The organism is Pseudomonas sp. NPDC090208 (genome assembly GCF_044746785.1).
Taxonomy (GTDB): domain Bacteria; phylum Pseudomonadota; class Gammaproteobacteria; order Pseudomonadales; family Pseudomonadaceae; genus Aquipseudomonas.
The window spans coordinates 57,672-114,168 of record NZ_JBIVCU010000020.1 but is presented as its reverse complement, the minus strand read 5'-3'; the positions used below and the strand labels follow the sequence as shown (position 1 = coordinate 114,168).

Below are 56,497 nucleotides of genomic sequence, written 5' to 3'. Positions count from 1 at the left end.
CGCACTGCTGGGTGCCATCCGCTCCGAGTTCGGCGCTGCCATCTCCGAGGCCTACACCATCACCGTCAAGGCCGACCGTTACGCTCGCCTGGGCGAGCTGAAGGATCAGGTCGTTGCCAAGCTGGCCGTTGAAGAAGGCAGCCCGTCGGCTTCCGAAGTCAAAGCCGCTTTCGGCGAGATCGAATATCGCACCGTTCGCGAAAACATCGTCAACGGCAAGCCACGTATCGACGGCCGCGACAACCGCACCGTACGTCCGCTGAACATCGAGGTCGGTGTTCTGCCGAAGACCCACGGTTCGTCCCTGTTCACCCGTGGTGAAACCCAGGCACTGGTCGTTGCGACCCTGGGCACCGCCCGTGATGCACAGCTGCTGGACACCCTCGAAGGCGAGAAGAAAGACCCCTTCATGCTGCACTACAACTTCCCTCCGTTCTCGGTGGGCGAGTGTGGTCGCATGGGCGGCGCTGGTCGTCGTGAGATCGGTCACGGCCGTCTGGCCCGTCGTTCGGTTCAGGCCATGCTGCCAGCCGCCGACGAATTCCCGTACACCATCCGTGTCGTATCGGAAATCACCGAATCCAACGGTTCCAGCTCCATGGCTTCGGTCTGCGGTGCTTCGCTGGCTCTGATGGACGCCGGTGTACCGATGAAGGCGCCGGTTGCCGGTATCGCCATGGGTCTGGTCAAGGAGGGCGAGAAGTTCGCCGTTCTGACCGACATCCTCGGTGACGAAGACCACCTGGGCGACATGGACTTCAAAGTAGCCGGTACCGCCAAGGGTGTGACCGCGCTGCAGATGGACATCAAGATCAAGGGCATCACCGAAGAAATCATGGAGATCGCCCTGGGCCAGGCCCTGGAAGCTCGCCTGAACATCCTCGGCCAGATGAACAACGTCATCGGTCAGTCGCGTTCCGAGCTGTCGGCCAACGCTCCGACCATGATCTCGATGAAGATCGACACCGACAAGATCCGTGACGTCATCGGTAAAGGCGGCGCGACCATCCGTGCGATCTGCGAAGAGACCAAGGCTTCGATCGACATCGAAGACGACGGCTCGATCAAGATTTTCGGCGAAACCAAGGAAGCTGCAGAGGCTGCGCGTCAGCGCGTGCTGAGCATCACCGCGGAAGCCGAGATCGGCAAGATCTACCTGGGCAAGGTCGAGCGCATCGTTGACTTCGGTGCTTTCGTCAACATCCTGCCTGGCAAGGACGGTCTGGTGCACATCTCCATGCTGAGCGATGCTCGCGTCGAGAAAGTCACCGACGTGCTGAAAGAAGGTCAGGAAGTCGAAGTACTGGTACTGGACGTGGACAACCGCGGCCGTATCAAACTGTCGATCAAAGACGTGGCAGCTGCCAAGGCGTCGGGCGTTTAAGCCCTCGCGTTAGCACTGTTGAAAAAAGAGCCCTTCGGGGCTCTTTTTTTTGCCTGCTGGAATGTGAGCGCTGCGCCCCGCAAGAATTCCTGACACACCACACCCCCCTGTAGGAGCTGGCTTGTCCTGCGAGCGGCGACGAAGTCGTCGTAAACCCGGTAAACGCGGTGTGTCAGGCACGCATAGTCGTCAGGGTCTACGACGGGTTCCCCGCCGCTCGCAGGACAAGCCAGCTCCTACAGGTACGAGGCAAGGCGTCGGAGAGAGGTGGCCCCTGATGAATAATCCCAATGTAATTAACAAGTTAGCCCGCAACGCCCACACAGAACATGCATCTTGCATGCGGAACTTTTTCATTCCGGGCAATCTGCACGATCAGGACGGATCCATAAATTCATAACCTATTGATTTAAAAGAAAAAATTCTCAAGTCAAAGGTTGGCACAGCGCTTGCGATATACCAGTAACCCTGCAACTCACACGGTGAGTGCAGATTCTGAGAAAAACAGGAGTTACTCGTATGAAGAAGTTCGCTATCGCTGCTGCTACCGCCACTGCCCTGACGCTGACCATGGCTAACGTAGCCATGGCCGAAACCTCTACGACTCAAGCGCCAATGCAGGTCGCTGCAGGTGAAGTTGCCAAAGCCAAGGAAGCCACTTCTGATACCTGGATCACCACCAAGGTCAAATCCGATTTGATGACCGAAAAAGGCATTCCAGGCTCCGACATCAAGGTTGAAACCAACAAAGGCGTGGTTTCCCTGTCGTCGACTGTCGCTGTGACCACGTCGCAGAAGAAGATGGCTGTCGATATCACCAAGAAAATCAAAGGCGTGAAAGCCGTCTCGGCTGACGGCCTGAAAGCAGAGTAATCAGTTTCGACAGAACCGATAGAACGGACGATCGACGGCCAGGGAGGCTGTTGGTTGGTCGATTGAAGGTTCATGCGAAGGCCATACGGATGTGGCCATTACAAACCCTGGCGCTTGCGTCGGGGTTTGTTCTGTCTGGAACATCGACACAGTTTGTAGCACATACGCTCAAGATCCCGCCGTTGTCGCCGCCTTAGCCTGTCTTGCCGGAAAAATCCTGCGTATATTTGTGTCCGGTTCGATACGTTTGTCCCATGGGCAACCCTTCGATATAAAAAATACTATCTTGAACCCGTTCGCTGTCCGGCCGAACGAGGTTGTTCTGGCGGGTGTGCATCGCCCGCAGTTGACTTGTGCTGCCATTCCAATGACCTAGAACAAGGCAAAGCCGTCGCAATGAATACTGTCTCTGCTGCCTTGCCGGCAGCGCCCCGGGCCGAAGTGCCGCCCAGCGTGTGGGCGCTGCGCTCGGGCGCCGTACTGCTGACCCTGATCATCTTCCTGATCGACTGGCTCAGCACCCTGGATGTGGCCATCGCGGTGATGTACGTGGTGGTCATTCTCATGTCCGGCGATCTGTTCTCCCGCCGTGGCGTGGCACTGGTGTCGTGTGGGTGCGGGCTGCTGACGCTGATGGCGTTTCTGCTGTCCCACGGCACCGGCTGGGAGCTTCCGCCCTTTGCCCGCTGTCTGGTCAGCCTGTCGGCCATTGCCATCACCGCATTCCTGGCGATGAAAAACAAAGCCTCCCGCGATGCTCTGGAAGAACAGGTGCGACTGCTGCATCGCAGCGAGGCGTTTCTGTCTGGCGCTCAACGGCTGAGCCTGACGGGCAGTATCGGTCTGAAAATGCCCAGCGCGCAGATGTACTGGTCTGACGAAGCCCGTCGCATTTTCCAGTTCGACGAACAACTGCAGCCCACCCTCGAATACATGATCAGCCGCACCCATCCGGAAGACACCGATGGCCTCAAGGCGCTGATCGAACAGGCCTATGCCCGTCACGCCAACATGGAGACCGAATTCCGACTGCTGATGGCCGACGGCGCCTGCAAACACGTGCGCATGCTGGCCCGGCAGGTCCCCGATGCCGCAGGCGGCTGCGAATACATCGGTGCGCTAATGGACGTCACCGCAGCGAAGAACGCCGAAGAAGCGCTGCTGCGTTCGCAGAGCCAACTGGCCCACGTGACCCGGGTCACCACCCTGGGCGAGATGGCGGCGTCGATTGCCCATGAGGTCAATCAGCCACTGGCCGCCGTGACCACCAATGCCGAGGCGGGCTTGCGCTGGCTCAACCGCGAGCAGCCGGATCTGGGTGAAGTGCGCAGCGCCATCGAGCGCATCAAGAGCGAGGCGCACCGGGCCAGCGAAGTGATCCGGCGAATTCGCGGGCTGTCGCGCAAGACCGATCCCAAACATGTGCAGATCGATTTTCAGGAAGTAGTGCAGGAGTCCGTGGCGCTGACTCGCCGGGAGATCCTGCGACACCGGGTCAACCTGGAATTGCCGCCGGACGACGAGCCACTGTGGGTCAAGGGCGATCGGGTGCAGTTGCAGCAGGTCATCATCAACCTGCTGATGAACGCGTTGCAGGCGATGTCCGGCATGCATGGCAAGCCCCGCAACCTGTCCGTCAGCCTCGGGCATGCGCCGGGCGGTGATGTGTTCCTGCGGGTTCAGGACAGCGGCCCGGGGATTTCCGCGCAAAACCTGCCAAGCCTGTTCAATCCTTTTTTCACCACCAAACCGGAGGGGATGGGCATGGGCCTGTCGATTTGTCGCTCGATCATCGACGCCCATGGCGGCCGTATCTGGGCAGAGAGTGAACTGGGCCATGGCGCCGCACTGAGTTTTTCGCTGCCCGCGCAGCCGCAGGTGTCGGCATGACGGTCACCGACAACAGTCCTGTGGTGTTCGTCGTCGACGACGATCCGGCGATTCGCGCCGGGCTCGACAGCTTGCTGCGGTCGGTGGGCATGCGGGTGTTCACCTACGCCTCTGGCGCCGAATTTCTCCGCCATCCGTTCGACGATGTGCCGGCCTGCCTGATCCTCGATGTGCGCCTGCAAGGCGAGAGCGGCCTGGATTTTCAGGTGCGCTTGGGCGAGTTGAAAGTGTCGATGCCTATCGTGTTCGTCAGCGGTCACGGTGACATCGCCATGTCGGTCAAGGCAATGAAAGCCGGCGCGCTGGATTTTCTGGTCAAACCGTTCCGCGAACAGGACCTGCTCGACGCTGTAGCTCTGGCCTTGCAGCAAGACAGCAAGCGCCGCGAGTCGGGCAAGGCCGCCGCCGAACTGGAGGCCCGCTACCGCACGCTTACGGCTCGCGAACAGGAAGTCATGGCCTTTGCCGTCACCGGCCTGATGAACAAGCAGATCGCTGCCGAAATGGGCCTCAGTGAAATCACCGTGAAGATCCACCGGGGCCATGCCATGAAAAAGATGCAGGCCAAAACGTTTGCCGACCTGGTGAAAATGTCCGAGGCGCTGGCGCAGGCCTGATCATCGTCGCGTCACGCTATACCCGAGTATGAATCGGCCACGCTGATGGCTAATCGGAATCATGCTCCGTCGATGTTAATTTCCCGGGAGTCCTGAACGTCAGTTTCGGGGTCTGTGCGCCACGCGCCCCGGGAGAGTGACACATGCTTGTGATGGAAGTCGGCGATACCCAGCCTGACAGCTGCCTGTCGCAGCACGAGACTGAACAGCCGTCCCGCGTAACCAGAGTTGCCCGCCTGCAATTGTGGCTGTGGATCGGTCTGGCGTTGGCGATCGTGATTCTGCTGGGCACCTTGCTCGGTTTCCTGTTCCAGCAGGCACGCCATCAGGCCGCCGCCGATGTCGGCAACCTCAACCGTATTCTCGAAGCACGCCTCAACAGCCTGCTGCACGACACCCAGACCAACCTTCAGGGCGTTGCCCTGCGCATGGACGAAGATCTCCTGCGCAGCAGCACGACGCCGCTGGTGCAGCCATGGCAGTTACGGGCGCTGGTGCGGCGCTTTCCGGCATTGGGGCATTTCGATGTGCTGACGGCCGATGGCGGATTTCTGTTCGATTCCGATGGTCAGGCGTACACGCCCAGCGCCGATCAACAGCAGTTCCGCAACCGCCTGGGCAAGCTGAATGTCGCTGACACCACAACCCTGTTGACCGTGCTGGGGCACGACTCGGCCCGTGAGCAGCTGTACATGGCGGTACCGATTTTCGACGGCCAGCAGCGCCATCTGGGCTGGATCGTCGGCAGCCAGCCGCTCACGCCGATTCTCGCCAGTTTCAGCCAGGTGGACGTCGGGCCCCATGGCGTGATCACCCTGCGCCAGCTCGACCATGCCGAAGCCGTCCTGCGCGTACCGGCAGCGCCTGCCCAGCCTTACGGCCAGCGCGCCGACGGAGTTGACCGGCAACTGGACAGCGGCGTGCAGGAGGGCACCGTGCTGACCCATTCGCGGGTCGACGAGGTCAAGCGCCTGTACGGTTTCAAGCGGGTCGGCGACTTCCCGCTGGTGCTGGTGATCGGTTTGGCTCAGCAGGACTACCTGCTGCCCTGGAAATACACGGTGATCGCCGCGTCGCTGGCCTGCGGCGTGCTGTATCTGCTGATCGTCGGCCTGACCCTGCGCTTGCAGGCCAACCGTGTCCGCCGCCAGCAGGTGGTGGCGGAGCTGCGCCACAGTGCCTATCACGATGAGCTGACGGGGCTGCCCAATCGCCGCTATCTGCTGGAGCGGGTCAATCAGGCGATCAACCAATGCGGGCGAGGGCAGCGGTTGGCGCTGCTGTATTTCGACGTCGACCACTTCAAGACCCTCAACGACTCTCTCGGCCATGTCGCCGGCGACGCGATCCTGCAACGTCTGGCTCAGCGTCTGCTGGCGTTGAAGCCGACCGTGGACACGGTGGCGCGGCTCAGCGGCGACGAGTTTCTGGTGCTGGTGGAGGAGGGCGAACCGGAGCGGCTGGCGGCACTGGTGGCGAGCATGCTGCAAATGCTCCAGCAGCCTCTGGAACTGGCCGGCTATGCGCTGTCGATCTCGGCGTCGGTGGGTATCGCGGTGTATCCCGCCGACGGCCACGATTTCGGCTCGTTGCTCAAGGCCGCTGACACGGCGCTGGCCCAGGCCAAGCGCAACGGCCGGCACACCTGGGTGTTTTACGAAGCGACCATGGGCGCCCGCGAATTGCGCTTGCTGAACATCCAGACCGAGCTGCGCCAGGCCTTCGTGCAGCGCGAGCTGAACATTCATTACCAGCCGCAGATCGAGCTGGGCAGTGGGCGGGTGATCGGCGCCGAGGCGCTGCTGCGCTGGAATCACCCGGGGCAGGGGCCGATCAGTCCCGCCGAGTTCATTCCCGTGGCGGAAACCAGCGGCCTGATCGTGCCCATCAGTCGCTGGCTGCTGAACAAGGTCTGTCAGCAAGCGGTGGCCTGGCAGGCGGCGGGCTTTGGCGAACTGACCGTGGCGATGAACTGTTCAGCCGTGCAATTCCGTCAGGGCAGCCTGGTTCAGGACGTCCGTCGTGCCCTGCATGACAGCGGGCTCAAGCCGCATCTGCTGGAGCTGGAATTGACCGAGTCGATCCTGATCGAACACTCCGAACGGGTGGCGGAAACCATCGACGGTCTCAAGGCCCTCGGCGTGCGCATGTCCATCGACGATTTCGGTACCGGCTATTCGAGCATGGCCTATCTGAAACGCTTTGCCGTCGACAAACTGAAGATCGACCAGTCGTTTGTCCGTGGCCTGCTCAACAATCCACAGGACGCCGCCATCGTGCAGGCGGTGATCACCCTGGGCCACAGTTTCGAGATGAAAGTCATCGCCGAAGGGGTGGAGGATGCCGACACGCTCGATGCGCTGATCCTGCGCGGCTGTGATGAAGTGCAGGGCTATCACTACGCCCGGCCGCTGTCGGTGGCTGCCTTCGACGATTTCATGCAGGCCCATCTCGAATCGTCGTTCATGGCCGAACGTTGGGTCTGAGAAGGGGTGTGGAATGTTGTCAACATGGTCAGAAAATCCCCGTCCGTCGCCAATTGCCTCCGGTCATACACCCGTATACTTCTCGGGCTTGCAGGGGCTCGGTAACGTACAGCCTGTCGTTGCGCGCATGGCGCGCCCTTCCTTCTGCAAGCAAAGGTATTCCGTTTGTCCAGCCCCCCAATGATCGCGGTAGTCGACGACGACAACGCGGTCCGTGCCAGTATCGACAGCCTCGTTCGTTCCCTGGGTTTTCCCGTCCGTGCCTTTGCCTCTGCCGAGGACTTCCTCGGTTCTGCCGACTTCGCCGACGCCGCCTGCCTGATCACCGACGTACAGATGCCCAACATGAGTGGCGTCGAACTGCACGAGCACCTGTCCCGGCAGGGCGTGCACATTCCCACGATTTTCATTACCGCCTTTCCTGAAGAGGCCGTGCGCAAGCGGGCCATGACGGGCAGTGCCGTCTGCTTTCTCGCCAAGCCTTTTCAGGCGCAGACATTGATCGACTGTCTTGAATCGACATTGATCTGATCCCGCCTTCATATCGGTACTTTGCCGTCGGCAGGCGGTGAAGTGCGCAAGGCATGTGCAAGTTCAATGTGAACTGTCTGTAAAGAGACCGGTAAGCGGCGCGCGGCGTTATTTTCCTGCGAGTCTTTATGAAAAGTCTCGAAAGATCATGACGTTACTTTTAAAAGCGGAAAGGGTCTGCCTGACCAGGACGGTCAGGCGATATGTGGCTGGAAAGGCGAATCGAGTTCGTCCGCTGCATCCAGCGGAATATGGATCTGGATCAAGGCTATCAACTGCGAGAGCTGATAAACGCAGTCGGTCATCACATGCAGGCTGTTGTAATCGCCGTTGATGACGGCGCGATCCATGTAACTTTTGATATGGCTGGCAAATAGCGCGAGTGTCTGCGTGCGTGTGCCGATGTGTTGAATGCAGGTGGCAAAACTGAGCTGATGCCAGTTGTCCGGTGCATGCCCGTGGGGGATCGCCGTTTGCCGGGCGATGGTCGATGCGCCGAGGTCATGGAGGCGCTCATCGAGAAACGCCGCGCATTGTCCGGCACTCTCGCCGATGCGGTGAAACAGCTGGCGCACATCGACGAAACTGACGTTGCGCAGGCGCAGCTCAAGGCTTTGCGCGTATTGCTGCAACTCCTGCGTGGTGGTCAGGTACTGCTGCAACAGGCCGATCAGCTCAATGCGTTCGCTGGCTCGCGAGGCGGTATAAGCACCGTAATGGTTCACGCCCGGCGACAGGGCGTAGCCGGGTTGCACTCTTTTATGGCTGTTCATGACGATCTTCCTCGCAAGTCGCTGAGCATTGATCTGAATCATTGAAGCGATACAGACATTAATTCAGATGCGCAGCGGACTCACTTGTACCTGAATACAACGGCCTGATACGTGGGTACAGGTACCTCATACTTGAGTATTGCTGCGCAGTCTTTGTGCGTTTGTTCGCTATAAAAATATTGACGCCATAAAACTAGCGTCCCTTTTTTCTCAAGTGTTGAGTTATTAAATGCTGAGCACAAATATTGCATACCACGCAGCCCATTCCTGAAAGGGTGAAGAATCCACCCACTTTCATTGATACGAGATTGAAAGAATTCGCTGGCAGAATGGCGGGTTCGTATTTTGCAATTAACTGATTACGCAGATATTCCGGGCCCGGCCTGAAACTCTTTAGTAGTGAGATTGAAAGCGATGCCCACGATTCCCCTGCTGATTTGCGATGACTCCAATATGGCGCGCAAACAGTTGATCAGGGCCCTGCCATCCGATTGGGGTGTGTCGGTGACCACCGCCACCAATGGCCATGAAGGCCTGGAAGCGATTCGCCAAGGATTGGGCCAGGTGGTCCTGCTCGACCTGACCATGCCCGATATGGACGGGTATCAGGCGCTGGCCGCCATGCGTGAGGAAAACCTCGACGCCAAAGTCATCGTCGTCTCCGGTGACGTCCAGGAAGAGGCCGTGCGCCGCACTCTGGAAATGGGCGCGCTGGCGTTTCTGAAGAAGCCGGCAGACCCCATCGAACTGCAGCAGACGCTGGAACGCCTCGGCTTGCTCGGTGATCCGGCCAAGGCGCCGATTGTGGTGCCCAAGGCGGCGCAGGCCAGCATCAGCTTTCAGGACGCCTTCCGCGAAACCGTCAACGTTGCCATGGGCCGTGCTGCCGCCTTGCTGGCGCGGGTGCTGGGGGTGTTCGTGCAGTTGCCGGTGCCCAATGTCAACATTCTCGAAGTCGGCGAGTTGCACATGGCGCTGGCCGATGCCCAGGCCAGCGACCGGCTGACGGCGGTGTGCCAGGGCTATATCGGCGGCGGCATTGCCGGTGAGGCGCTGCTGCTGTTTCACGATTCGGAAATCGCCGACATGGCGCAGCTGATGCGCATCACCGACCCGGAATATTCCGACATGGAGATGCTGCTGGACCTGTCGTCGATCCTGATCGGCGCCTGCCTGAGCGGGATCGCCGAGCAACTCGACATCGAGTTTTCCCAAGGCCATCCGCAAGTACTCGGCGAGCACAGCGGCATTGACGAACTGATCCGCATCAACCAGCAGCGCTGGAAGAAAACCCTGGCTGTGGAGATCAGTTACAGCCTGGAAGGCCACAGCATTCACTTCGACCTGTTGATGTTGTTCACCGAAGATTCGGTAGAGCGGCTGTCGCGCAAACTCGCCTACCTGATGAGCTGATTCATGAACGACCGTATCGACATCAAAGAGCTGCATTGGCTGTTGACCATCACCCAGAGCATCGACGTCGGCGTGGTGGTGCTGGATCAACAGTATCGGGTACAGGTGTGGAACACCTTCATGGAAAACCGCTCCGGCGTGCTGCCCTACGAGGCGGCCAACCGCTCGTTCTTCGAGCTGTTCCCGGAGGTCAACCGTGGCTGGCTGGAAAAGAAGATCGACAGCGTCATCACCTTGGGCACGCCGGCGTTCACCATCTGGGAACAACGGCCGTATCTGGTGAAGTTCAAGAGCTACCAGCCGATCACCGGGCAGGAAGATTTCATGTATCAGAACACCACGATGTTCCCGCTGCGCTCTACCAGCGGCGAAGTCACCCATGTGTGTCTGGTGATCTACGACGTCACTGACGTGGCGACCAACCGGCAGCAATTGCAAGCCGCCAACCGTGAACTGCAAAAGCTCTCCAGCACCGACCGCCTGACCGGCCTGTACAACCGCGGACACTGGGAAGAAGCCCTGCGTCTGGAATATGCGCGGCACCTGCGCTACGGCACCACGGCGGCGCTGGTAATGTTCGACATCGATCACTTCAAGCGGGTCAACGACACCTACGGCCACCAGTGTGGCGACAAGGTGATCCAGCGCGTGGCCGACGTGATTCGCGAGCACATTCGCGACTCCGACATCGCCGGGCGTTACGGCGGCGAGGAATATGCCGTGCTCCTGCCGGACACCGACAAATACGGTGGCGGCATGTTCGCCGAACGCCTGCGGGTGGCGGTCGAAGCGCAGGAAATCCAGCATGAAGGCGAAACGATCCGCTGCACCATCAGCCTCGGCGTCGCCGACATGAACACCCCGCTGAGCGAACACAAGACCCTGATCGAATGGGCCGACCAGGCGCTGTATGCGTCGAAGAAAAACGGACGTAATCAGGTGTCATTGCACGAAGGCTGATGCCAGGCCCCTGAAAGTTTCCCCGCCGCGGATCGTGGGAGTGAGCTTGCTCGCGATGACGGTGGTAGCGGGGTTCGCCGAACGTGCTGGATGCACGCGATACCTGTGGGAGGGAGCCCTGCTCGCGACGGCGTTATATCAGACACCAACGCATTGCCTGCCCCGACGCCTTCGCGACCCTCGTAACCTCGGATCCCTCCCACAGGAAACCGGGTGATGACGCAAATCGCGGGCAAGCGCGCTCCTACGCCTTCGGCAGAATCAAAACATCGACCCGCACCGCCCCTTGTAGGAGTGAGCTTGCTCGCGATTACGGTACGACAGACAACACGATATCGCCTGACACGACGCATCGCGAGCAAGCTCACTCCTACAGGCCTTCGGCAGAATCAAAGACGACATCTGTAGGAGCGCGCTTGCCCGCGATTACGGTACGACAGACAACACGATATCGCCTGACACCACACATGGCGGGCGCGCTCCTGTTCGGCCCGTGGCTCACGACACCTCGGCAAAGTCACTCAACACATCATCACGCAGGGCGATGAAGCGGGCGTCGCTGCGGTTGCGCGGGCGGGGCAGGTCGATGTCGACGATGCGGCGGATGCGCCCCGGATGTGGCTGCATCACCACCACGCGATCACCCAGATACACCGCCTCGTCGACGTCATGGGTGACATGAACCATGGTGATCTTTTCCTGCTGCCAGATGTGTTGCAGCTCTCGTTGCAGACGCGTGCGGGTCAGTGCGTCGAGGGCGCCGAACGGTTCGTCGAGCAGCAGCACGCTGGGGCGATTGACCAGGCCGCGGGCAATCGCCACGCGCTGCGCCATGCCGCCGGAAATCTGATGCGGGTAAGACTCGGTAAAGTCCTGCAGCCCCACCAACTGGATATGCTCACGCACCGTGTCGCGTTTCTGCGCAGGCGTCAGCGGCGCGTTTTTCAGGCCCACGGCGACGTTCTGTTCCACCGTCAGCCAGGGAAACAGCCGGTGATCCTGAAACACGATGCCGCGCTCGAGCCCCGTGCCTTGAATCGGCTTTTCATCAAGCAGGATGCGGCCGTCGAAATCCTCGTCCAGCCCCAGAATCAAGCGCAGCAGGGTCGACTTGCCGCAACCGCTGGCGCCGACGATGGTGATGAACTCACCGGGCGCGATGTCCAGCTGCACGTTGTCCAGCACCTGCAATTGCGTGCCGTCGCCATTGCCGGAAAAGTATTTGTTGATGTTCTCCAGACGCAGGCCGTTGCCCTGCTGTGCCGGAACCGAGTCCCTCGAAAATGCGTGAGTGGCGGCCATGGGGCGACTCCTTGGGCGAAATGGGTTAGCGAGGCGTGATGCCGTAACGGCGTTGCAGATGGCGCTCCAGTTGCCGGGCCAACACATTCAGCGCCCAGCCGACCAGACCGATGATGACCATGCCGAACAGCACCAGATCCATCATGAAATGTTCGCTGCCATCGATCAGCGTGTTGCCGATACCGGCGCCGGACACCAGCAGGTATTCCGCGCCGATGGTCGCCAGCCACGAATAGACCAGCGCCAGGTAGATCCCGGTGAAGATCGAGGGCAGGGCAGCGGGCAGCATCACCCCGAGAATGGTCTGGCGGCGGGTGAAGCCGTAGACCTTCGCGACCTCCAGCAGCGCCGGCGAAACGCTGCGCAGGCCGTCGCAGGTGTTGACCACCACCGGCACCAGCGCCGCCAGCGACAGAAACACCACCTTGGCCGCATCACCGAGGCCGAACCACACGGAAATCAGCGGAATCCAGGCGAACAGCGAAATCTGTTTGAAGGTGTTGAAACTCGGGCCGACCAGGCGTTCGAACAGCCGGGAAAAACCCAGCAGGCAACCAAGGATCAGGCCGAGAAAAGTGCCGATGAAAAAGCCACTGAGATCCCGCGCCAGGCTGGAGGAAATCGCCCGCCAGAATTGCCCGGACGACAGTTGATCCCACGCAGTGACGGCCACCTTCTGCGGTGACACCAGCAGGCCCGAGGTGCTCCAGCCCTGATGACACGCCAGCCACCAGACGGCGACAGCGACAATCGGCACCACCCAGCCACGGTAACGGCGTTTCGCAGCGATGCGAGGAACGGCGAGTGTGCTCATGCCAGCCTCCCCGGAGTGACCGCGCGACCCTTGTTCAGGCGCCTTTCGATGTATTCAAAACTGCGGTCGATCAACAGGCCGACCGCACCGACCACCACCACCGCCGCCATCACCAGATCGAGCTGGAACAACTGGCGACCGTAAGCGATCAGGTAACCCAGCCCTTCACTGGAAGCGAGCAACTCGACCACCACCAGCGACAGCCACGACTTGGTAAAGCCCAGACGCAGACCGGTGAAGATCGGCGCCACCGCAGACGGCAGCACAATATCGGTAACGATCTGGCGCCGGCTGAAACCGTAGGCCTGGCCGACTTCCAGCAGGCGCTTGGGCACCTGATGGAACGCCTGCAAGGTGCACAGGGTCACCGGCACCAGCGCGGCGTGGGCGATCAGCATGTACTTCAGCGGCTCGCCGATGCCGAACAGCAGCAGGGCGAAGGGCATCCAGCCCAGCACCGGAATCTGCACCAGCGCATTGAAACTGGGCAGCAGGTAATCCTCGACGGTTTTCGACAGACCCATGATCAGGCCGAGAAAGATCCCCAGCCCCGAACCGATCAGAAAACCCACGAGCACCCGGGTCAGACTGGCCGATGCGTTGAGCCACAGGTCGCCGCTGCTGAACAGCTCGGTCAGGGTCTGGTAGACGTAGGCCGGTGGTGGCAGCACCTGATCCGACAGCCAGCCGCGTTCGCTGCCCAGATACCACAGCCCCAGCAGCGCGGCGGGCAACAGCCAGGGCAGGCTGCGGTTCAGAATCCGTGACGGCCAGCCATCGCGGTTGCGATGTTTGACCGCTACGCGGCGTGCCGGGCGGGTCGGGAAGTTGGGCAGGCGCTCGACCGGCGCCAGTTTCTTCGCCGGTGCCTGCTGTGGCGCAAGTACCGTGGCGGTGGCTTTGCTCATGGCTTCAGCCTCCGTTGTTGAGCGGCTTTGCGGAGGCGGTGGCATTGCCTGCCGGTGCCTTGCCGTTGGCGCCGTAGGCGGTCCAGAACTGCTCCAGTCCCTGGGACTTGAGCGCGTTGTTCAGGTACTTGGTTTCAAACCAGCCGTCGATGCTGACCGGACGCCGGATCAGCTTTTCCTCCTTGGCCTGATCGGCCACCGCCTGATAGCGCGAGCGCACGAACTCATCCACCAGCGGCGAGGCACTGTCACGCAGCGCCAGGTGGCCGAAGTCGGCTTCGAGCGAGGCCAGTGGTTCGTTGGTCTTGGACCACTCGTTCAACACGGCGCTGCGGTTGCCGTCTTCCGATGTCCACTTGGCCGCGTTGACCAGCGTGTCGACCACTTTCTGTACCTGCTCCGGGTGTTCCTTTTCGTAAGCGCCGCGCACCACCAGCGCGCACTGGCGGGTGTAGCGCACGTCGTTTTCCGGGTTGTCGAAAATGATGTCGACCAACCCTTGATCGCGCAGTTTGAACAGCTCGCGACCGCCGAACGCGGCATCCACACCCTTGGACGCCAGCGCGGCCTGAGTGCTGCCGTTGTCCAGATTGATCACTTTCAGATCACGCTCGGCCAGACCGTGCTCGGCCAGCAGATTGATCGCCACCAGCTGCGCGTTGGTGCCACGGAACAGCGCGACCTTTTTGCCTTTCAGGTCTTCGATGGTCTTGATGTCGGAGCCCTTGGGCACCGCGATGTAGACGTTGGAGCGCACACCGATGGCGGCCAGCAGTTTGGTGTCCAGGCCGTTGGAACGGCCGACCACCGCTGGCAGGTCGCCCTGATAGGCGAAGTCCAGTTGCTGGTTTGACAGCGCTTCGTTCACCGCCGGGCCGGCGCCCTTGAAGAAGAACCACTGAATCTCGGTGCCGGTGCCTTCAAAGGCTTTTTCCAGCAACTGCTGATTGCGCACGATGCCCAGCGACGATCCGCTGAACGTCACTGGATCGCCGCCGCCCGCGCTGGCGACACCTACGCGCAGCACGTCGGCTTCGGCCAAGGGCATCATCAGCAGCGCCGCCAGTGCGGTAGCTACGCTCGTTTTGCTGAATACAGATGGTCGCTTGGCCTTTGCCATGAGAGTTCTTCCTTTGAAAAAAATGGGATCAGGCCGCCAGGTGTTTCTTGTCGGCTTCAGTGGCAGGGGAGAGGGTTTCGGGCGTCGGTTTGATCGCCTGGCTGGAACGGCCATCGACACCGACCGGAATGTCACCGGCCACCGTGGTGCGGCGAACGATGCGCTGAGCCTGGCCGTAATCGTTGATAGCGATGTGCTGCGTGGCGCGGTTGTCCCAGATCACCACGTCGCCTTCGCTCCAGCGCCAGCGCACGGTGTTGTCGATTTGGGTGATGCGGTCGTGGAACAGGCGGATCAGCTGTTTGGAGTCGTTGCTGCTGACGCCGAGAATCTGCTTCACGAAGTGGCCGAGGATCAGGCTGCGCTCGCCGGTTTCCGGATGCACGCGCACCAGCGGGTGTTCGGTTTCATAGACTTCGGCGGTGAACTGCTCGCGGTAGCGCTTGAGGCCGTCTTCGCCGGTGTCTTTTGGCGCGGCGTAGTCATACAGGTTGGTGTGCAGGGCGCGCAGGTTGTCGGCGAGGGCTTTGAGCGGCTCTGGCAGATCGGCATAGGCGGCTGCGGTGTTGGCCCATACGGTGTCGCCGCCGTAGGGCGGAATGACCACGCCACGCAGGATGGAGATCTTCGGGTAGTTGGCGACGAAGGTGACGTCGGTGTGCCAGGAGTTGGCGCGGGTTTCTTTTGAGTCGAGGTTCAGGATCGCCGTGCTCTTGTCCGCCGAACGCACGGTCGGATGCGGCACCTGGTCGCCGAAACGGCGGGAGAAGCTTTCATGTTCCTCGTCGGTGAGGAACTGGTTACGGAAGAACAGCACCTTGTGTTTGAGCAGGGCCTGATGAACGGCATCGAAGTCTTGTGCGGAGATATCACCAGAGAGCTTGATGCCGCTCAACTCGGCACCGATGCGTCCTGCCACGGGGTTGATCTGAATCGCCATGTCCTGAACTCCTGTTTAGGTTGTTGTGGCTCAGATCGTAAAGATATAAATGCGTGGCTGTCTAATCACCATTTGTCCTAAGTATAGAAGGGCTGTTTATGTGGCCTGTTTATGAAAATAACTGAATTACATAACGATATTTCAAAATAGACTCGATGTGTCGGCTGCAATGAACTCTGTGGGAGGGAGCCCTGCTTGCGATAGCGTCCTTTCTGCTACTGAGATTCAGGCTGGCCCACCGTTTTCGCGAGCAGGGCTCCCTCCCACAGAAGATCGGTGCTGGAAATGCCACCCAGGCGCTCGATGAAACCCATCAGCCACCTGTTGCGAACGCCATTTTTCTCTGCTAATTTCCAAAATGTTAACGATGACATTTCCGCTTTAACAATAAAAACAACGGGATTTTTCGCCATGACAACTCGCCTCAAGAAAGGCTTTTCCACCGTTCTCTGCTCGCTTGCCGTGGCTGTCGCCTGTGCAGGCAGTGTCTCGGTTCAGGCCACCGACGCGGCCAAGCCCGCTCCGCTGAAAATCGGTGCCTCGTTCCAGGAAATCAACAACCCGTATTTCGTGACCATGAAGGACGCCCTGCAGGACGCCTCCACCAGCATTGGTGCGACCCTGCTGGTCACCGACGCGCGCCATGACGTGTCCAAGCAGATCAGCGACATCGAAGACATGCTGCAGAAGGGCATCGACGTGCTGATCATCAACCCGACCGACTCGGTGGGTGTGCAGTCCGCCGTGAAACAGGCCCATGACAAGGGTGTGGTGGTGGTCGCGGTGGATGCTCAGGCCAACGGCCCGCTGGACGCTTTCGTCGGCTCGAAGAACTTCGACGCCGGCGTGCAGGCCTGCGATTACCTGGCGAAAAACATCGGCGGCAAGGGCGATGTCGGCATTCTCGACGGCATCGCCGTGGTGCCGATCCTTGAGCGCGTGCGCGGCTGCAAGGAAGCGCTGGGCAAATACCCGGACGTGAAGATCGTCAGCATCCAGAACGGCAAGCAGGAGCGTGATCAGGCGCTCAGCGTGACCGAAAACATGCTGCAGGCGCAGCCCAACCTCAAGGGCCTGTTCAGCGTCAACGACAATGGCTCGCTGGGGGCTCTGGCCGCCATCGAATCCAGCGGCATGGACGTCAAGCTGACCAGCGTCGACGGCGCGCCGGATGCGGTGAAGGAAATCCAGAAACCGAACAGCAAGTTCATCGCCACCTCGGCGCAATACCCGCGCGATCAGGTACGTCTGGCCCTGGGCCTGGCACTGGCCAAGAAGTGGGGCTCGCAAGTCCCGGCGACCGTTCCGGTCGACATTCTGCTGGTGGATCAGGCCAAGGCCAAAACCTTCACCTGGTGACGGACACGTTGTTGCTCGCCTGATGGCCTGGCTGTCCGGCGAGCGGCACGGATTCACGCGCATTGCGGTTTGACGAGGTGCCCATGAGCTGCCTTCTGCAATTGGAAAACATCTGTAAAAGCTACCCCGGCGTGCAGGCGCTCAAGTCGATCAACCTGTCGGTCGAGCGCGGCGAGATTCACGCGCTGCTGGGTGAAAACGGCGCGGGCAAATCGACCCTGATGAAGATCCTTGCCGGGGTCGAACATCAGGATCAAGGCAGCATCCGCATCGACGGTGCCGAGCAGCATTTCGCGACGTACAACGAAGCCATCGCTGCTGGCGTCGGTATCGTTTTTCAGGAATTCAGCCTGATCCCGTACCTGAACGCCGTGGAGAACATTTTCCTCGGCCATGAACTGGTCAACGGCCTCGGTCTGCTGCGCAAGAAAGACATGCGCGAAAAAGCCATCGCCCTGTTCAAACGACTGGGCGTGAGCATCAATCTGGATTGTTCGGTACAGCACCTGAGTGTGGCCGAACAACAATTCGTCGAGATCGCCAAGGCGCTGGCCCTGGAAGCGCGTCTGTTGATCCTCGACGAACCCACCGCGACCCTGACGCCGTCGGAAGCCGATCTGCTGTTCGACATCATGCGCGAGCTGAAAAGCCAGGGCGTGGCGGTGATCTTCATTTCCCATCACCTGGAAGAGATCTTCCAGGTCTGCGACCGCATCAGTGTGCTGCGCGATGGCGCCAACGTCGGTGCGCTGACCGTGGCCGACAGCGACATCGACACCCTGGTGGAGATGATGGTCGGCCGGCGTCTGGAAGCCAGCTTCCCACCCAAGCCAGACCGTGCGCCGGGCGAAGTGGTGTTGCAGGTGCGCGACATCCAGCTGACCCGCAACGGTCCGCACAACAGCTTCAACCTGCACAAGGGCGAGATTCTCGGTTTTGCCGGGCTGGTCGGTTCCGGTCGCACCGAGCTGGCGCTGGGCGTGATCGGCGCCTTGCCGGTGGTCAGCAAGGACGTGCTGCTGCGCGGCCAGCCGGTCAACCTCAGCGACCCGGCCCATGCGCTGGCCAACGGCATTGGCCTGTTGCCCGAGAGCCGCAAGAGCGAAGGGCTGATCGTCGATTTCAGCATTCGCGAGAACATCTCGCTGAACAACCTCGGCAAGTACGAAGGCGCGGCCCGACTGATCGACCGCAGCAAGGAACACAGCACCACCGCCGAACTGATGCGGCAGTTGTCGATCAAGGCACCGACCTGTGAAAGCCGGGTGCTCAACCTCAGCGGCGGCAACCAGCAGAAAGTGGTAATCGCGCGCTGGATCAACCATCACTGCGACATCCTGATCTTCGACGAGCCGACCCGTGGCATCGACGTCGGCGCCAAGGCGGAGATCTACAACCTGATGCGCAAACTCACCGAACAAGGCTTCGCGATCATCATGATCTCCTCGGAACTGCCGGAAATCATCGGCATGTGCGATCGCGTGGCCGTCTTCAACAAGGGCGCCATCGTCAACGTGCTGCAGGCCAGCGACATCAACCCGCAAGAAGTGATGCGCCATGCCACCGGGAGTCTGAACAGTGAACACCTCCATTAAAACCATGACGGCGCAACCCGGCCGTCTGAAGCTCAATGTCGCGCAGATGATCCGCTCGCCGGCGTTCTACCCCTTCGTTGGCCTGGTAGTGGTGACGATCTTCATGATCTTCGCCAGCGACAAGTTCCTCACTGCCGCCAACCTGGAAAACATCGCCCGGCAGGTGTCGATCAACGCGATCATCGCGGTGGGCATGACCTGCGTGATTCTCACCGGCGGCATCGATCTTTCGGTGGGCCCGGTGATGGCCTTGTCCGGCACCTTGACCACCGGGTTGATGGTGGCGGGCGTACCGGCGCCCATCGCGATTCTCATCGGTCTGCTGATTGGCGTGGGCTTTGGCGTCGGCAACGGCATCTTCGTCGCCTACCTGAAAATGCCGCCGATCATCGTCACCCTGGCGACCATGGGCATCGCTCGTGGACTGGGCCTGATGTACACCGACGGCTACCCGATTTCCGGCATGCCCGAGTGGTTCGCCTGGTTCGGTCGCGGCACGCTGTTCGGCATTCAGGTGCCGATCCTGATCATGTTGCTGACCTACTTCCTGGCCTGGGTGCTGTTGCAGCACACCCGCGTCGGCCGCTACGTCTACGCTATCGGCGGCAACGAAGAGGCCGTGCGCCTGTCCGGTGTGCGCGCCTCGCGCTTCAAACTGCTGGTGTACTCGATCAGCGGCCTGACGGCTGCGATTGCCGGGCTGGTGTTGTCTTCGCGTTTGATGAGCGGACAGCCGAATGCCGGCGTCGGCTTCGAACTGGATGCGATTGCGGCGGTGGTACTCGGCGGCGCGTCGATTGCCGGCGGTCGCGGCGTGATCATCGGCACCCTGGTGGGCGCCATGCTGCTGGGCGTGCTCAACAACGGTTTGAACATGCTCGGCGTTTCGCCTTATGTGCAGAGCGTGATCAAGGGGGCAATCATTTTGCTGGCGATTTTCATCAGCCGGCAGCGGCATAAATAATTTGGGCGGTGACTGATACGACGCCATCGCGAGCAAGCTCACTCCTACAACGAGTGCGTCGCCTGTAGGAGTGAGCTTGCTCGCGATGGCGTCCGGTCAGGTACCGATGATCTCGAACCAATATTGGCGATTTCAGCCGTTATCCAAACATCCTCAACAGGTGAACCGACATGGAACAAAACACAACAAACACCATGCAAGCCGTCGTCTGCCACGCGCCGAAGGACTACCGTCTGGAGCGCATCAGCAAACCCGTGGCCCGTGCCAATGAGCTGGTGATCCGCATCGGCGCCTGCGGCATCTGCGCCAGCGACTGCAAATGCCATTCGGGCGCGGCGATGTTCTGGGGCGGGGAAAGCCCGTGGGTCAAGGCCCCGGTGGTGCCGGGTCACGAGTTCTTCGGTTGCGTGGATTCCATCGGCGAAGGCGCCGAGGAACACTTCGGGGTCAAGGTCGGTGACAAGGTCATCGCCGAGCAGATCGTGCCGTGCGAGAAGTGCAAATTCTGCAAGTCCGGCAAGTACTGGATGTGCGAAGTGCACAACATTTTCGGCTTCCAGAAAGACGTCGCCGAAGGCGGTATGGCGCAGTACATGCGCATCCCGAAAACCGCCATCGTGCACAAGATTCCCGAATCCGTTTCGCTGGAAGACTCGGCGCTGATCGAGCCGATGGCCTGCTCGATCCACACCGTCAATCGCGGTGACGTGCAGCTCGACGACGTGCTGGTGATCGCCGGCGCTGGCACCCTGGGTCTGTGCATGGTCCAGGTCGCGGCGCTGAAAACGCCGAAGAAACTGGTGGTCATCGACATGGTCGACGAGCGCCTGGAACTGGCGAAGAAATTCGGCGCCGACGTGGTCATCAACCCGAGCCGCGACAACGCCAAAGAGATCATCAACGGCCTCACCGACGGCTATGGCTGCGACGTGTACATCGAAACCACCGGCGTGCCGGTCGGCGTGACCCAGGGTCTGGACCTGATCCGCAAACTGGGCCGCTTCGTCGAGTTCAGCGTGTTCGGCGCCGAAACCAGCGCCGACTGGTCGATCATCGGCGACCGCAAGGAACTGGACGTGCGCGGCGCTCACCTGGGCCCGTACTGCTACCCGATCGCCATCGACCTGTTTGAACGCGGCCTGGTGACCTCCGAAGGCATCGTCACCCACGACTTCGGCCTGGACGACTTCGCCGAAGCGTTTGAACTGGCGAACTCGACCCGTTCGATCAAGGTGCTGCTCAAGCCAGTAAATGGCTAAAGATCGCTTCTGCCCGAAGGGCGTGGAGCCGGCTTGCTGGCGAAGGCGGTGGGACAGGCACTGCAAGGTTGCCTGATCTGAAGCATTCGCCAGCAAGCCGGCTCCCACAGGAGAAACATAATCCCCCTGTGGGAGCGGATTTATCCGGTAAATGGCTAAAGATCGCTTCTGCCCGAAGGGCGTGGGAGCCGGCTTGCTGGCGAAGGCGGTGGGACAGGCGCTGCAAGGTTGCCTGAACTGAAGCGTTCGCCAGCAAGCCGGCTCCCACAGGAGGAACGTAATCCCCCTGTGGGAGCGGATTCATCCGCGAAGGCGTCGGCATGAGCGCCGTTGATTCGGCGGTACACCCCATAACAAGAGAGTGCGTGAAGATGGAATACGTCATCGGGGTCGACATCGGCACCCAGAGCACCAAGGCGTTGCTGGTCGATGCCCACGGCCGCATCGTCGCGCAACACAGCCACGGCTACAAAGTCGACACGCCAAAACCGCGCTGGGCCGAGCAATGGCCGCAGGTGTGGCTCGACGCCGTGGAAACCTGCATCGCCGCCTGCATGCGCAAAAGCGGCGTGCCCGCAGACAGCGTCAAATCCCTGTGCGTCAGCAGCCTCTACGGTGGCTCCGGCATTGCCGTGGATGCGCAGATCAAACCCTTGTACCCGTGCCTGATCTGGATGGATCGCCGGGCCGAAGAACAAGTGGAGTGGGTCAACCGCAACGTCGATCTTGACCGGCTCTACCGCATCACCGGCAACTCGGTGGACAGCTACTACGGCTTCACCAAGATGCTCTGGCTCAAGGACAGGCAACCGCAGGTCTGGGCCGACACCCGCTACCTGCTGCCGCCCAACAGCTACATCAACTACTGCCTGACCGGCGAAATCGCCGTGGATCACAGCTCCGCCGGCAACATCGGCGGGGTCTACGACGTGGCCGCGCGCAACTGGTCGGGCGAGATGCTCGACGCCCTCGGCATTCCGCAATCGATGATGCCGCAGCGGCTGGTGCAGTCCGGCGAAGTGGTCGGCGGTCTGCGTGAGGACTGGGCCGAACGGCTGGGCCTGAGCGCCGGCATTCCGCTGCTCGGCGGTGGCGTCGATGCAGCCATGGCGACCTTCGCGGCGGGCGTGACCCAGGCCGGCAACCACGTCGCCATGATCGGCACCAGCATGTGCTGGGGCTACCTCAATCAGCAGGTCGATGCACGCCACGGCCTGGTGAGTTTTCCCCACGTCTTCAATGGTCTGAACGACCTGTACATCTTCGGCGGCGCGATCACCGCCGGTGCTTCGGTCAGTTGGTTTCGCGAGCAGTTCTGTCAGGCCGAAGAACAGCAGGGCCGTGACAGCGGCGAAGACAGCCACGCCATTCTCGAACGCGCGGCGACACAGATTCCAGCCGGCAGCGACGGCGTGCTGTTTCTGCCGTATCTGATGGGCGAACGCAGCCCGGTGTGGGACGCCAAGGCCAGCGGCAGTTTCGTCGGCCTCAACCTCTATCACAGCCGCGTCCACCTGTACCGCGCGGTGCTGGAGGGTGTCACGTTTGCCCTGCGGCACAACATCGAGGCCGGCACCAAAGGCGCGCAATCGCTCGACCCGCAACTGATCGTGGTCGGCGGTGCCAGCCATTCGGACCTGTGGATGCAGATCATCGCCGACGTCACCAATTACCCGGTCTACACCATCGTCCAGGAGGTCGAAGCGGCCCTCGGCGCGGCGTTGCTGGCGGCCCATGCCGTGGGACTGGTGGACGAAGCGCAGGTACACAAGGGCTGGGTCCAGCTGGAGCGTCGCGCCGAACCTCAGGCTGAAAACGTCGAGCGCTACACGCGTCTGTTTGCCGATTACGTGGCGCTGTACCCGGCGCTGAAACCGATCATGCACCGCCTGCAGGGAGCCTGAATGTGAACACTGCCCGATTCGATTTCAGTGGCCAGCGCGTGCTGGTCACCGGGGCCAGCAGCGGCATTGGCCGGGAAGTCACCCGCCAGTTGCTCGACAGCGGCGCCGAGGTGTACGCCATGGGTCGCGACCCGGTGGCGCTGGATGAACTGGCCGCGCTGGGCTGCCGGGTGTTGCCGGTGGAAATGTCGGATCACCGACAGTTGGCCGCCGTGCTCGCCGAGTTGCCGGTGATGCACGGGCTGGTCAACTGCGCCGGGATTTCCATTCTGGAAGCGGCCACCGAAGTCAGTGCGGCGGCGCTGGATCAGGTGATGGCCGTCAACGTACGTGCGGCGGCGATGGTTGCCGGCAGCGTGGCGAAGGCGATGATTGGTGCGCAGGTCAAAGGCAGCATCGTCAACGTGTCGAGCCAGGCCTCACTGGTGGCGCTGGACGATCACCTGAGCTATTGCGCCTCGAAAGGCGCGATGGATGCGATGACCCGCGTGCAGTGTGGCGAATGGGGCAAACACGGGATTCGCGTCAACAGCGTCAACCCCACCGTTACCCTCACGCCCATGGCGCAAATGGCCTGGAGCGAACCGAGCAAACGCGACCCGGCACTGGCGGCGATCCCCCTCGGGCGGTTTGCCGAAACCGCGGAAGTCGCGGGACCGATCCTGTTTTTGCTGAGCGATGTGGCGTCGATGATCAGCGGCGTGGCCTTGCCGATTGATGGTGGTTACACCAGCCGATAACGACCGGATTCGTCCATTGTGGGAGCCGGCTTGCTGACGAATGCGGTGGGGTCCATTGTGGGAGCGAATTCATTCGCGAGAGGTTTTTTCGGGCAACGCATCCTTGTCGCCTGATCCATCTTTCGCGAATGAATTCGCTCCCACAGATCCGGTTGCGAATGCACCAGCCGCTAACGGGGGGATGCGGCCATTTGACGCTTTTGTCCTGGCAAGCGGATTGTTTATCAGGCACATGACCTGTGGGAGGGAGCCCTGCTCGCGAAGACGGTAGGTCAGTCGATGCAAGGTTGACTGAACCGACGCTTTCGCGAGCAGGGCTCCCTCCCACGGGATTCAGGTTGCCAGACGGGTTTCGGTACGCCGCCACATTGCCGGTCAGGACCTACTTTCCGGCGCCGTTCTCCAACTCCCCGACAATCACCACCCTGGCCTTCGGCACGTAGCGATCCTGAATCCGCTCCAGCAGCAATGTCACTGCACTGCTGCCAGCCAGCGAAGCATCGTGGGCGATACAGGCGATGGGAATGCCGAAGATATCGGCGAAGGGCAGGCGGTCGATGCCGCAGATCGGCAGGCTGTCGTGGGCGATGCCACGGTCGCGCAGGGCGCGCATGGCCCCCAGGGTGATCAACTGGTTGAAACCGAAAATCGCGTCCGGCACCGGCTGCTCGTTGAGGTAGGCAAGGGTGCTTTGGTACGACGGCTCCAGAGTGTAATCCCCGGCGAACACATCCAGCTGCACCGGCTTGCCGCTTTCCGCCAGCGCCGCCTTCACGCCCTTCAGACGCTCCTCGGAAATCCGCGAATGCGCCGGCCCGGTCAGTACCAGCAGGCGTTGCAGGTCCGGGTTCTGCGCGAGCAGATAACGCGCGCCCTTCAGGCCGCTGTGGTAGTTGTCCAGCACCACATGGCTGAACGGACTGTCGTGCAGCGCGCGGTCCAGTTGCACCACGGGGATGTCGCCGTTGCTCAGACGGCTGAGGTACGCCGGCTGATAGGCCGGTTCGTCCGACACCGGCGACAGCACGATCCCCGCCACGCGATAACTGAGCAGGGTGTCCACCGCCTTGCGCTCCAGCTCCTCGGAACCGTCGGTGTCCACCAGCATGATGGTGTAGCCGTGTTTCTTCGCTTCGCGGGAAATCGCCTTGATCATTTCGCTGTAGAACGGGTTGTCCACGGAGGCGGTGATCACGCCGATGATCAGGCTCTCACTGCGCTTGAGACTGCGAGCGAACGCGTTCGGCACGTAGTCCAGCTCCTGCGCCACTTCGAGGATGCGCGCCAAGGTGGCTGGCTTGACCAGATCAGGCTTGTTCAACGCGCGGGACACCGTGACCGGCGTCATGTTCACCCGGCGGGCAATGTCGGAAATGGTGACAGGCGTCTTCTTGCTCATGGACTTCGGGTGGCCTTGAAACACGGTCGTTGCTGAGGGCCAAGGCTAGCACGGCAGGAGGGGCGAGCGGGCAGGCAAATCCGCCATCGTGCGGCGGTTTGCCCCCCGACCTGACGCCTTAGAAGGAACCGGCGCTGCTCAGCTCCGGTTGAGCGACCAGAACGTTGTTCGCACGTTCTTGCCAGCGAATCTGAGCAGGGTCTTTTTCGTCACGCACAATGCATTTCCACTCGTAGCTGCTGTTCTTCTTCAGCCAGACCACACCCTGCCAGAGCGGGTACTGACTGGCGTCCTCCAGGCGCACTGCGCTGGCCGGATTCCAGTTACCCAGCTCATTGCCGGAACCCACCGCATACACGCTCTGACCCATCTGTGTGTAACCGTCGGCGCACAGCAAGTGAACCCTGACCAGATTAGGGTCGCGTGTACCGCGCCAGATGCGAATCTTGCCGTTCTCAGCAGTCAGCACCGATGTAAAGCCGCTCGGTACGTCAGCGTTCGGCAGATCGGAGTCGAGTGCGAGCATCAGGGTTTGAACGCTGCCGGTGGTCTCTGCGACCAGCCCGGAGTACTTGTCGAGGAAGCGTACCGGAGAGTCGGCGCGGATGTCGGCGGCCTTGCGAATGGCGATCAATTGGCGAATCAATGCGCCTCGTGGCCAGTCGTACATGTCCGGCCAGTACACCGTGGGCGTGCCCGGCGTGGTGAGGATGTAGGCGTATGCCTTGTCTCGCAGCTCCTCGGGCAATGCCCAGTGATGCTGGCCGTTGCCCGCGCCCGGTGAGTAACCGGTGTCGTGGTTGTCGACAAAGGTCACGGCGATCGCTCGCCAGGCCGGGTCCGGGTTGCCGTTCAGGCCATTGCGCCAGTCGGCGATGCGGCCGTTCTGCAGGCGTTCCTTCAGGGCGAAATCGAACACCGTACAATGCGACTTGTCCGACCAGGCCTTGAGAGCGTCCTGCCAGCTTGCGTTGTGGCGCCAGTCATTGGCGGGGTATTCGTTGGGGGCCTGCCACAGTTCGCCCACGCAAAAGTGCGAGTTACCGAACGCCTTCATCCAGGCGTCGACGGTCGGTGCGGCGTAGCCTTTGACGAAATCGAAGCGCAAACCGTCGGCACCGTACTGATCACGCAGCCTGGCAAACTCCTGAGCGAAAAGGTCCGCGACTTCCGGGCGTGAGGTATTGAGATCGGCATCGCCGCCCATGAACGGCTCGCCGTCGTCGCACTGAGCACAGCCGTCGCGCCAGCTGTTGCGGTCACCCAATACGGGCGCGAGTGCCGGGTCCATATGGGCACGATCCATATGGTTGGGCACGACGTCGTAGATGACCTTGACCTGCGCCTGATGCAGCGCCGTGACCGCCTGCTTGAGCTCGGCTTCGCTGCCGTAGGCGGTGTTCTTGTCGAATGACTGCCAGAAGTAACCTTCGCCGCCGCCTGAATTACCGCTGGCTGCGTCACGCCACTGCGACGTATCGCGCCATGGCACCGGCATCCAGACGGCGGTGAAACCATCTCGACCGATCTCGGCGGCCTTGTCGTTGAGAACCTTGTACCAGCTGTCCGGTTTCGAACGGCTGGCGTTCCAGTGAAAACCTTGCAGAAGGATTTCATCACCACCATCATTGCGCATGCCCTGGGCGGTATTGCCCTGTACATCCTGAGCTTCGGCCGGCGCCTGCAAAATTCCCGTCAGCAGTGCGGCGACCAGCATGGCAGCGCTTGCCATGCCTGTTGTGGTCTGGCTTTTCATCACTAGGCTCCTTGCCGGTGAGAGAGCATCAGATTGCGCCTGAAATCCAGTTCTGTAACCTGTCAGAAATGACAATCGCCCCGAGGGGCCTCAAGCGTCGGCGGTGAAGCCCTGCCGACGCCCTGTGTATTTTTTGTTGTGGAGCCACCATGTCTGCCTCTTCTACCCGCGATTTCTTCATCGCCGCCTGTGCGTTGCTGATCGCCATGCTCGGCACCACGTTGCCGACCCCGCTGTACGCGATCTACCAACAGCATTTGGGCTTCGATTCCAGCTGGCTGACGATCATTTTTTCCATCTATGCCGCCGGAGTGATTTCGGCGTTGCTGGCGGTCGGCAGTTGGTCCGATCAACTGGGGCGCAAGCCGTTGCTGCTGGCCGGGTTGTTGATGGGGGCGCTTAGCGCACTGATTTTCCTGTTCACCGATTCGATTGGCGGGCTGATGATCGGGCGGGTGTTTTCCGGGTTTTCCGCCGGCATCATGACCGGCACCGCGACCGTGGCGGTGATCGAGCTGGCGCCCAAAGGCTGGAAGAACGCGACGCTGGTGGCGACCGCCGCCAACATGCTGGGTCTGGGGATGGGGCCGCCGCTGGCCGGTTTCACGTCGCAGTATTTGCCGGACCCGGTGCATCTGGTGTTCTACGTACACCTGGCGCTGCTGTTGCTGGCCGGGTTGGGGGTGGCGATGATCCGTGAAACGGTGGTTCGGCCGGCCAACCTGCAATTGCGCATTCAGAAACCTTCGGTGCCGGCCTCGGTGCGCAGTGTGTTCATTCCGGCGTCCATTGCCGGGCTGGCCGGTTTCAGCGTCGCCGGGCTGTTCACCAGCATGGTGCCGTCGGTGCTGATTCACATCATGCAGATCCACGGCGGGCTGCTGATAGGCGCGGTGATCGGTCTGTTCTTCATCGCGTCGATCTGCGGCCAGGCGCTGTTGCGTCACTTGCCGCCACACCTGCACATGACGCTGGGTTGCGTCGGGCTGATTGCCGGGATGATCTGCCTGGGGCTGAGCATCGCCACGGCGCAACTGGTGCTGTTGATCATGGCCGGGCTGCTGGCGGGGGCCGGGCAGGGCATGATCCTGCGCGCCGCCATGGGCGCGGTGACGGCGAGCAGTCCACCGGATCAGAAAGCCGCGGTGACTTCCGCCTATTTCGTCGTGCTGTACATCTCGATTTCGCTGCCGGTGGTGGCGGTCGGTTTCAGCGTTCGGGCGTTCGGTCTGCAACCGGTGGGTGAGTTCTTCGCTTCGCTGGTCGCGGTGGTGGCGCTGCTGGCGATGATCAGCATGAAGCGCGTGCAGGCCCGCCAGGCCGATGCGGTTCCGGCAGGACGCTGAGCATGAAGATCGGGCTGATCTCAGACACCCACGGCCTGCTGCGCCCCCAGGCGCTGGCAGCCTTGCAAGGCTGCGATCAACTGATTCACGCCGGCGACATCGGCAAGCCGGAGATTCTCGACGCCCTGCGCGCCATCGCCCCGCTGACGGTGGTGCGCGGCAACAACGACAGCGATGACAGCTGGGCCGCGGACGTGCCGTATGAGGCAGTGCTGCGGGTCGGTGCGCTGGCGATCTACGTCAACCACATCCTCGCCGACGTGCCGGAGATACTGCCGAGTGATGTCGGCGTGGTGGTCACCGGCCATTCGCACAAGCCCTTGCAACAGACCCGCCACGGCGTGCTCTACATCAACCCCGGCAGCGCCGGCCCGCGTCGTTTCAAACTGCCGATCACCGTGGGCATGCTGCACATCGACGGGCTTGACGTGCGCGGGGAGTTGATCGAACTGGCGGTGTGACGATCTGATTGGGCGCGCTCCTACGGGATCTGTGGCTGAACGGATATGGTGTGTATCGCGTTCTGTGGGAGGGAGCCCTGCTCGCGAAAGCGTCCGTTCAGACCCAGCTGCATTGCCTGATCAATCGTATTCGCGAGCAGGGCTCCCTCCCACAGTTCATCGGTGTGCCGGGCACTGGGGCAACACCGCATATCCGTAGGGTCAACCGATGGGCGCATTCACCCTCATCACTTGGCAATCGGGTCCAGGCCGCTGGCCTTGATCGCCGGGGCGGCCGCTGATGAGCTCATGAATTCCAGAAACTGGCGCGCCTGTTCCGGGTGTTTGCTCTGGATGACCACGCCCGCCGAATACAGGGTCATTTGCTGTGCCTGATCGGGGATCAGGCCGATGATGTCGATGCCTTCCACCGGTTTCAGCTCGCTCAACTGTTGAAAGCCGATTTCCGCTTCGCCCCGGGCGACGATTTCGCCGACCGGGGTGGCCGGGATCATGCGGCTTTTGCTCTGGATGCGGTCGGCGATGTGCATCTGGTTGAACAGCACGCGCGACAGGTACACGCCGCTGGCGCTGTCGGAGTAGGCGATGCTCTTGGCGTCCAGCAGGGTCTGCTTGAAGGCTTCCATGGTGCTGATGTCCGGGTGCGGTGCACCGTGCTTCACCGCCATGGCAATGTACGACTTGCCCAGATCGACGCGGGTTTTCGGGTCGACCTGACCGTCCTTGATCAGCCGGTCCAGCGCGCTGCCGACCATCAGCACCACGTCGGCCGGTTCCTTGCGCGCCAGACGGTTGGGAATCGCCTGCGGCGTCGCGCCCATCGACGGCGCCACTTCGGCCTGCAGGCGTACGTTGGCATGTTGTTCGTAATCGGGGGTGATTGCCTGGAAGGCGCCCATGATGCCGCCGGAACTGAGCACGATCAGCGGGACGGGAGCGGAGGCCGTGGCGGCATGGGTAAAAGCCGCAGGAATGAAGGTGATGGCGGCACTCAGCAGATAAGGCAGGAATTTTTTCATGACGATAAGCCTGACAATGAAAATGGATCTGACGAAAAGAAACAGCGCGGGCAGTATGTGGCAATTGTGTGATGAGTAAATCCCTTTCTTGCCCGCGCAGACTCACAGACGCCGATCCGCCCTACAGGTTCAGTCGTGCAGGCATTAAAAGCAAAAGGCCATCTCAAGAAATTCGCGGCCGCGCCGATGTTGATGAAGAGTTCCCTCATCTGCCTGGAAGTTCGTACTGCCATGTTCAATAAACGTTTGAAGCAAGAGCTCTCGACCCTGCGTGAAGAGCTGTCGTCGCTGCAGCAGGTGAGGGACAGCCTGGACAGCGAAATGCTGGCCATGCGACTGGACCCGCAAGGGCGCATCGAGTCGGTCAACAACCTGTTCGAGAAGGACATGCTGTACCGCAACGCCGACCTGGTGGGGCGTAGCATCGACGAGATGGTGCCGGCCTACGTGCGCAATCAGGATTTCTATCACCGCATGAAATCGGCCATCAGCCGTGGCGAACACCTGTGCGGCGCCTTGCGGTTGCTGCGCGGCAACGGCCAGGAAGCCTGGCTGCGTTCGATCCTGCAACCGGTGCGCGACAGCAGCGGTGTGGTGAAGTACTTCACCGTGCATTCCAGCGACCTGACCCGCACCATCGAAAGCTCCCGCGAGCACGAAAACCTGATCGAAGCCCTGCAGCGCTCGACCGCAGTGATCGAATTCAACCTCAAGGGCGAAGTGATCACCGCCAACCAGCGCTTTCTCGGCGCCATGGGCTACACACTGGCGCAGATTCAGGGCCAGCACCACCGCATGTTCTGTGACCCACAGGACGCCAACTCCCCCGAATATGCGGCGTTCTGGGACAAGCTGCGCCGTGGCGAATTCATCGCCGAGCGCTTCCGCCGTATCGACAGCCACGGCCGTGCGGTCTGGCTTGAAGCCTCGTACAACCCGATCACCGACGCCCATGACCGGCTGTACAAAGTGGTCAAGTTCGCCACCGTGATCACCGAGCAGGTCAATCGCGAAATGGCCGTGGCCGAAGCGGCCAACATCGCCTTCAGTACCTCGCAGCAGACCGATGGCAGCGCGCAGAAAGGCGCCTCGGTGGTGCAGGAAACCGTCGAAGTCATGCACGAACTGGCTCGGCACATGGAACAGGCCGCCGAGCGCATCGCGGCGCTGGACAAGCAATCGCAACTGATCGGCTCGATCATCCAGAGCATCAGCAGCATCGCCGACCAGACCAACCTGCTGGCGCTCAACGCGGCCATCGAAGCGGCCCGCGCCGGTGAACAGGGGCGCGGCTTTGCCGTGGTCGCCGACGAAGTCCGGCAACTGGCCTCGCGCACCAGCAAGGCCACCGAAGAAATCGTCGGCGTGGTGCAGCAGAACCAGCAGCTGGCCGAACAGGCGGTCAACGTCATCATCAGCGGCAAGCAGCAGGCGCAACAGGGCCTGGAACTGGCCGGACAGGCGGGATCGGTGATCGTCGAAATTCAGGACGGCGCGCAGCGTGTGGTCAGCGCGGTGGGGCAGTTTGCCAATCAGCTGTCGAATTGAGCCTTCAAAACACTTAACGCCGCTTTATTTTTGTTAGAAATCGGCGTTTTATCCTCAAAATCGTTAGAAAGGCCGCTGCGGATCATCTTAGTCGGCGGCTTTTATCCATTCATATTGTTAAAAAGCGGCGCCGGACTCAAATCCGGCGCCGCTTTTTTATGTGTTACACGCGGAAGTGGCTGACCATCATCTGCAGCTGGTTGCCCAGGCGTGCCAGTTCGACGCTGGAAGCGGCGGTTTCTTCGCTGGCGGCGGCGGTCTGTTCGGAGACGTCGCGCACGTTGAGGATGCTGCGGCTGATTTCCTCGGCTACCGAGCTTTGCTGTTCGGCAGCGGCGGCGATCTGCTGGTTCATGGCCTGGATGTTCGACACCGTGTGGGTGATGCTTTCCAGCGAGGTGCCGGCCTTGCGGGTCAGCTCGACGCTGCTGTCGGTCAGGTTACGGCTGCCGAGCATGATGTCCGACACCTGACGGGTGCCGGCCTGCAATGCGGCCACCAGGCCTTCGATTTCTTCGGTCGATTGCTGGGTACGCTGGGCCAGGCCGCGCACTTCATCGGCGACCACCGCAAAACCACGACCGGCTTCACCGGCGCGCGCCGCTTCGATGGCGGCGTTGAGGGCCAGCAGGTTGGTCTGCTCGGCAACGGCCTTGATCACGTCCATGACTTTGCCGATCTTGTCGCTTTCCTGCTCCAGCACGCTCATGGCGTCGGTGGAACGGATCACTTCGCTGGCCAGTTTTTCGATCTGGGCAATCGCTTCGCCGACCACCTTGTCGCCGTCGCGGGCTTCCAGATCGGCTGCCGAGGCCGCCACCGACGCCTGTTCGGCGTTGCGTGCGACTTCGTGAACGGTGGCCGACATTTCGTGCATGGCGGTCGCTACCTGATCGGTTTCGACTTTCTGGCTGTTGACCCCGGCGCTGGTCTGCTCGGTCACGGCCGACAGTTCTTCGGCAGCGCTGGCGATCTGGGTCACGCTGTCACGGATGCCGCCGATCAGCTCGCGCAGGGTCGTGCCCATGCGCTGGATGCCGCTTTGCAGCACGCCGAGTTCGTCGCGGCGGGTGACGACCAGGTCGTGGGTCAGGTCGCCGGAAGCGATGCGGTCGACCACGGTCAGGGTTTCTTGCAGCGGGCGAGTGATCTGACGGGTGATGATCAGCGCCGCCAGGGTCCCGAAGATCAGCGCCAGCAGGGTGCCAACGATCTGCAGGGTGCGGGCCTGAGCGGTATCGCCCTCGGCCAGGGAGGTCTGGATATCGATCAACTGCTGGGTCAGTTTGGTAATGACTGCCTGTTCGTCAGTCATCTCGGCGCGGGCGGCGTTGATGTTGTCGTTGGCCGCCTTGAAGCCCTGTACCGAGCCGCGATAGCCGATCAGCGAGGCTTCCAGTTGCTTCAGGCGTTCGGCCTGAGTGCCGCCGAAGGTGGCATTGAGCTGCTCCAGGCCGCTGATGGCGGCGGACAGCTGGCGCGTGGCGGCCTCTTCGGTCTTGGCGGTGACGTTGCCGGTGTAGCCGCGCACTTCGTAGCGCACCAGCATCACGTCTTCCTTGGCCTTGATGATGGTCTGGTACTGGTTGAAGCGACGCTCGTCGCTCGGCTCCAGTTTCATCACGTCATCGTTGATGGCGGCGATCAGCTCGGCGGCCTTCACAGCGTCGACACCCATGTCGGCGCGCACCTTGGCGCTGGTGCGGTAGCCGTCGCGCATCTTGTTCAGCGAGGTCTGGTAGGCAGCGATCTGCTCACCCAGCGCCTTGATCGGCGGGATGTTCAGTGGGTTGCTGAAGGCGCTTTGCAGCTGTTGCTGCTGGGCCTTGAAGCCGTCGAGGGCGGTCTGCACGTTCTGCGCGACCGTTTCGTCGCCATTACTGAGCATGTATTGCAGGCGGGTGATGCGCAGGTCAGTCAGTTTGTTGGTCAGTTTGGAAATATCGGCAACCCGTTCGCTGCGATAGGTGAGGCTGCCCAGGCTGGTCCAGCCGGTCAGTGCAAGCAAGGCAGTGAATACAAGTACAACGCCAAAACCGAGGGCGAGCTTGACGTTGACGCTGATATTGGCGAACCAGCCGTTCATCACAATTCTCCAGAATGTTGAGTTTCGTGTCGTCAGCTGGAGAGTTGTTATTGGCCAGCGAAACACTCAAATGTACGAGTGCATCGGCGGAATCCGAAAAATCTGAAAGAAATGACTGAAAAACGGCGGCGGCTCGTTGTCGCAGGGGGCGGGAAAAGCGCTGTAGAGCGGGCGTCTGCGGGAAAAATCGGGGTCCAGAAACAATCAAGCCCGGCATGAGCCGGGCTGGGAAGGAACGAACAGCGGATCAGCTCAGGCGGTTTGCACCCACATGGTCGGCACCGTCAGCAGCCAGACGACCCAGAGCAGTGTGGTCGGAACCGTTTTCGGCAACGCGGTTGGCACCTACGTGGTCGGCACCATCAGCCGCCAGACGGCCCAGGGCAGTGTGGTCGGAACCGTTTTCGGCAACACGGTTGGCACCTACATGGTCAGCACCGTCAGCGGCAACGCGGTTTGCACCTACATGGTCAGCACCGTCAGCGGCAACGCGGTTGGCACCTACATGGTCAGCACCGTCAGCAGCAACACGGTTTGCACCTACATGGTCAGCACCGTCAGCAGCAACACGGTTTGCACCTACATGGTCAGCACCGTCAGCGGCAACACGGTTTGCACCTACATGGTCAGCACCGTCAGCGGCAACACGGTTTGCACCTACGTGGTCAGCACCATCAGCGGCAACGCGGTGGATGTGGGTATGGGCAGAACCGTTTTCAGCGACGTGTTTGCTGGCATCGATAGCAGGCAGTGCGAACGCGCTGGTTGCCAGTACGGAGAAGGCCAGGCCGAGGATCAGTTTGTTGGTTTTCATGGTGTGTGCTCCAGATTCGTCAGGGGTTGTGACTTGGTATGGAGCTAGTTTCACGCCGGGGTGGAATATTAAGAACTTGATAGTGTTGCTAGCGAACATTACTGATATCGATAGTACGGACTGATGCACCGAATTTGTCCGCTACGCAAATCCTGTGGGAGGGAGCCCTGCTCGCGAAGGCGTCCGTCCAGAGACTTTCGTGCTGGCTGACACACCGCTTTCGCGAGCAGGGCTCCCTCCCACAACTGGTTTCTGCCTGGCATATCAATCAAGCGTCCTGAATCAGCCGATTGAGACGATCACGCAAAACCTTGAGCGGATCTCACGCAAACCGAAAACGGCGAATCCTTAACCTGAGCCCACTGATTCATACAGAGGGCTCAACGCCATGCTTACCATCAACGCCTTGCTGCAAAAGGCTTCCCGTCTCGACAAACTCGGCATCCACCTTATCCGTCTGGGCGTTGCCATCATTTTCATCTGGATCGGCGCGCTGAAATTCGTGCCCTATGAAGCCGACAGCATCACGCCGTTCGTTGCCAACAGCCCGGTGATGTCGTTCTTCTACAACCATCCGCATGAATACAAGGAACACCTGACCCACGAAGGCCAGCTGGACCCGGTAAAACGTGAATGGCAGGTCAGCAACAACACCTACGGTTTCTCCGACGGCCTGGGCGCTGTGGAAATCCTGATCGGTCTGCTGGTGCTGTCGTACGCCTTCTCCAGGCGGTTGGGCATGGTCGGCTCGATCCTCGCGTTTCTTACGCCAGTCGTGACGCTGTCGTTCCTGATCACCACGCCCGAAGCCTGGGTGGGCAATCTGGGTGACGCCAATTTCGGCTTCCCCTACCTGTCTGGTGGTGGCCGGCTGGTGCTCAAGGACGTGCTGATGCTGGCGGGTGGCGTGGTGATGATCGCCGACTCTGCCCGACAGTTGCTGAACGCTCGCGCCGCGAATAGGCAATGAGCATTGCCGGAGCGTGCGACCTTGTTGTCGCACCCCGGCAGCCGTGGAGTTTCGACCGATCACTTTCTATGTCACCGGGCGGTGACAAACGTCAAACGCTGGCGCCAACTTTCCCGCTGTCGCTTGTATCAGGGATGAAATATTTCAACTGTCGAGGAGCGGCTGAACCCCATAACGTGTACGGGCGCCGTTTTTCGCCGACAAGGGCGTTTTCATAGACCAGTACGGAAGTTGCGTTATGAAACCTGCTCAGCGATTCAGCACTCTCGACAGTTTCCGGGGCGTTTGTGCGGTGCTGGTCGTGTTCTTCCATCTGCATGTCGTCGGCTCGTTTGTCGAACTGCCTTTCTTCCGCCGCGATGAAGTGCTGCTGAATTTCTTCTTCGTCCTCAGCGGCTTCGTCCTCGCCCATAGTTGGGGCACGACGCCGGACTTCAAGCTCAGAACCTTCGTCATCTCGCGCTTCTTCCGGATCTATCCGCTGCACCTGTTGATGCTTGCGCTGTTCCTCCTGTTCGAGACCGTGCGCTGGATTGCCTACCGCAAGGGCTTCTATCTGAACAATGTGCCGTTCACCGGGCTGTTCGCGCCCAGAGAGATCCTGCCCAACCTGTTTCTGGTGCAGGCCTGGAGCGATTTCACCGAGAGTCTGTCGTTCAACTACCCGACGTGGACCGTCAGCATCGAGTTCTACCTCTATCTGCTGTTCGGCGGGCTGTGCCTGTTGTCCCCGCGCAACCGCTTTCTGATGTTCGCCGCATTGTCATTGTTGGCCTTTTCCCTGATCTTCTCCGGCAACGGGCCACTGGTGGCAGGGGCGATGCACGGGGTGTCGTGCTTCTTTGCCGGCTGCATCACCTATCTGGTGTATCTGGCGATCCGTGGGCGTTTCATTCCGGTGCCGTGGCTGATGACGGTGCTGGAGTGTTCGATGATGTACGTCGTGTACTGGATCGTGATGAACGATTTCGACAACCGCTACGCCATCGGCAGCCTGGTCTTCTGTGTGCTGGTGCTGCTGTTCGCATTCGAGGGCGGGCTGGTGTCGGCGTTGCTCCGCAGCAGCGTGTTCATGCTGCTGGGCAAGCTGTCCTACTCGATCTACATGACCCACGCGGCGCTGCTGTTCTGCCTGTCGACGCTGTTCATCGTCGCGCAGAAATTCACCGGCCTGCCGCTGGCGCCAATGATCGGCCCGCAACGCTTTATCGACACGGGCTCGATGTTGGGCAACAACCTGCTGGTGGTCGCGGTGACTGGCGCGGCGGTGGCGCTTGCGGCCGTGGTACACCGGTTCGTCGAGGTGAAAGGTTTCGAGCTGGGCAGGCGGATTGCCGACCGGGCACCCACGGTCAGACAGGTTGTGGATAAAACCGATGCAGTGCCGGCAATGGAGTCGAGCAAGGCCGCTTGATTCGTAGCCATGCTGCTACGGGGTTATCGCTGCAACCACTGGACCATGCCCAAGCCCGCCGCGCGGCCGCTGGCGAAACAGGCGGTGAGCAGATAGCCACCGGTCGGGGCTTCCCAATCAAGCATTTCACCGGCGCAGAACACGCCGGGCATCGAAGTCAGCATCAACTGCTCGTTCATGGCTTCGAAGGTCACACCACCGGCGGTGCTGATCGCCTCGTCCAGCGGCCGGGGTCTGACCAGCGTCAGCGGCAGGCCCTTGATTGCGCCGGCCAGCAGCGTCGGATCGTCGAACACCTCACGGCCGGTCAATTCGCGCAACAACGCCGCCTTGACCCCGTCGATACCCAACTGGCTGTGCAGATGCTTGGCCATCGACCGTGAGCCGCGAGGCTTGCGCAGCGCCTTCTCGACATCGGCGATGGCCTTGCCCGGCAACAGATCGATCTCCACCGTCGCTGAAGCGTGCCGGTTGATCGCCTCGCGAATCTGTGCCGACAGCGCGTAAATCAGGCTGCCTTCGATGCCGGTTTGGGTGATGACGCATTCACCCAGACGCAGCGTCTGGCCTTGCAGGCCGATGGCGACGTTCTTCAGCGGCGCGCCGGCGAATTTTTCCCGCAGCAGTTCGCTCCAGGCCGTGACTTCGAATCCACAGTTAGCGGCTTGCAGAGGGGCTACTTGCACGCCGCGCTGCTCCAGCAGCGGCAGCCAGGCGCCGTCCGAACCCAGTCGCGCCCAACTGGCGCCGCCCAGGGCGAGGAGGGTGGCCGAGGGCGTGATCGCCTGTTCACCGTCGGGACCGGCAATGCGCAGGCTGCCGTCAGCGTTCCAGCCCAGCCAGCGATGACGGGTGTGGATAACTACGCCGCCGTCGCGCAGGCGCTTGAGCCAGGCCCGCAAGAGTGGCGCGGCTTTCATGTCGGTGGGAAACACCCGGCCCGAGCTGCCGACGAAGGTCTGGATGCCCAGGCCGTGAATCCATTCGCACAGGGCCTCGGCGCCGAAACTGCGCAGCAGCGGAGCGATCATCGGCGCGCGTTCGGCGTAACGCGACAGAAACGCCGGATAGGCCTCGGAGTGGGTGATGTTCATGCCGCCGACGCCGGCCAGCAGAAACTTGCGCCCCACTGAAGGCATGGCGTCGTACAGGTCCACCTTGAAACCGGCCTGGCTCAACACTTCGGCGGCCATCAACCCGGCCGGCCCCCCGCCGACGATGGCGACTGTTTGTGCGCGAGGGAGGTTGTGTGAAGTCATGGCAAGTAGCGGTTCAAGCGAGTGGGCCGCGCATTCTACCCGAGGTGCATGACAAACGAGCGGGCTGTGGAAAACTTTTGAGCAAAAAACGTACAGCCAGCGCCAGGCCGCAGGGAATATGGGCTTGGCGGCCTTGCACTCAGGTTATCCACAGGCCGCTCCACAGCGGATGTGAGTAACTGGAGGACTGCAATCCAGGTGGGAGCGTGACTTGCCCGTGATTGCGGTGTGCCAGACAAACCGCCTTCGCGACCCTCGTAACCTCGGATCCCTCCCACGGGAAATCGAGGGATTACCCCGAACCGGATGATTACCAAAAACTGTGTTCACGACATGCCGACATCGCGGGCAAGCGCGCTCCTACGGCCTGTATTGGTTGCACAGATTCTGTAGGAGTGAGCTTGCTCGCGATGGCGGTGTGTCAGTCAACATCGTAGCGATGGGGCAATCGCATCGCGAGCAAGCTCACTCCTACAGATTTTGCATACATACCCTGTGGGAGGGAGCCCTGCTCGCGAAAGCGCCAGCTCAGGCAACACATCATTGGCGGATGCATGACCTGTGGGAGCGAGCTTGCTCGCGAAGAGTGCGTTACAACCCCAACGCCTGCCACACCCTGTGCGCGCTGTGATGCAGGATCCCGTGGCGTCGCGCCAGGGCTTCGCGGTCTTTGCTGTAGCCGCCGCCGATCACGCCCATCACCGGGATGTCGCGGCCCAGACAGTGACGCATCACCGCCTCATCGCGGCGGGCCACGCCGTCGTCGGTCAGTTGCAGATAACCCAGGGCATCATCCTTGTGTACGTCGACCCCGGCGTCGTACAGCACGATGTCGGGTGAATACAGCGGCAGCAGGTAATTGAGCGTGTCATCGACTACTTTCAGGTAATCGGCGTCGCCCATGCCCATGGGTAGCGGAATGTCCCAGTCACTGCGAGCCTTGCGCGCCGGGAAGTTCTTTTCGCAGTGCAGCGAGACGGTGATGGCGTCGTCGGTGTGTTCGAGAATCCGTGCGGTGCCGTCGCCCTGGTGTACGTCGCAGTCGAAGATCAACACCCGGCCGACGCGGCCGCTCTGCAACAGGTAATGGCTGATGATCGCCAGGTCGTTGAAGATGCAGAAACCGGCCGGGTAATCATAGTGGGCGTGGTGCGTGCCGCCGGCCAGATGGCAGGCCAGGCCGTGTTGCAGTGCTTTTTCGGCGGTCAGCAACGAGCCGCCCACGGCACGCACGGTGCGCCGCGCCAGGTCTTCGCTCCAGGGCAGGCCCAGGCGGCGCTGGTCCTCGCGGGACAGGTCACCGTCCATGTAGCGGCGGATGTACGCCGGGTCATGGGCCAGGGCCAGAATGTCGTCCGGGCAGATTTGCGGACGAAACAATTGAGCATCCGTGGTCAGGCCGCTGTCGATAAGGTGGTCATGCAACAGACGGAACTTGTCCATCGGGAAACGATGGTCGGGCGGAAACGCCGGACTGTAATCTTCGTGGTAGATAAGCGGCAGAGACATGGGGCATACGCGTCGGGTTCGATGGGGAATCTTGCCAGTTATGACGATCAGCGCCCAGCCATTTGCCGGGCGGCGTGTCGACAGGCTGGCGGGCAATCTGGAGTGCGGGGCAGGAGAGGTTTGATGGAGCCGATACTTGAGCTCAACAGCGCGCGCTTGTTGATGCGTCAGTGGCGGGATGATGATTTGCCGGCCTTCGCGCAGATGTGTGCCGATCCACAGGTGATGCGTTACTTCCCGCAGACCATGAGCCGGCTGGAAAGCGCCAAGATGATTGGCCGGATTCGCGGGCATTTCGCCGAATACGGCTTCGGGCTGTGGGCGCTGGAGCGCAAGGACAGCGGCGAGTTCATCGGTTTCACCGGGCTGAACGTGGTGGGTTTCGACGCGCCGTTTACCCCAGCGGTGGAAATCGGCTGGCGGCTGGCGCGGGAGCACTGGGGCCTGGGCTATGCCAGCGAAGCGGCGTGGACGGTGCTCGGCTGCGGGTTCGAGCATGTCGAGCTGGAGCAGATCGTCTCGTTCACGGCGACCAGCAACCTGCCATCACAGAAAGTCATGCAGGCCATTGGCATGCAGAACGACCCGGGCGATGACTTCGCCCACCCCAATCTGCCGGACGATCACCCGCTCAAACCCCACGTGCTGTACCGGATCAACCGCCAGCAGTGGCTCGCCACCCTGTGATTCGCGCAGGAATCGGACTACAAACACCTGTATCATTTCGTCCAAACGCCCTGTGCGCCGTTGATTGGCGCCCATGGCCGGACAAGCGTGTGATGACCGTGTGCGAGGAACCCCCGAATGAGCCATGTGCTGGATGATCTGGTGTCGCTGTTGAGCCTGGAGCCGATCGAAGAAAACCTGTTCCGTGGCCGCAGCCAGGACCTGGGCTTCCGCCAGCTGTTCGGCGGTCAGGTGTTGGGCCAGTCGCTGTCGGCGGCGAGCAAGACCGTCGAGGACGAACGCCATGTGCATTCGCTGCATGGTTATTTCCTGCGCCCTGGCGATGCGCAGTTGCCGGTGGTGTATCAGGTCGACCGCGTGCGTGACGGTGGCAGCTTCAGCACCCGTCGGGTCATGGCGATCCAGAAGGGCCACCCGATCTTCACCTGCAGTCTGTCGTTCCAGTACGACGAAGAAGGGTTCGAGCACCAGAGCCAGATGCCTCAAGTCGTCGGCCCGGACAACCTGCCGTCCGAGCTTGAATTGATGCGCCAGCGCGAGCACCTGATTCCGGCGCACATGAAGGACAAGTTGCTGTGCCCGAAGCCCATTGAATTCCGTCCGGTCACCGAGTCCGATCCGTACAACCCCAAGCCGACCGATCCGGTGAAGTACGTGTGGTTCCGTGCCGACGGCACGCTGCCGGACATCCCGGCGCTGCACAAATACATGATGGCCTACGCCTCGGACTTCAATCTGCTGACCACCTCGCTGCTGCCCCACGGCAAGACGGTCTGGCAGAAGGACATGCAGATCGCCAGCCTCGATCATTCGCTGTGGTTCCACGGCAACCTGCGCGCCGATGACTGGCTGCTGTACGCGATGGACAGCCCGTGGGCCGGCAATTCCCGTGGTTTCTCCCGTGGCAGCGTGTACAACCGCGCCGGACAACTGGTGGCGTCGGTCAGCCAGGAAGGCCTGATTCGTCACCGCAAGGACTGGGCATGAGTCTGGCGCAACTGCGTCACTGGGTGTTCGACATGGACGGCACACTGACCGTGGCCGTGCATGATTTTCCGGCGATCAAACGCGCACTGGATATTCCGCCGGAGGACGACATCCTTCACCACCTGGCCGCGCTGCCTGCGGACATCGCCGCCGCCAAGCACGCCTGGCTGCTGGAGCACGAGCGCGAACTGGCGCTGGCGTCGAAAGCCGCTGCCGGAGCGGTGGAGCTGGTGCGCGAGCTGGCAGGGCGCGGTTATCGCCTCGGCATCCTGACCCGCAACGCCCGCGAACTGGCCCATGTCACCCTGGAAGCCATCGGCATCGCTGACTGCTTTGCGGTCGAAGATGTGCTCGGCCGCGACGAAGCACCGCCCAAGCCGGACCCGGGCGGTTTGCTCAAGCTGGCAAAAGCGTGGAGTGTCGAGCCGGCGCAGATGGTGATGGTCGGCGATTACCGTTTCGACCTGGCCTGCGGCCGCGCGGCGGGGACGCACACGGTACTGGTCAACCTGCCGGGCGAGAATCCCTGGCCGGAGTTGACCGACTGGCATGCGGATGATTGTGTGGCGCTGCACAGAATGCTGACCCTGTAGGAGCGCGCTTGGCAGGTGTCGGGCCGAGATGTATGTGACACCACAAACCTGTGGGAGCCGGCTTGCTGGCGAACGCGGTATGTCAGTGACGATGATGCTGACTGACACTCCGCATTCGCCAGCAAGCCGGCTCCTACGGCCTTCCGCCAGAAACGGCGGAGTCTTGCATCAGCGCCGATCAGCTGCGGGAGCAAATTCATTCGCGAGAGGACAGTCCGGCCGACATGGATCTGTCGCCTGTGACACCGCTTCGCGAATGAATTCGCTCCCACCCGGTTTCTTTCAGTTGGTCTTGAACAACGCCGCCTGCCCCTCGGGAGAGGTGAACATGCCGTCGCCGTTGTGGCCGACGTTTTTCACCTCGACCAGACGCTGGTTCAAGCCTTCCGGGTGGCGCTTGTTCAGGTAGTCGAAGTAGTTCTTGCCACGCGCCAGACGGTTCGCACCTTGCGCCTCGGCACCGCAATCCTTGTCCAGCGCCGGGTGGTTCGGGTCGGTGTCCAGTTCGCCCAGCAGATACGTGACATCACGTTTCACATACGCCGCTTCCAGATCGGCCGGCTTTTCGTTGCCCGCATAGGCCGGCAGCTTGTTCAGGCCGTATTTCCAGGTGTCGAAGGTCGGGCAGGTCGCGGCGTCCACTGGCAGCGGGCGGGTCGCATCGAAATAGGCATACGACGACGGGTTGGCGATCACGTACCGCAGCTTGATGCCTTCCTTCTTCAGCAGCGCGTCTTCCTTGCCGCCGATCATCGCGTAGCGCTGCACCACCTGCGCGCCGCCGGAATGACCGGCAATCACGATTTCCTTGAGGTTGGGGAACAGCTTGCTGTCGGAAAGACGCTTGAGGATATGGTCGATGACCACGAACGAGCTGATCGGCTTGGCGCCCAGCGACTTGTCGCCGGCCATCCAGTCATTGCGATGCCAACGCAGCACGCTTTCTGGCAGGTGATGCGCGGTAATGTCCTTCTCATCGAGGAACTGCGGCGCGATCAGCAGCGTTTTCGGCCGTTGCTTGGACTGGTTGGCGGCGCGCTCGACGCTGCGCAGGTAGGTCTGGGCATTGCGCAGACGGCCGTGGAACACGATGACCACCCGCTGAATCTGCGGGCTCGGGCGTACCCAGCTCTGGCTCAGGCCCAGGGTGGCCTGGGACGATCCGTTGATCAGCAGCCGGTCGGGGCTGATGGATTTGACCGCCTGATCCGCAGCATGAGCGGTAACGCTCATCAGGGTGCCCAACAACAGGATCGAAAGCGGTTTCATCATGTGATCAGAGGCTCTTGGCGGCGAACGTATCGCACTGGTTGATTTGTCCCTGGGCAAAACCGGCCTTGAACCAGCGCACCCGCTGGGCAGAAGTCCCGTGGGTGAACGAGTCCGGCACGACACGGCCCTGGCTTTGTTGCTGCAAGCGGTCATCGCCGATGGCATTGGCGGCGTTGAGCGCCTCTTCAATATCACCGGGTTCGAGCCAGTTCAAACGCTTTTGTGCGTTAAAGGCCCAGACCCCGGCCAGACAGTCTGCCTGCAATTCCTGACGCACCAGCAGACCGTTGTCGCCTTCCATGCGCATGCCACGCTTGCGAGCGGCGTCAACTTTAGCTGAAACACCTAGCAAGGTCTGCACATGATGGCCAACTTCATGGGCAATCACGTAAGCCTGAGCGAAATCCCCTGCGGCGTGGAAGCGCTGGGTCATCTCCTGAAAGAACGCCATGTCCAGGTACACGCGCTGATCGCCGGGGCAATAGAACGGGCCGCTGGCTGACGAGGCAAAGCCGCAGGCCGACTGCACCTGGCCACGGAACAGGATGAGTTTCGGGTCCTGATACTGGCGGCCGCCCTGCTGGAAGATCTGCCGCCAGGTGTCTTCGGTGTCACCGAGGATCGCCCGCACGAAATCCGCCTGCTCGTCGTTGGCCGGCGGCGCCTTGCGCGCCTGGGGATTGACCGTGGTGGCCTGCTGTTGCCCCATCTGCCCGGCGATCTGTCCGAGAATCTGCATCGGGTCCTGGCCGGTCAACAGGCCGAAAGCGACGATGACCACGATCCCGCCAAGCCCCAGACCCTTGCCGCCGATCCGAAAACCACCCCCGCCCCCGGTGTCGTCGCGCGCGTCGACGACGTTGTCACTGCGACGTCCTTTTTTCCAGAGCATGGTGCAATCCTCGTTTGATCGTTCAGGAAGTGTAGACGGCGAGGGCGGCGGGTCGTTCTGCCTGCCAGGTGGCGGAAGCGCAGATCCCTGTGGGAGTTGAGTGTCTACGCGAGCCTGCCGGTTTGCTTGATGCCCCACAGAACCCTTGTGGGAGGGAGCTCTGCTCGCGAATGCGGAGTTTCAATCAACACAGTGCTGTCTGAACTGACGCTTTCGCGAGCAGGGCTCCCTCCCACGGTCATTTATCGGTCTGGCATCCAGGATCAACCGCGCAAATGACCCTGCTCAGCCTTCACCGAATCAATGAACGCCTGCATCGCCGAGGACTGGATGCGGTGGCGGCGGGTGATCAGGCCGTACGGGGGCAGGCGGGCTTCGAAGTGGATCGGCAGCACGGCCAGCAGGTCGCGGCCGGCGTAGTCTTCGACCACGGAGAGCGGGGTTACGCCGAGCATGTCGGTCTGCTGTACCAGCGACAGCAGGGTCATGATCGAGGTGGTTTCGACGATGCTGTTGGGAATGTCGACCCGGGCGTTGTGGAACACCTGATTGATGATCGCGCGCATCGGGCTCGGATGCTGTTGCAGCACCCAGGTTTCGTTCTGCAGGGTGGCCCAGCTCAGGTCTTTGGCGTGTACCAGCGGATTGTGCGCACCGGCGATCACGCACAGCGCTTCTTCGCCGAGGCTGTCGAACTCCAGCTCCTCGGCGCGGGCACCGCCCGGAATCCGCCCCAGCACCACGTCGAGCTGGTCCTGCAACAGCGCCTGGACCAGCACGTCGCTGGTGTCGACCTGAATGCTCATGGACAGGCGCGGGTGGCTTTTCTTCAGGTTGGCGATGGTGCGCGTCAGCAGGCCGGAAGACAGCGCCGGAATCGCTCCCACCGCGACCCGCCCCAGATTGCCCGACTCCAGCGCCACCAGTTCTTCACGCATGCCGCTCAACTCGGCGAACACCATGCGCGCGTAATAGATCACCGTGTCGCCGAACGGCGTCGCGCGCATGCCACGGGGCAAGCGCTCGAACAGCTCGACGCCGAGCAGATCCTCGGCTTCATGCAGCATCTTGGTCGCCGCCGGCTGGGTCATGCCGATGTGGTCGGCAGCCCGGCGCAGCGAGCCGAATTCCTGCAGCGCCAGCATCAGCCGCAACTGGCGCAGACGCAGGCGGCTGTGGATAACACTGGCATCAGGGATTCGGGTCATGGAACTGGCTCGCACGAAAGGATCGGGCGAGCCTGCCAAGAACTGCAGGGCATTTCCAGCATTGCCTGCCATCACAGGGTTTTTGCCTTGATTGCATGGCGATTGCGCCAGCCGAAGGCGGCTCTGATGCCACCGCTGATCATCGGCCAGAACAGCATCAGCAAGGCCGCCGTGGTCAGGCTGCCGACCAGCGGGTTGGACCAGAAAATGCCCAGCTCGCCGTTGGAAAACAGCATCGACTGACGGAACGCGTCTTCGGCCTTGTCACCCAGCACTGCCGCCAGAATCAACGGCGCAATCGGGTAGCCGAGTTTCTTGAACAGATAACCCAGCGCACCGAAGCCGAGCATCAGCAGCACGTCGAACATCGAGTTGTGTACCGAATAGGCACCGATGGCGCAGACCATGATGATGATCGGCGCGATGATCGAGAACGGGATGCGCAGGATCGAGGCGAACAGCGGCACGGTCGCCAGCACCACCAGCAGGCTGACCACGTTGCCCAGGTACATGCTGGCGATCAGGCCCCAGACGAAGTCGTGTTGCTCGGCGAACAGCGTCGGGCCGGGGTGCAGGCCCCAGATCATCAAACCGCCGAGCATCACCGCCGCCGTGGCCGAACCGGGAATGCCCAAGGTCAGCATCGGCAGCAGGGCGCTGGTGCCGGCAGCGTGGTCGGCGGTTTCTGGCGCGATCACGCCTTCCACTTCACCCTTGCCGAAGTTGTCGCGGTTTTTCGAGAATTTGCGCGCGATGCTGTAGCTCATGAACGACGCCGCTGTCGGGCCGCCGGGCGTGACGCCCATCCAGCAACCGACGAGGGTGCTGCGCAGGATGGTGAACCAGTAGCGCGGCAGTTTCGCCCAGGTGCGCAGAATCACCATCGGCGTGATGCGCGCATGCTCGCCACGGAACACCAGGCCTTCCTCGACGGTGCAGAGAATCTCGCCGATACCGAACAGACCGATCACCGCCACCTCGAAACTGATGCCGGTCATCAACAGCGGCTGGTCGAAGGTCAGGCGCAGGTTGCCGGACACGGTGTCCATGCCGACCGCAGCCATGGCGAAGCCGATCATCATCGCCACCACGGTCTTCAGCGGCGGGTTCTTGCTCATGCCGATAAAGGTGCAGAAGGCCAGCAGGTACACCGCGAAAAACTCCGGCGAACTGAAGGTCATGGCGAATTCGGCGATGCGCGTGGACAGGAACGTCAGCAGCATCACCCCGGCCAGCGCGCCGATCAGCGCCGAACTGAAGGCGGCGGTCAGGGCTTCGGCGGCGCGGCCTTCACGGGCCATCGGGTAACCGTCGAAGGTGGTCGCCACCGACGACGGCTCGCCGGGAATGTTGAACAGAATCGAAGTGATCGACCCGCCGAACAGCGCCCCCCAGTACATGCACGACAGCAGGATGATCGCCGACACCGGCGACATGGTGAAGGTGATCGGCAGCAGCAGCGCCACGCCGTTGGGCGCGCCCAGACCGGGCAGCACGCCGACCAGAATGCCCAGCAGCACGCCGACCACCATCAGGCCGATGTGGCCAGGGGTGAGGATCAGGTTCATGCCTTGCAGCAGAGAATCGAATTCACTCATTTCAGCGATCTCCCGGCCATGGCGATCAGATCTCCGACAGGGCCGGCATCCAGCGGCACCTTGAACCACAGGGCGAAAATCAGGTAGCTGGCGAGCACCGTGCCCAGCGACACCGAGCCGATCATCAGCAGGCCGTAGGGTTTGGCGCGGACCTTGTCGCGCCACATGAACCAGGCGATGAACACCGCCGAGGCCAGGTAGATACCGGTGAACGGCATGGCGCAGACGAACAGGGCAATCGGGATGAACACCGAGAGCACCTGACGAAACTCGCCGCGACTGACGAAACTCACGCTCAGCGGTTTCCAGCGAATCAGCGTCAGCACGCCGTTGGCGGCGCTGGCGCTGGCCAGCAGCAGGCCGATGTAGAACGGGAAATAGCCCGGCTCGGGACCGGCATCACCCCAGCCGATGCCTTGCTCGACGCTGCCGAACATCACCACCGCGCCGAGCACCAGGGTGAACAGGGCCAGGCCCAGTTCCACCCAGCGGGTGCCGACCAGTGAGGTCGAATGAGAAGAATTGGACATCAAACACCTCCAGCGAATGACCGCCGCTGCCCGTGATCACGGGCGCGCGGCGGCAGGGCAGGTCAGTTGCGCAGCCAGCCGGCTTCCTTGAACACCGGGGTCACCCGGGCGGTGTCTTTTTCGATGTAGGCGGTCAGTTGCTCGCCTTCGAGGAAGGTCGGCACCAGCGCGTTCTGCTTCACATAGGCCTTGAACTCAGGCGTCTCGGACACCTTGCGCATCAGCTCGGTGTAGAACGCCCGCTGCTCGGCGCTGACATTGCCCGGCATGAACACGGTGCGCGGGAAGCGGTATTGATCGATTCCGAGGCCGGCTTCATGGCAGGTCGGTACGTCGGCCCAGGATTTGTCGCCGGCGATCTTGTCGGTATAACCCATGCGGTCCTTGCTGAACACGCACAGCGGCTGCACCTGATCACCGCGCCACTGGCTGATGCTTTCGGCGGGGTTGTTGACGTTGGCGGCGATGTGTTTGCCGGCCAGTTGCGTGGCGGCCTCGCTGCCGCTCTTGAACGGGATGTAGACCAGCTTGGTGTTGTTGGTCTGGTTCAGCAGCAGGGTCAGGGTCTGGTCGACGTCCTTGGACTGGCTGCCGCCCATGCGCAGGCTGGACGGGTCGGCCTTGACCGCCTCGTAGAAGCCCTTGGCGTCTTTCCACGGCGCGTCCTTGTAGGTCCAGAGGATGAAGTCGTCCTCGGCCACCGCCGCCACCGGGGTCAGTTCCTGCCATTCGTAGCCGAGTTTGGAAACCAGCGGTAACAAATAGATGTTGTTGGTGGCGATCACCAGCTTGTCGGCATCGCCCTTGGAGACCTTCATGTCGAGAAAGGCTTCGGCGCCGTTGCCGCCGCCCTTGTTGAGGACCACGGTGTTCACGTCCAGCAGCTTGTGCGTGCTGATGATCGACTGGATCAACCGGCCCAGCTGATCGGTGCCGCCACCAGGACCGCCGGCCACGACGATCTCGACGTTCTTGTCGGGCTGCCAGGCGGCCAGGGCCAGTGTGGGAAGGGCTGTCGCGCACATCAGGGTGCAGCCGAGCAGCAGACGGGATGCGCGTCGGAAGGAGGCGATGGGCATGGTGATCCTCTTTTTTGTATTTGTTATGAGCAGCCGTCATGTAGGACAGCCATGCCCCGAGTGTGGGAAAGATGCTATGCCGCGTCCACTCAAAACATCACATACACCGATAGCCTGGGGTTATAGCTGCAGCAATACCATCGTTGTAGGAGTGAGCTTGCTCGCGATTGCGGTTTGCCTGTGGCGGGTGGGTTCTGACACGACGCTATCGCGAGCAAGCTCACTCCTACACGTCGGTGAAAAGCAAGGAGGTGCCCCATTTCAGGGTGCAAAGTCCCCACATGCTTCATTACGTAACACCCTTTATCCCTCGGTCGATCCCGACCATTCGCAGCGAGTTCAACCTAAGTTTTTCTTTTTGTTAAGGAAATTTACCGCCAGGCAAAACTGGCCCGTAATGTGCTTTTTTGGCTACATGGATAATTGGATACATTAATTCAGTGAGCTTTATGCACAGCATTCCCGGTTACGCAGAGCGCCAACCCATGACCGCCGAAGAAGAGGCCTACAACTTTTTGCTGGCCGCCATTTGCAGTGGTCGCTACCGCAAGGGCGACCGGTTGATCGCCGAAGACATCGCCTCCGAAATCGGCACCAGCCGCATGCCCGTGCGTGAAGCCTTCCGCCGCCTGGATGCCCAGGGGCTGGTGATCTTGCGGCCCAATCGCGGGGCGGTGGTCAGCGGCTTGAACATCGAGGAGATGACCGAAGTCTTCGAGATGCGCAGCGCCCTGGAAGGCCTGGCGGTGCGAGTGGCGGCCGGCAAGGTCACCGATCGGCACATGACCATGCTCGAACGCCTGCTCGAAGACATGGAAGACTGTCGCGACGACACCGCGCAGTGGGTGCTGCGTCATCGGGCATTTCATGAATACCTGTGCAGCCTCAGCGAGCGTCCGCGGCTGGTGAAGCAGATCACCGCCCTCTACTCGCTGATCGAAGCACCCATGCGCCTGTGGCTTGAGCACGGCGACAAGCCGCTCAGTGGCCGAGAAGAACACGAACAGATCCTGATCGCCCTGCGCACCCATGACGGTGCGCTGGCCGAGCGGGTGATCCGCGATCACATCGAAGGAACGCTGCCTGCGCTGACCCAGTTCCTGCAATCCGAACAATAAGAAACGCGCCCCGGCAGGCGGGGCGTTCCAAGCGTCTCCTTGAATGCTGCCCCACCTCACATCAGCAAACGGAGTATCACCATGCGCCCCACGTGTTCGCTTGTCGCCGCAGTTTCACTGACCCTGTTCTCGACGCTCGCGTCGGCCGCACCGACGGTGCCCGATCGCCTCAAGACCGTCGACAAGCTCACCTATTGCTCGGGCATGGATTCGCCGCCGCTGGTGTCGTTCGATGCCGCGCAGAAGCCGACGGGGCTGGCCATCGATCTGGGCCTGGAGATCGCCAAACGTCTGGGAGGCAAACAGGTCGCCTGGAAAGTCATTCCGTTCTCCGGGCTGGTGCCGGCGCTGCTGGCCAGCCAGTGCGACCTGATCGTCGATCAACTGTTCGACAAGCCCGAGCGGCGCGAAGTGATCGACATCGTCAACTACATGTATTCCAGCCAGTCGGTGGTGGTGCCCAAGGGCAACCCCAAAGGCATCAAGACGCTGGATGACCTGTCCGGGCTCAAGGTCGCGGTGCTCAATGGCTCGACCATCAAGACCCTGCTCGACGCCGAGAACGACAAGCTGACCAAGGCCGGCAAGCCGCCGATGAAACTGGTGGTCTACAACACCGACACCGATGCCTTCCAGGCCCTGCGCATCAGCCAGGTCGACGTCTATGGCACCACCGTGGAAACCGCCGGTTACTACTCGGCGATGGCGCCGGAGTTGTTCCAGGAAGGCGTGCCCGCGTTCAGCCGCATCCTCACCGGCATCGGCATCCGCAAGAACGATCCGCAACTGTCCGCCGCCGTGCAGCAGGTCATCGCCGACATGCGCAGTGATGGCAGCTATAGCCAGTTGCTTGCCAAGTGGCATGTCGAAAGCGACAAGCTCGACTGAGGAGCGGTGCGATGAATTTCAAGTGGGAGGTGTTCTGGCAGTACCTGCTGCAGCCCAGTGACGTGTACCTGTACGCGCTCTGGCTGACCTGCGTGATCGCCGTGCTGTCGATGACCCTCGGTTGCGTGCTGGGGCTGATCGCGGCGCTGATGCGCCTGTCGAGCAAGCCGCTGCTGCAATATCCCGTGCGCTTCTACGTCTGGCTCATGCGCGGCACGCCGTTGCTGGTGCAGATCGTGTTTCTGTACACGGCGCTGGCGGCCGGAGGGATATTTCGTTTCGAGGACCTGGACCTGGGCTGGTTCGTGCTACCGGGCAATATCCAGGCGGCGATCATCGCCCTGGGCCTCAACGAAGGCGCCTACATGGCAGAGATCATCCGTGCCGGTATCGGTTCGGTGGACAAGGGCCAGTACGAGGCCGGGCGTTCGCTGGGCATGACCTTTGGCAAGTTGATGAAGCGCATCGTGCTGCCACAGGCCTTTCGCATCATCGTTCCGCCGCTGGGCAACGAATTCAACGTCATGCTCAAGAACACCACGCTGGTGAGCGTCATCGGCGTGCAGGAGCTGTTGTTGAGCACGCAGATGATCACCTCGGCGACCTTCCGCGTGTTCGAGCTGTATCTGGTGGTGGCGATTTATTTCCTGTTCCTGACCACCCTCTGGGGCTTTTTCCAGAGCTGGCTGGAGCGTCGTTTCGGCCAGTCGGAACGGCCCACGGTCAGTGCTTCGAAGCGGTTGTTCGGCAGCTACACCGGCAAATTTCTGAGGGGGCGTTGAGATGCACAACCCAGGCAAGGATCTGGTGATCGAAGCTCTGGATATCCACAAGTCGTTCGGCGACTTGCAGATCCTCAAGGGCATCTCCCTGCAAGTGAAGCGGGGCGAAGTGGTGGTGCTGATCGGCGCCTCCGGTTCCGGCAAGACCACCTTCATTCGCTGCATCAACCTGCTGGAAGACATCCAGGGCGGGCGCATCCGGGTCAACGGCCAGCCCATGGGCTACCGCGAGCGCAGCGACGGCACGCTGGTGCGTGACAGCGAACGCAACATCGCTCGGCAACGCCGAGACATCGGCATGGTTTTCCAGCGCTTCAACCTGTTCCCGCACATGACCGCCCTGCAAAACATCATCGAGGCGCCGATTCAGGTGCTGGGCGTGGACAAGGCCGTCGCCACCGAACAGGCCCGCGCCCTGCTCAAGCAAGTGGGGTTGGCCGACAAGGCCGATCATTACCCGTCGATGCTGTCCGGCGGTCAGCAACAGCGCGTGGCGATTGCCCGTGCGCTGGCGATGAAGCCCCAGGCGATGCTCTTCGACGAACCCACCAGCGCGCTCGATCCCGAGACGGTCGGTGAAGTCTTGCAGGTGATGAAGCAACTGGCCGAGCAGGGCATGACCATGGTCGTGGTGACTCACGAAATGGGCTTCGCCCGCGAAGTCGCCGACCGCGTGGTGGTGCTCGATCAGGGCGAACTGATCGAGGAAGGGCCGCCCGAACAGATCTTCAACACACCCGTTCATCCACGCACCCGCGCCTTTCTCAGCCGTGTCCTGCCGGAGGTTGCCCCATGCTGAAGTTCTCCGCCCATCGTTATCCCTACGCCTCGCGGCGGCAGAGTGTGTTTGCCCGCCGTGGCATGGTGGCGGCATCGCAACCGCTGGCCGCCGAAGCCGGCATCGAGATCATGCGCCGGGGCGGCAACGCCATCGACGCCGCGATTGCCACGGCGGCTGCCTTGACCGTGGTCGAGCCGACCGGCTGCGGCATCGGCGGCGATGCCTTCGCGCTGGTGTGGGTCAAAGGCCTGTTGCACGGTCTGGACGCCAGCGGCCATGCGCCGGCGGCGTTAAACATCGACGCGGTCAAGGCCGCGGGCCACAGCGAAATGCCGTTGTACGGCTGGACCCCGGTGACGGTTCCGGGCTGTCCGGCGGCCTGGGCGGCCTTGTCCAAACGCTTCGGACGCCTGCCGTTCGCTGAGCTGCTGCAACCGGCGATCAGCCTGGCTACAGAAGGCTTTCCGCTGTCGCCCATCGTTGCTCAACAATGGCAGAGCGCGTTCAACGACTTTTCCGAACATCGTCAGCCGGCGCTGCAAGCGTGGTTCGACACCTTCCTCATCGATGGCCGCGTGCCGCGCGCCGGAGAGTTGTTCCGCAACCCGGCGCAAGCGCGCACCCTGAGCGAACTGGCCGACACCGGCTGTGAAAGCTTCTACCGCGGCAACATCGCCCAGCGCATCGACCGGCAATCCCGCGCCGATGGCGGTTACCTGCGGCTGGCCGACTTGCAGCAGTATCAGGCCCGTTGGGTCGACCCGATCAGGCTCGATTATCGCGGCTATGACATCTGGGAAATCCCGCCCAGCGGTCAGGGGCTGGTGGCGCTGATGACCCTGCAGATCCTGCAAGGCTTCGACTTCGATCAACGCGACAGCCTGCAGACCTGGCATCGACAGATCGAAGCGATGAAACTGGCCTACAGCGACGGCCTGCATCACATCACCGACCCTGAACACATGCGCGTCGCGGTCAACGACCTGCTCAGCGAGTCCTACGCCGGGCAGCGTCGTGCGCTGATCGGCGACACGGCCATCGCCCCTCAGCCTGGCGACCCCAAGGCCAGCGGCACGGTGTACATCGCCACGGCGGATGCCGAAGGCAACATGGTGTCGTTCATCCAGAGCAACTACCACGGCTTCGGTTCCGGCGTAGTGGTGCCCGACAGTGGCATCGCATTGCAGAACCGCGGCCAGGAATTCAGCCTCGACCCGCAACACGCCAACGCCCTGGCTGCTGGCAAGAAAACCTTCCACACCATCATCCCCGGCTTCATCAGCAAAGCCGGCAAGCCGGTCGGCCCGTTTGGCGTCATGGGCGGCTACATGCAACCGCAGGGGCATGTGCAAATGGTGATGAACCTGATCGACTTCGACCTCAACCCGCAGGCCGCCCTGGACGCCCCGCGCTGGCAGTGGATGGGCGGCAAGAAAGTCGGCATCGAACAGAGCGCTCCACAAGACCTCGCCGCCGCGCTGAAACACAGGGGACACGACGTACAGATCGCCTGCGACCCGATCGAATACGGCCGAGGACAAATCATCGTCCGAGACCCCGACAGCGGCGTGCTCTGCGGCGGCACGGAACCGAGAGCGGATTCGCATATCGCGGTGTGGTGAGATTTGCCGGGCACTGCACAAATCCTGTGGGAGCGAATTCATTCGCGAAGCGGTGTTTCTGATCAAGGTTTTGTGTCGGCTGGTCGGACATCGCGAATGAATTCGCTCCCACAGTGGACTGTTGTTTCGCCGTGCTGTAGCAGTCCGGCTTGCCAGCGTCATTGACCTTGAGGGCGTCTTCGCGAGCAGGGCTCCCTCCCACGAGATTTGTGGTGTTCGCGGGGGATTGGTACGGAAACGGATTCTGCAGAACAGCGACAGATCCCTGTGGGAGAGATCCGAGGTGACGAGGGTCGCGAAGGCGTCAGACCTGACAGCTCATTGTTGAATGCCCTGACGCATTCGCGGGCAAGCCCGCTCCTACAGATATCCGTGGGCCGCAAGACAGCACACGTTCATCCAGAGTCAGGCCGACCGGTCGGTCGCCTCGGCGAGCTTTTGATTTTGATGTTGGGGCCCCGTTCCAGAAGGCCGAACGCAGGCGATGCGCAGTGGCGCCGAGCGGCATGGATGCCGCGAGAGCCGCGTTGGGCCATGGATGGCCCATTCGCGGCGTGCCCACGGAGCATTGCCGGAGTGAGGGCATGCCGAGCCTGGGCGAGGCACCGTATGGCGGGGATAAGAGCCCTTGGTTACTTGGGGCTTTTCCAAGTAACTCGCCGCCAGGCGAAACAGGGCTGCGTTAGCAGACTCAGCGGAGTATCAGACACGCAAAGGACACAGGTTTTACGACGACTTCGTCGCCGCTCGCAGGACAAGCCAGCTCCTACAAAAATCCGCGTAACTCGCCGTCAGGCGAAACAGGGCTGCGTTAGCAGATCAGCAATCCATCAGACACAACGCGTGCACAGGATTTACGACGACTTCGTCGCCGGTCGCAGGGCAAGCCAGCTCCTACAAGGATCCGCGTAACTCGCCGTGAGGCGAAATCAGGCTGCGTCAGCAGCCTTCCTCACATCTTGAAATTCAACACCAGTTGATTCAACCCCACCGCCAACTGCGACAACTCGGCGCTGGCGGCGGAGGTCTGGTCGGCGCCGGCCGATGTCTGCACCGACAAATCACGAATGCTGGTCAGATTGCGGTCCACCTCACGGGCCACCTGCGCCTGCTCCTCGGTCGCCGAGGCAATGCTGACGTTACGCTCATTGATCTGCACGATCGCCGCCGAAATCTCCGCCAGCGCACGGCCGGCCGCCTCGGCCACATCAAGACTGGCGCGGGCCTGCTCGCTGCTGTGCCCCATCGCCGTGACCGCCTTGCTGGCGCCGGCCTGAATCGACCCGATCATTTTCTCGATCTCCGCCGTCGACTGCTGAGTACGGTGTGCCAGCGCGCGAACCTCGTCCGCCACCACCGCAAACCCGCGCCCGGCTTCGCCCGCACGGGCTGCTTCGATGGCCGCGTTCAGCGCCAGCAGGTTGGTCTGATCGGCGATACCGCGGATCACATCCAGCACACCGCTGATGTTCTGCACCTCAGAGGCCAGACCGTCGATCTCGACCGCCGTGGTGCCGACGGTCGCGTGCAGTTCGTTAATCACCTGCACGGTTTCATCGACCCGGCGGCTGCCGTTTTCCGCGGATTGCGTGGAGTTGCGCGCCGCTTCCGAGGCGTGCGCGGCATTACGTGCGACTTCTTCCACGGCGGCGCTCATCTGATTGATAGCCGTGGCGGCCTGATTGATCTCGTCGTTCTGCCGCTGGATACCGCGCAGGGAGTCCTCGGTCACAGCGGTCATTTCTTCGGAGGTCGAAGCCAGTTGGTTCGACGAATGGGACAGTTCGGAAAGGGTACTGCGCAAGTTTTGCTGCATCACCGACAACGCCTGCAGCAGACGGCCTGGCTCGTCCTTGCCGTCGACAATGATCGGCTTGCCCAGATCGTTGGCGGCAATCTGTTGCGCCACGGCCAGGGCCTTGTTGATCGGTGCCATCAGGCTGCGGGTGAACAGGGTGGCCAGCAGCAGGGTGGCGATCAGGGCGATCAGAATCGCCGCGATGATCACGTAACGCGCCTGGGCTTCGCTCTTGTCCGCTGCAGTATCGGACTCTTTCATCTTCAACTCGGCCAGTTTTGCGACCGCTGCAATGCTTTTGGCCAGCGCATCGGCTGCCACCGTCTGCTCGCCGTCGCCTGCTGCCATACGGTTTGCGACGTCGTCCTGTTTTTTCGCCACCGCCTCCAAAAAGCGCGTGTGCACGGCGAGGTAGCTCGTCAGATTGCCTTCCATGCTCTGATAGGCCGCCAGCCCCGCCTCTGTGAGCAGCAAGGGTTTGAGCCTGCGGACATCGGCCTGCAGATCGCTGCGACCCTGATCGACACGCTGGCGTGCGCGGTTCACGCTTTCGTCATCCTGCGCGGCTCGCAGACTGGTATTGCCCAGACGAATGGTCAACAGGTCGGCCTTGATCCGGTCAACGGCCTGAAGTGTGGGCAGCACGTTGTCTTGCAAGGTTTCGCGGGCTTCTTTCAGGTTCGAGGTCTGCACCAGTGCAAACAACCCGACAGCGGAAATCAGCAGAGCAAAAAAGCCAAAACAGATCAGTGAGCGGGGGGCGATATTGAGGTTGCGCAGATTCATGCGTGCGGGCCTATTCATATATATGACTATTGCCCTATCGACTTGAAACGGTTCAGCTTGAGGGCAAATGGCCATCTATTTTGGCATTTCTGCTTTATTCGAAAGGATTCAGCGGTATTGAATTGATCTGAAACGCCGAAAACAGGCCGCTGAAGTCAGGGCCTGTCCGGTCATCAGGGGAAGGTGAGGGGCGGGCTGAATGCCTGCCCCGTGGGTCGATCACTTCTTGCCGGCCAGCGCCGAGTAGCTGTTCATCAGGTTGCGGTAGTTGGGGATACGCTGCGACAGCAGGTTACCCAGACCTTCGATGTCGTTGCGCCAGTCGCGGTGCAGCTCGCAGGCCACGGCGAACCAGTTCACCAGTTGCGCACCGGCGGCAGACATGCGGTTCCACGCGGCTTGCTGGACGCCTTCGTTGAAGGTGCCGGACGCATCGGTCACCACGAACACATCGAAACCTTCT

Annotated in this window: 48 protein-coding genes and 4 pseudogenes (2 of these 52 only partly in view); 28 read left to right on the top strand and 24 right to left on the bottom strand. The window is 61.6% G+C overall.

Going from position 1 to position 56,497, the window contains the following annotated elements:
- The 6 genes from pnp to ACIPL0_RS26490 all read left to right on the top strand — a co-directional run.
- On the top strand, positions 1-1,384 hold the 3' portion of the coding sequence (pnp, locus tag ACIPL0_RS26515; protein ID WP_400596218.1) for a polyribonucleotide nucleotidyltransferase. It extends 722 nt beyond the left edge of the window; only the last 1,384 of its 2,106 coding nucleotides appear in the window; its start codon lies beyond the left edge, outside the window; it ends in the stop codon at positions 1,382-1,384.
- 519 nt (positions 1,385-1,903) lie between these two features.
- Positions 1,904-2,257: a BON domain-containing protein gene (locus tag ACIPL0_RS26510; protein WP_400596216.1), complete on the top strand. Its 354-nt coding sequence runs from the start codon at positions 1,904-1,906 to the stop codon at positions 2,255-2,257.
- Between the two features lie 396 nt (positions 2,258-2,653).
- The gene (locus ACIPL0_RS26505; protein WP_400596214.1) at positions 2,654-4,147 is read left to right on the top strand and encodes a sensor histidine kinase; all 1,494 of its coding nucleotides are present in this window, start codon (positions 2,654-2,656) and stop codon (positions 4,145-4,147) included.
- The gene (locus tag ACIPL0_RS26500; protein ID WP_400596212.1) at positions 4,144-4,764 is read left to right on the top strand and encodes a response regulator transcription factor; all 621 of its coding nucleotides are present in this window, start codon (positions 4,144-4,146) and stop codon (positions 4,762-4,764) included. Before ACIPL0_RS26505 ends, ACIPL0_RS26500 begins: the two co-directional genes overlap by 4 nt.
- A gap of 143 nt (positions 4,765-4,907) precedes the next feature.
- Entirely contained in the window at positions 4,908-7,250 is a 2,343-nt protein-coding gene (locus tag ACIPL0_RS26495; protein WP_400596210.1) for a putative bifunctional diguanylate cyclase/phosphodiesterase, read from the top strand.
- Between the two features lie 165 nt (positions 7,251-7,415).
- Positions 7,416-7,781, top strand: a complete 366-nt coding sequence (locus ACIPL0_RS26490; RefSeq protein WP_400596208.1) for a response regulator transcription factor — start codon at positions 7,416-7,418, stop codon at positions 7,779-7,781.
- Positions 7,782-7,975: 194 nt separating this feature from the next.
- On the opposite strand, the gene ACIPL0_RS26485 is transcribed toward ACIPL0_RS26490, so the two are convergent.
- Positions 7,976-8,554 (bottom strand): hypothetical protein, encoded by a 579-nt coding sequence (locus tag ACIPL0_RS26485; RefSeq protein ID WP_400596206.1) that lies wholly within the window; start codon positions 8,552-8,554, stop codon positions 7,976-7,978.
- A gap of 414 nt (positions 8,555-8,968) precedes the next feature.
- Here ACIPL0_RS26485 and ACIPL0_RS26480 point away from each other — a divergent pair, with 414 nt between their 5' ends.
- Positions 8,969-9,967 (top strand): response regulator, encoded by a 999-nt coding sequence (locus ACIPL0_RS26480; RefSeq protein WP_400596204.1) that lies wholly within the window; start codon positions 8,969-8,971, stop codon positions 9,965-9,967.
- A 3-nt stretch (positions 9,968-9,970) separates the two neighbouring features.
- Positions 9,971-10,927: a diguanylate cyclase gene (locus ACIPL0_RS26475; protein WP_400596202.1), complete on the top strand. Its 957-nt coding sequence runs from the start codon at positions 9,971-9,973 to the stop codon at positions 10,925-10,927.
- A gap of 498 nt (positions 10,928-11,425) precedes the next feature.
- Here the strand turns inward: ACIPL0_RS26475 and ACIPL0_RS26470 are convergent, their stop codons facing one another.
- The 6 genes from ACIPL0_RS26470 to ACIPL0_RS26445 form a co-directional block, all read right to left on the bottom strand.
- The gene (locus ACIPL0_RS26470) at positions 11,426-12,229 is read right to left on the bottom strand and encodes an ABC transporter ATP-binding protein (RefSeq protein ID WP_400596200.1); all 804 of its coding nucleotides are present in this window, start codon (positions 12,227-12,229) and stop codon (positions 11,426-11,428) included.
- 25 nt (positions 12,230-12,254) lie between these two features.
- A complete protein-coding gene (locus ACIPL0_RS26465) occupies positions 12,255-13,043 on the bottom strand; it encodes an ABC transporter permease (protein ID WP_400596198.1) in 789 nt (262 codons plus the stop codon).
- Entirely contained in the window at positions 13,040-13,951 is a 912-nt protein-coding gene (locus ACIPL0_RS26460) for an ABC transporter permease (protein WP_400596196.1), read from the bottom strand. Before ACIPL0_RS26460 ends, ACIPL0_RS26465 begins: the two co-directional genes overlap by 4 nt.
- Before the next feature lie 4 nt (positions 13,952-13,955).
- Entirely contained in the window at positions 13,956-15,071 is a 1,116-nt protein-coding gene (locus ACIPL0_RS26455) for an ABC transporter substrate-binding protein (RefSeq protein ID WP_400596194.1), read from the bottom strand.
- 28 nt (positions 15,072-15,099) lie between these two features.
- Positions 15,100-16,011, bottom strand: coding sequence for a TauD/TfdA dioxygenase family protein (locus ACIPL0_RS26450; protein ID WP_400596192.1), 912 nt, complete (start codon positions 16,009-16,011; stop codon positions 15,100-15,102).
- A 215-nt stretch (positions 16,012-16,226) separates the two neighbouring features.
- Positions 16,227-16,424: a hypothetical protein gene (locus ACIPL0_RS26445; RefSeq protein WP_400596191.1), complete on the bottom strand. Its 198-nt coding sequence runs from the start codon at positions 16,422-16,424 to the stop codon at positions 16,227-16,229.
- On the opposite strand from ACIPL0_RS26445, the gene ACIPL0_RS26440 reads away from it, so the two are divergent.
- From ACIPL0_RS26440 to ACIPL0_RS26415, 6 genes are all read left to right on the top strand, one after another.
- A complete protein-coding gene (locus tag ACIPL0_RS26440; protein ID WP_400596189.1) occupies positions 16,423-17,370 on the top strand; it encodes a substrate-binding domain-containing protein in 948 nt (315 codons plus the stop codon). The two genes, ACIPL0_RS26445 and ACIPL0_RS26440, sit on opposite strands and share 2 nt — an antisense overlap.
- An 83-nt stretch (positions 17,371-17,453) precedes the next feature.
- A complete protein-coding gene (locus tag ACIPL0_RS26435; protein ID WP_400596187.1) occupies positions 17,454-18,965 on the top strand; it encodes a sugar ABC transporter ATP-binding protein in 1,512 nt (503 codons plus the stop codon).
- A gap of 4 nt (positions 18,966-18,969) precedes the next feature.
- Positions 18,970-19,929, top strand: coding sequence for an ABC transporter permease (locus ACIPL0_RS26430; RefSeq protein ID WP_400596547.1), 960 nt, complete (start codon positions 18,970-18,972; stop codon positions 19,927-19,929).
- Positions 19,930-20,099: 170 nt separating this feature from the next.
- Entirely contained in the window at positions 20,100-21,188 is a 1,089-nt protein-coding gene (locus tag ACIPL0_RS26425; protein ID WP_400596185.1) for an alcohol dehydrogenase catalytic domain-containing protein, read from the top strand.
- A gap of 371 nt (positions 21,189-21,559) precedes the next feature.
- The gene (locus tag ACIPL0_RS26420) at positions 21,560-23,092 is read left to right on the top strand and encodes an FGGY-family carbohydrate kinase (RefSeq protein ID WP_400596546.1); all 1,533 of its coding nucleotides are present in this window, start codon (positions 21,560-21,562) and stop codon (positions 23,090-23,092) included.
- 2 nt (positions 23,093-23,094) lie between these two features.
- The gene (locus ACIPL0_RS26415; RefSeq protein WP_400596183.1) at positions 23,095-23,832 is read left to right on the top strand and encodes an SDR family oxidoreductase; all 738 of its coding nucleotides are present in this window, start codon (positions 23,095-23,097) and stop codon (positions 23,830-23,832) included.
- Between the two features lie 382 nt (positions 23,833-24,214).
- Here the strand turns inward: ACIPL0_RS26415 and ACIPL0_RS26410 are convergent, their stop codons facing one another.
- Entirely contained in the window at positions 24,215-25,231 is a 1,017-nt protein-coding gene (locus ACIPL0_RS26410; protein ID WP_400596181.1) for a LacI family DNA-binding transcriptional regulator, read from the bottom strand.
- 118 nt (positions 25,232-25,349) lie between these two features.
- A complete protein-coding gene (locus ACIPL0_RS26405; protein WP_400596179.1) occupies positions 25,350-26,987 on the bottom strand; it encodes a glucan 1,4-alpha-maltotetraohydrolase domain-containing protein in 1,638 nt (545 codons plus the stop codon).
- 149 nt (positions 26,988-27,136) lie between these two features.
- Here ACIPL0_RS26405 and ACIPL0_RS26400 point away from each other — a divergent pair, with 149 nt between their 5' ends.
- Together ACIPL0_RS26400 and ACIPL0_RS26395 are read left to right on the top strand one after the other, a co-directional pair.
- Positions 27,137-28,333, top strand: a complete 1,197-nt coding sequence (locus ACIPL0_RS26400) for an MFS transporter (protein ID WP_400596177.1) — start codon at positions 27,137-27,139, stop codon at positions 28,331-28,333.
- A 2-nt stretch (positions 28,334-28,335) separates the two neighbouring features.
- Positions 28,336-28,794, top strand: coding sequence for a metallophosphoesterase family protein (locus tag ACIPL0_RS26395; RefSeq protein ID WP_400596175.1), 459 nt, complete (start codon positions 28,336-28,338; stop codon positions 28,792-28,794).
- 227 nt (positions 28,795-29,021) lie between these two features.
- On the opposite strand, the gene ACIPL0_RS26390 is transcribed toward ACIPL0_RS26395, so the two are convergent.
- Complete coding sequence (locus tag ACIPL0_RS26390) at positions 29,022-29,813, bottom strand: substrate-binding domain-containing protein (RefSeq protein ID WP_400596173.1); 792 nt, start codon at positions 29,811-29,813, stop codon at positions 29,022-29,024.
- Positions 29,814-29,999: 186 nt separating this feature from the next.
- On the opposite strand from ACIPL0_RS26390, the pseudogene ACIPL0_RS26385 reads away from it, so the two are divergent.
- A pseudogene (locus ACIPL0_RS26385) lies at positions 30,000-30,815 on the top strand (PAS domain-containing protein); the annotation flags it as partial.
- A 12-nt stretch (positions 30,816-30,827) separates the two neighbouring features.
- A complete protein-coding gene (locus ACIPL0_RS26380; RefSeq protein WP_400596545.1) occupies positions 30,828-31,361 on the top strand; it encodes a methyl-accepting chemotaxis protein in 534 nt (177 codons plus the stop codon).
- A 163-nt stretch (positions 31,362-31,524) separates the two neighbouring features.
- On the opposite strand, the gene ACIPL0_RS26375 is transcribed toward ACIPL0_RS26380, so the two are convergent.
- From ACIPL0_RS26375 to ACIPL0_RS26365, 3 genes and pseudogenes are all read right to left on the bottom strand, one after another.
- Positions 31,525-32,229, bottom strand: coding sequence for a methyl-accepting chemotaxis protein (locus ACIPL0_RS26375; RefSeq protein WP_400596544.1), 705 nt, complete (start codon positions 32,227-32,229; stop codon positions 31,525-31,527).
- A 198-nt stretch (positions 32,230-32,427) separates the two neighbouring features.
- Positions 32,428-33,447, bottom strand: a pseudogene (locus ACIPL0_RS26370) (methyl-accepting chemotaxis protein); the annotation flags it as partial.
- Between the two features lie 487 nt (positions 33,448-33,934).
- Positions 33,935-34,261: pseudogene (locus ACIPL0_RS26365) on the bottom strand (hypothetical protein); the annotation flags it as partial.
- 388 nt (positions 34,262-34,649) lie between these two features.
- Here ACIPL0_RS26365 and rclC point away from each other — a divergent pair.
- A complete protein-coding gene (gene rclC / locus ACIPL0_RS26360) occupies positions 34,650-35,231 on the top strand; it encodes a reactive chlorine resistance membrane protein RclC (protein ID WP_400596171.1) in 582 nt (193 codons plus the stop codon).
- A gap of 238 nt (positions 35,232-35,469) precedes the next feature.
- Positions 35,470-36,645 carry an acyltransferase family protein gene (locus ACIPL0_RS26355; protein WP_400596169.1) on the top strand — a complete coding sequence of 392 codons (1,176 nt, stop codon included), beginning with the start codon at positions 35,470-35,472 and terminating at the stop codon, positions 36,643-36,645.
- 23 nt (positions 36,646-36,668) lie between these two features.
- Here ACIPL0_RS26355 and ACIPL0_RS26350 read toward each other — a convergent pair whose 3' ends face one another.
- Together ACIPL0_RS26350 and ACIPL0_RS26345 are read right to left on the bottom strand one after the other, a co-directional pair.
- Positions 36,669-37,904, bottom strand: a complete 1,236-nt coding sequence (locus tag ACIPL0_RS26350; protein WP_400596167.1) for a TIGR03862 family flavoprotein — start codon at positions 37,902-37,904, stop codon at positions 36,669-36,671.
- Between the two features lie 591 nt (positions 37,905-38,495).
- Positions 38,496-39,413: a histone deacetylase gene (locus ACIPL0_RS26345; RefSeq protein ID WP_400596165.1), complete on the bottom strand. Its 918-nt coding sequence runs from the start codon at positions 39,411-39,413 to the stop codon at positions 38,496-38,498.
- A 123-nt stretch (positions 39,414-39,536) separates the two neighbouring features.
- On the opposite strand from ACIPL0_RS26345, the gene ACIPL0_RS26340 reads away from it, so the two are divergent.
- From ACIPL0_RS26340 to ACIPL0_RS26330, 3 genes are all read left to right on the top strand, one after another.
- Entirely contained in the window at positions 39,537-40,100 is a 564-nt protein-coding gene (locus tag ACIPL0_RS26340) for a GNAT family N-acetyltransferase (RefSeq protein WP_400596163.1), read from the top strand.
- Between the two features lie 117 nt (positions 40,101-40,217).
- Complete coding sequence (gene tesB / locus ACIPL0_RS26335; protein WP_400596161.1) at positions 40,218-41,087, top strand: acyl-CoA thioesterase II; 870 nt, start codon at positions 40,218-40,220, stop codon at positions 41,085-41,087.
- Positions 41,084-41,680, top strand: coding sequence for an HAD family hydrolase (locus ACIPL0_RS26330; protein ID WP_400596159.1), 597 nt, complete (start codon positions 41,084-41,086; stop codon positions 41,678-41,680). The genes tesB and ACIPL0_RS26330 overlap by 4 nt, the downstream gene beginning before the upstream one ends.
- 282 nt (positions 41,681-41,962) lie before the next feature.
- On the opposite strand, the gene ACIPL0_RS26325 is transcribed toward ACIPL0_RS26330, so the two are convergent.
- The 6 genes from ACIPL0_RS26325 to ACIPL0_RS26300 all read right to left on the bottom strand — a co-directional run bounded on the left by ACIPL0_RS26325 (position 41,963) and on the right by ACIPL0_RS26300 (position 48,259).
- Complete coding sequence (locus tag ACIPL0_RS26325; protein WP_400596157.1) at positions 41,963-42,952, bottom strand: alpha/beta hydrolase; 990 nt, start codon at positions 42,950-42,952, stop codon at positions 41,963-41,965.
- A 4-nt stretch (positions 42,953-42,956) separates the two neighbouring features.
- Positions 42,957-43,844, bottom strand: a complete 888-nt coding sequence (locus tag ACIPL0_RS26320) for a neutral zinc metallopeptidase (RefSeq protein WP_400596155.1) — start codon at positions 43,842-43,844, stop codon at positions 42,957-42,959.
- Between the two features lie 263 nt (positions 43,845-44,107).
- Positions 44,108-45,052, bottom strand: a complete 945-nt coding sequence (locus ACIPL0_RS26315; protein ID WP_400596153.1) for a LysR family transcriptional regulator — start codon at positions 45,050-45,052, stop codon at positions 44,108-44,110.
- Positions 45,053-45,123: 71 nt separating this feature from the next.
- Positions 45,124-46,650 (bottom strand): tripartite tricarboxylate transporter permease, encoded by a 1,527-nt coding sequence (locus tag ACIPL0_RS26310; RefSeq protein WP_400596151.1) that lies wholly within the window; start codon positions 46,648-46,650, stop codon positions 45,124-45,126.
- Positions 46,647-47,180: a tripartite tricarboxylate transporter TctB family protein gene (locus tag ACIPL0_RS26305; protein WP_400596149.1), complete on the bottom strand. Its 534-nt coding sequence runs from the start codon at positions 47,178-47,180 to the stop codon at positions 46,647-46,649. Before ACIPL0_RS26305 ends, ACIPL0_RS26310 begins: the two co-directional genes overlap by 4 nt.
- Positions 47,181-47,242: 62 nt before the next feature.
- Entirely contained in the window at positions 47,243-48,259 is a 1,017-nt protein-coding gene (locus ACIPL0_RS26300; RefSeq protein WP_400596147.1) for a Bug family tripartite tricarboxylate transporter substrate binding protein, read from the bottom strand.
- Between the two features lie 449 nt (positions 48,260-48,708).
- Here ACIPL0_RS26300 and ACIPL0_RS26295 point away from each other — a divergent pair, with 449 nt between their 5' ends.
- The 5 genes from ACIPL0_RS26295 to ACIPL0_RS26275 all read left to right on the top strand — a co-directional run bounded on the left by ACIPL0_RS26295 (position 48,709) and on the right by ACIPL0_RS26275 (position 53,450).
- Complete coding sequence (locus ACIPL0_RS26295; protein WP_400596145.1) at positions 48,709-49,377, top strand: GntR family transcriptional regulator; 669 nt, start codon at positions 48,709-48,711, stop codon at positions 49,375-49,377.
- Positions 49,378-49,458: 81 nt separating this feature from the next.
- A complete protein-coding gene (locus ACIPL0_RS26290; RefSeq protein ID WP_400596143.1) occupies positions 49,459-50,265 on the top strand; it encodes an ABC transporter substrate-binding protein in 807 nt (268 codons plus the stop codon).
- Between the two features lie 11 nt (positions 50,266-50,276).
- Positions 50,277-51,047: an amino acid ABC transporter permease gene (locus ACIPL0_RS26285; protein ID WP_400596141.1), complete on the top strand. Its 771-nt coding sequence runs from the start codon at positions 50,277-50,279 to the stop codon at positions 51,045-51,047.
- A gap of 1 nt (position 51,048) precedes the next feature.
- Positions 51,049-51,846 (top strand): amino acid ABC transporter ATP-binding protein, encoded by a 798-nt coding sequence (locus tag ACIPL0_RS26280; RefSeq protein ID WP_400596139.1) that lies wholly within the window; start codon positions 51,049-51,051, stop codon positions 51,844-51,846.
- Positions 51,840-53,450: a gamma-glutamyltransferase family protein gene (locus ACIPL0_RS26275; protein ID WP_400596137.1), complete on the top strand. Its 1,611-nt coding sequence runs from the start codon at positions 51,840-51,842 to the stop codon at positions 53,448-53,450. Before ACIPL0_RS26280 ends, ACIPL0_RS26275 begins: the two co-directional genes overlap by 7 nt.
- 952 nt (positions 53,451-54,402) lie before the next feature.
- Here the strand turns inward: ACIPL0_RS26275 and ACIPL0_RS26270 are convergent.
- The 3 genes and pseudogenes from ACIPL0_RS26270 to ycaC form a co-directional block, all read right to left on the bottom strand.
- The gene (locus tag ACIPL0_RS26270; protein WP_400596542.1) at positions 54,403-55,191 is read right to left on the bottom strand and encodes a methyl-accepting chemotaxis protein; all 789 of its coding nucleotides are present in this window, start codon (positions 55,189-55,191) and stop codon (positions 54,403-54,405) included.
- A gap of 69 nt (positions 55,192-55,260) precedes the next feature.
- Positions 55,261-56,034, bottom strand: a pseudogene (locus ACIPL0_RS26265) (MCP four helix bundle domain-containing protein); the annotation flags it as partial.
- A gap of 219 nt (positions 56,035-56,253) precedes the next feature.
- Positions 56,254-56,497, bottom strand: the 3' portion of a protein-coding gene (gene ycaC, locus ACIPL0_RS26260; protein ID WP_400596135.1) for an isochorismate family cysteine hydrolase YcaC. 380 nt of this gene lie beyond the right edge of the window; the window shows 244 of its 624 coding nt (coding positions 381-624); the start codon falls outside the window, past its right edge — the gene reads right to left on this strand; it ends in the stop codon at positions 56,254-56,256.

Excerpts from the sequence above, each read along its gene's own strand:
- ACIPL0_RS26510 (WP_400596216.1), top strand. The coding sequence starts at position 1,904 with ATGAAGAAGTTCGCTATCGCTGCTGCTACCGCCACTGCCCTGACGCTG.
- ACIPL0_RS26505 (WP_400596214.1), top strand. The coding sequence starts at position 2,654 with ATGAATACTGTCTCTGCTGCCTTGCCGGCAGCGCCCCGGGCCGAAGTG.
- ACIPL0_RS26500 (WP_400596212.1), top strand. The coding sequence starts at position 4,144 with ATGACGGTCACCGACAACAGTCCTGTGGTGTTCGTCGTCGACGACGAT.
- ACIPL0_RS26495 (WP_400596210.1), top strand. The coding sequence starts at position 4,908 with ATGCTTGTGATGGAAGTCGGCGATACCCAGCCTGACAGCTGCCTGTCG.
- ACIPL0_RS26485 (WP_400596206.1), bottom strand. The coding sequence starts at position 8,554 with ATGAACAGCCATAAAAGAGTGCAACCCGGCTACGCCCTGTCGCCGGGC.
- ACIPL0_RS26480 (WP_400596204.1), top strand. The coding sequence starts at position 8,969 with ATGCCCACGATTCCCCTGCTGATTTGCGATGACTCCAATATGGCGCGC.
- ACIPL0_RS26475 (WP_400596202.1), top strand. The coding sequence starts at position 9,971 with ATGAACGACCGTATCGACATCAAAGAGCTGCATTGGCTGTTGACCATC.
- ACIPL0_RS26470 (WP_400596200.1), bottom strand. The coding sequence starts at position 12,229 with ATGGCCGCCACTCACGCATTTTCGAGGGACTCGGTTCCGGCACAGCAG.
- ACIPL0_RS26465 (WP_400596198.1), bottom strand. The coding sequence starts at position 13,043 with ATGAGCACACTCGCCGTTCCTCGCATCGCTGCGAAACGCCGTTACCGT.
- ACIPL0_RS26460 (WP_400596196.1), bottom strand. The coding sequence starts at position 13,951 with ATGAGCAAAGCCACCGCCACGGTACTTGCGCCACAGCAGGCACCGGCG.
- ACIPL0_RS26455 (WP_400596194.1), bottom strand. The coding sequence starts at position 15,071 with ATGGCAAAGGCCAAGCGACCATCTGTATTCAGCAAAACGAGCGTAGCT.
- ACIPL0_RS26450 (WP_400596192.1), bottom strand. The coding sequence starts at position 16,011 with ATGGCGATTCAGATCAACCCCGTGGCAGGACGCATCGGTGCCGAGTTG.
- ACIPL0_RS26440 (WP_400596189.1), top strand. The coding sequence starts at position 16,423 with ATGACAACTCGCCTCAAGAAAGGCTTTTCCACCGTTCTCTGCTCGCTT.
- ACIPL0_RS26445 (WP_400596191.1), bottom strand. The coding sequence starts at position 16,424 with ATGGCGAAAAATCCCGTTGTTTTTATTGTTAAAGCGGAAATGTCATCG.
- ACIPL0_RS26435 (WP_400596187.1), top strand. The coding sequence starts at position 17,454 with ATGAGCTGCCTTCTGCAATTGGAAAACATCTGTAAAAGCTACCCCGGC.
- ACIPL0_RS26430 (WP_400596547.1), top strand. The coding sequence starts at position 18,970 with ATGACGGCGCAACCCGGCCGTCTGAAGCTCAATGTCGCGCAGATGATC.
- ACIPL0_RS26425 (WP_400596185.1), top strand. The coding sequence starts at position 20,100 with ATGGAACAAAACACAACAAACACCATGCAAGCCGTCGTCTGCCACGCG.
- ACIPL0_RS26420 (WP_400596546.1), top strand. The coding sequence starts at position 21,560 with ATGGAATACGTCATCGGGGTCGACATCGGCACCCAGAGCACCAAGGCG.
- ACIPL0_RS26410 (WP_400596181.1), bottom strand. The coding sequence starts at position 25,231 with ATGAGCAAGAAGACGCCTGTCACCATTTCCGACATTGCCCGCCGGGTG.
- ACIPL0_RS26405 (WP_400596179.1), bottom strand. The coding sequence starts at position 26,987 with ATGAAAAGCCAGACCACAACAGGCATGGCAAGCGCTGCCATGCTGGTC.
- ACIPL0_RS26400 (WP_400596177.1), top strand. The coding sequence starts at position 27,137 with ATGTCTGCCTCTTCTACCCGCGATTTCTTCATCGCCGCCTGTGCGTTG.
- ACIPL0_RS26395 (WP_400596175.1), top strand. The coding sequence starts at position 28,336 with ATGAAGATCGGGCTGATCTCAGACACCCACGGCCTGCTGCGCCCCCAG.
- ACIPL0_RS26390 (WP_400596173.1), bottom strand. The coding sequence starts at position 29,813 with ATGAAAAAATTCCTGCCTTATCTGCTGAGTGCCGCCATCACCTTCATT.
- ACIPL0_RS26380 (WP_400596545.1), top strand. The coding sequence starts at position 30,828 with ATGGCCGTGGCCGAAGCGGCCAACATCGCCTTCAGTACCTCGCAGCAG.
- ACIPL0_RS26375 (WP_400596544.1), bottom strand. The coding sequence starts at position 32,229 with ATGTCGGCCACCGTTCACGAAGTCGCACGCAACGCCGAACAGGCGTCG.
- rclC (WP_400596171.1), top strand. The coding sequence starts at position 34,650 with ATGCTTACCATCAACGCCTTGCTGCAAAAGGCTTCCCGTCTCGACAAA.
- ACIPL0_RS26355 (WP_400596169.1), top strand. The coding sequence starts at position 35,470 with ATGAAACCTGCTCAGCGATTCAGCACTCTCGACAGTTTCCGGGGCGTT.
- ACIPL0_RS26350 (WP_400596167.1), bottom strand. The coding sequence starts at position 37,904 with ATGACTTCACACAACCTCCCTCGCGCACAAACAGTCGCCATCGTCGGC.
- ACIPL0_RS26345 (WP_400596165.1), bottom strand. The coding sequence starts at position 39,413 with ATGTCTCTGCCGCTTATCTACCACGAAGATTACAGTCCGGCGTTTCCG.
- ACIPL0_RS26340 (WP_400596163.1), top strand. The coding sequence starts at position 39,537 with ATGGAGCCGATACTTGAGCTCAACAGCGCGCGCTTGTTGATGCGTCAG.
- tesB (WP_400596161.1), top strand. The coding sequence starts at position 40,218 with ATGAGCCATGTGCTGGATGATCTGGTGTCGCTGTTGAGCCTGGAGCCG.
- ACIPL0_RS26330 (WP_400596159.1), top strand. The coding sequence starts at position 41,084 with ATGAGTCTGGCGCAACTGCGTCACTGGGTGTTCGACATGGACGGCACA.
- ACIPL0_RS26325 (WP_400596157.1), bottom strand. The coding sequence starts at position 42,952 with ATGATGAAACCGCTTTCGATCCTGTTGTTGGGCACCCTGATGAGCGTT.
- ACIPL0_RS26320 (WP_400596155.1), bottom strand. The coding sequence starts at position 43,844 with ATGCTCTGGAAAAAAGGACGTCGCAGTGACAACGTCGTCGACGCGCGC.
- ACIPL0_RS26315 (WP_400596153.1), bottom strand. The coding sequence starts at position 45,052 with ATGACCCGAATCCCTGATGCCAGTGTTATCCACAGCCGCCTGCGTCTG.
- ACIPL0_RS26310 (WP_400596151.1), bottom strand. The coding sequence starts at position 46,650 with ATGAGTGAATTCGATTCTCTGCTGCAAGGCATGAACCTGATCCTCACC.
- ACIPL0_RS26305 (WP_400596149.1), bottom strand. The coding sequence starts at position 47,180 with ATGTCCAATTCTTCTCATTCGACCTCACTGGTCGGCACCCGCTGGGTG.
- ACIPL0_RS26300 (WP_400596147.1), bottom strand. The coding sequence starts at position 48,259 with ATGCCCATCGCCTCCTTCCGACGCGCATCCCGTCTGCTGCTCGGCTGC.
- ACIPL0_RS26295 (WP_400596145.1), top strand. The coding sequence starts at position 48,709 with ATGCACAGCATTCCCGGTTACGCAGAGCGCCAACCCATGACCGCCGAA.
- ACIPL0_RS26290 (WP_400596143.1), top strand. The coding sequence starts at position 49,459 with ATGCGCCCCACGTGTTCGCTTGTCGCCGCAGTTTCACTGACCCTGTTC.
- ACIPL0_RS26285 (WP_400596141.1), top strand. The coding sequence starts at position 50,277 with ATGAATTTCAAGTGGGAGGTGTTCTGGCAGTACCTGCTGCAGCCCAGT.
- ACIPL0_RS26280 (WP_400596139.1), top strand. The coding sequence starts at position 51,049 with ATGCACAACCCAGGCAAGGATCTGGTGATCGAAGCTCTGGATATCCAC.
- ACIPL0_RS26275 (WP_400596137.1), top strand. The coding sequence starts at position 51,840 with ATGCTGAAGTTCTCCGCCCATCGTTATCCCTACGCCTCGCGGCGGCAG.
- ACIPL0_RS26270 (WP_400596542.1), bottom strand. The coding sequence starts at position 55,191 with ATGACCGCTGTGACCGAGGACTCCCTGCGCGGTATCCAGCGGCAGAAC.